Genomic DNA, 56,710 nt, shown 5'->3' with positions numbered 1-56,710 from the left:
CCCTGCATGAGCAGCGCGAAGGACTCGTCGAGCCCGGACAACAGGGTGACCTTCCCGCGCAGTTCGCCGTCCCACAGTTCCTTGACCGAACGGATCTCCCGGCCCAGCTTCTTGCGGTTGTACGCGATGCCGGTGATCCCGGACTGCCAGGGAACGGAGTGCAGCCGGCCCTCGTCGAAGGCGGGCGAGCGCAGCTGCGGGTCCAGGTTCCGGGTGATGTTCGGCTGCGCGGTCCGGTCCATCTCCTGCACCCAGCCGAGCCGTACGAACCGGGCGGCCATCCAGTCGCTGACGACGACGAGGTCGCGGCCGGTCTCCTGGTGGTTCATCAGCGCCGGGCTGATCTTGCCGAAGAACTCGTCGTTGTCGTTGATCTCCTCGGTGTAGCGGACGGAGATCCCGGTGCGTGCGCCGAAGGCGTCCAGCGTGGGCCGCTTCGACGTGTCGTCGCCATCGGTGTCGATGTAGAGGGGCCAGTTGGCGAAGTCGAGCGTGCGGTCCCGGGCCGAGAGGTCCCGCCCGGCCCGCTTCGCCGGCTCGACATAGGCGGCGGGCACCCCGCACCCGGCGAGCACGGTCGCGGCCCCGGCACCGCCGATCCCGCGGAGCAGGGACCGGCGGGACATGTTCTTCCTGGCTGTCGCTCTCACCCGAGCAGCATCCCGGGCCCGTCACGGCGGAACAATGGACGGTCCGTCCACCGAACGACCGCGGCCCCGACACCCTGTCGATCAAGGTGCCGGGGCCACGGTCGGACTGTCCGGCGACTAGCCCAGGGACGTCATCACGTGCTTGATGCGCGTGTAGTCCTCGAAGCCGTACGCCGAGAGGTCCTTGCCGTAGCCGGACTTCTTGTAACCGCCGTGCGGCATCTCCGCCACCAGCGGGATGTGGGTGTTGATCCACACACAGCCGAAGTCCAGGGACTTCGACATGCGCATCGCGCGGGCGTGGTCCTTCGTCCAGACCGAGGACGCGAGGGCGAACTCGACGCCGTTGGCGAACTCCAGGGCCTGCTCCTCGTCACGGAACGACTGCACCGTGATGACCGGGCCGAAGACCTCGTTCTGGACGATCTCGTCGTCCTGCTTGAGGCCGGAGACGACGGTCGGGGCGTAGAAGTAGCCCTTCTCGCCGACCTGGTGGCCACCGGCCTCGACCTTGGCGTGGGCCGGGAGGCGGTCGATGAAGCCGGAGACCTGCTTCAGCTGGTTGGCGTTGTTCAGCGGGCCGTAGAGCACGTCCTCGTCGTCCGGCTGGCCGGTCTTCGTGTCCGTGGCGGCCTTGGCGAGCTGCGCCACGAACTCGTCGTGGATGGACTCGTGCACGAGGACACGGGTCGCGGCCGTACAGTCCTGGCCCGCGTTGAAGAAGCCCGCCACCGAGATGTCCTCGACGGCCTTGGCGATGTCGGTGTCCTCGAAGACCACGACCGGGGCCTTGCCGCCCAGCTCCAGGTGGACGCGCTTGACGTCCTTGGACGCCGACTCGGCGACCTGCATGCCGGCGCGTACCGAACCGGTGATGGAGGCCATCGCCGGGGTCGGGTGCTCGACCATCGCCTTGCCGGTCTCGCGGTCGCCGCAGATCACGTTGAAGACGCCCTTGGGCACGATCTGACCGATGATCTCGGCGATCAGGACGGTCGACGCGGGGGTCGTGTCGGACGGCTTGAGGACGACCGTGTTGCCCGCGGCGAGCGCCGGGGCGAACTTCCACACGGCCATCATCATCGGGTAGTTCCACGGCGCGACCTGGGCGCAGACACCCACCGGCTCGCGGCGGATGATCGAGGTCATGCCCTCCATGTACTCGCCGGCCGAGCGGCCCTCGAGCATCCGGGCGGCACCCGCGAAGAAGCGGATCTGGTCCACCATGGGCGGGATCTCCTCGCTCGCGGTGAGGGCGACCGGCTTGCCGGTGTTCTCGACCTCGGCGGCGATCAGGTCCTCGGCGCGCTCCTCGAAGGCGTCCGCGATCTTCAGCAGAACCTTCTGGCGCTCGGCCGGCGTGGTGTCCCGCCAGGCCGGGAACGCGGCCGCGGCCGCGTCCATGGCGGCGTCGACGTCCGCCTGTCCGGAGAGCGGAGACGTGGCGAAGACCTCGCCCGTGGCCGGGTTGACCACATCGATGGTCCGCCCGTCGGCGGCGTCCCGGAACTCCCCGTTGATGTAGTTACGCAGCCGGCGCAGCTCGGTGGTCACTTGCCACCCCTCCTGTCACGTTCTGGTCGCACGTCTTCGTGCGGTGTCCCGTTTGCTGAGACACCTCAGCCTAGTCGCTTCCCTGACGCTTTCGACAGGCCCGGCACCCCCCAACTTCGGATTCAGTGTGTTCGACAAGCGAAAACAACGAATTTCATCGATCTGGGGTTGCCAGACAGACGAGTCTCGGTGCACAGTGAAGTCGTGGCCAGTCAAAGCACGAATTCCAGAACCGGTTCCGGTTCGTCCCCGACGATCGATGCCGTCTCCCTGGCGATCATCGAACAGCTCCAGGAGGACGGTCGCCGTCCGTACGCCGCCATCGGCAAGGCCGTGGGTCTGTCCGAGGCCGCCGTCCGGCAGCGCGTCCAGAAGCTGCTCGACCAGGGCGTCATGCAGATCGTCGCCGTCACCGACCCGCTCACCGTGGGATTCCGGCGGCAGGCGATGGTCGGCATCAACGTCGAGGGTGACCTCGATCCGGTGGCGGACGCGCTGACGGCCATGGCCGAGTGCGAGTACGTGGTGATGACCGCGGGCTCGTTCGACCTGATGGTGGAGGTCGTCTGTGAGGACGACGACCACCTGCTGGATGTGATCAACAAGCGCATCCGCACCCTCCCCGGCGTGCGCTCCACGGAGAGCTTCGTCTACCTCAAGCTCAAGAAGCAGACCTATATGTGGGGAACTCGATAATCGTGACCCAGGACCTGTCCAAGACCGCGTACGACCACCTGTGGATGCACTTCACCCGCATGTCGTCGTACGAGAACTCCCCCGTTCCCACCATCGTGCGTGGTGAGGGCACCTACATCTTCGACGACAAGGGCAAGCGCTACCTCGACGGTCTCGCGGGTCTCTTCGTGGTCAACGCCGGACACGGCCGCCAGGAACTGGCCGAGGTCGCGTACAAGCAGGCCCAGGAGCTCGCGTTCTTCCCCGTGTGGTCGTACGCGCACCCCAAGGCCGTCGAGCTCGCCGAGCGTCTCGCGGACTACGCCCCGGGCGACCTGAACAAGGTCTTCTTCACCACCGGTGGCGGCGAGGCCGTCGAGACCGCGTGGAAGCTCGCCAAGCAGTACTTCAAGCTGCAGGGCAAGCACACCAAGTACAAGGTCATCTCGCGTGCGGTCGCCTACCACGGCACCCCGCAGGGCGCCCTGTCGATCACCGGTCTGCCGGCCCTGAAGGCCCCCTTCGAGCCGCTGGTCCCCGGCGCGCACAAGGTGCCGAACACCAACATCTACCGCGCCCCGATCCACGGCGACGACCCCGAGGCCTTCGGCCGCTGGGCCGCCGACCAGATCGAGCAGCAGATCCTCTTCGAGGGCCCCGAGACCGTCGCGGCCGTCTTCCTGGAGCCGGTGCAGAACGCCGGCGGCTGCTTCCCGCCGCCGCCCGGGTACTTCCAGCGCGTCCGCGAGATCTGCGACCAGTACGACGTGCTCCTCGTCTCGGACGAGACGATCTGCGCCTTCGGCCGCCTCGGCACGATGTTCGCCTGTGACAAGTTCGGCTACGTGCCGGACATGATCACCTGCGCCAAGGGCATGACCTCGGGCTACTCCCCGATCGGTGCCTGCATCGTCTCCGACCGCATCGCGGAGCCGTTCTACAAGGGCGACAACACCTTCCTGCACGGCTACACCTTCGGTGGCCACCCGGTGTCGTCGGCGGTGGCCATCGCCAACCTCGACATCTTCGACAAGGAAGGCCTGAACCAGCACGTGCTGGACCAGGAGGGCAACTTCTTCGACACCCTGAAGAAGCTGCACGACCTGCCGATCGTCGGCGACGTCCGTGGAAACGGCTTCTTCTACGGCATCGAGCTCGTCAAGGACAAGGCCACCAAGGAGTCCTTCACGGACGAGGAGACCGAGCGCGTGCTCTACGGCTTCCTCTCCAAGGCGCTCTTCGACAACGGCCTGTACTGCCGCGCCGACGACCGTGGCGACCCGGTCATCCAGCTGGCCCCGCCGCTGATCGCCGACCAGGGCACCTTCGACGAGATCGAAGGCATCCTGCGCTCGGTGCTCACCGAGGCGTGGACCAAGCTCTGACCGTCCCCGCCCTCCGCGGCACAGGACCTCACGCCGCCCTCACGGCGTGACCCCCGGCCCGGGCATGCCGCCATCCGAGTGGATGGCGGCGGCCCGGGCCGCGTGCTGTCCGTACAAACGGATCTGAATCCTTACGGTGCCCAGTGACCGACAGGCCCGTCCCTTCGTTCCCCCGGACGGGGGAACGCAAGAATCGGATCCGACATCGAGGTGTACGCGATGGCCCCACCGGACAACGACGTGCTCTGGGCGCGTTCCCTGCACTGCACCCTGGAAGGCTCGGACGTACTCACCGGCGTCTCCCTGGGTGTGCGCGAGGGCGAGATCCTCGCCCTCGTCGGCCCGCGCGGCAGCGGGAAGACCACACTGATGCGCTGTCTGTCGGGACAGACACTCGCCCAGCAGGGCGAGGTCTGGTTCAACAGCAGCCCGGTACACACCCTCAGCCAGGCCCAGCGCGAACGGCTGCGCCGCGACCGCTTCGGCTGGATCGACCCCGAACCGGGGCTCGTCCCCGAGCTGACCGCCTGGGAGAACGCGGCCCTGCCGCTGCTGCTGCGCGGGGTCTCGCACCGGAAGGCGAAGACCTCCGCCGTGGAGTGGCTGGAGCGGCTCGACATCGGCATGCACGCCCGTAAGCGCCCGCACGCCCTGACCCAGTCGCAGCGCCAGCGGATCGCCATCGCCCGGGCCCTGGTCACCACCCCGTCGGTCCTCTTCGCCGACGAGCCGACCGCCTCGCTGCACAGCGCCGACGGGGCGCAGGTGCTGCGCACCCTCACCGCCGCGGCCCGCTCGCACCGGATCACCGTGCTGCTGGCCACCCACGACACCGAGGTCGCGGCCCTCGCCGACCGCTCGGTCGCCCTGCTCGACGGGCGCCGCGTGGGCACCGTGACGCCGACGACCGGGGCGGAGGGCGTCGCCGCGTGCTCGCTCTCCGTCTAGTCCGCGGGACCCACCCCCTCGTCCTGCTGCGGCGCCTCCTGGTCGCCACGGCGGCCGCGGGGGTCGGCTTTCTGCTGCTGTGCACGCTGGGGTACGCCGTGGGCCACCCGGACCGGTCGGGCGCGGCGACCCTGCGCCTGCTGTGGTGCCTGATCCCGATGGCGACGACCGTGCACTTCGCGGTGGCCGTCGCCCGTACGGATCCCAGCACGCGGCCACGGGCCGGGCTCTCGGCGGTCGGCCTGGGCCCGGCCCGGCTCACGGCGCTCGCCGCCGCCTCGACGGCGGTCTCCTGCACGCTCGGCTCGATGGTCGCGCTGCTGTTCTACCTGCACCTGCGCGGAGACATCACCGGGCTGCCGTTCGACGGGGCGGCCGCCGAGCTGCTCGCCGCGGACCAGCCGATCCCGCTCGCGGCCGCGCTCACCCTGCTCGCGATCCTGCCGGTGGTCGCCTCCACGGCCGCGGGCCTCGCCCTGCGCCCCCGGAAGGCCCCCACGGCCCCCGAGGGCGCGGAGAGGACAGCCCCGTCCGGCCTGCCGTGGGGCGTGGCGCTGCTCGCGGTGGGCCTCGCGGTGGAGACGTACGCGGGCGAGGGCGGCGGGGACGGCGCGTTCCCGCTGCCGGGCCGCTTCGACGGAAGCCCGGCCGGCGTGCTCGCCGGCTGGATCCTCACGGCGCTCGGCCTCGCGATGGCGGGCCCCGGCATCACCCACTGGTGCGGCCGGCTGCTGCAGGCGGTGCGTCCGGGCGCGACGCGTCTGCTCGCCGGCCGCGTCCTGATGGACGAGTCGCGCCGTATCGGCCGCCCGCTCGGCGTGGTGTGCGCGGTGGCCTCGGGAGCCCTCGCGGCGGCCACGCTGTACGGCTCCCGGGCGGGCGGCTTCGGCCCGCTGACGGGTCTGGGGGCGGCGCTGGTGATGGCCTGCACGACGGCGACGCTGCTGACGGCGGCCCTGGAGTCCAAGCAGTGCCGCGCCCACACCACCGAGGCCCTTCTCCGCCTCGGCGCCCCACCGACGATCATCCGCACGGCGGCCCTGATGCGCGCGGGCGTCCTGCTGGCGGTGTTCCTCCCGCTGACATGGCTGGTGGCGGAGCTGGCGGCGGTGCCCCTGCGAGGCTGACCCGTCGGGGGCGATCGTCTCGCGCATCCCGCGGCGGGCTACGGCGTGTCAGGCCGGCTGATCATCGTGAGTGGCCGCGAGAGGCAACTTCGACGTCCGATCCCACGTCTGGCAATCCGTACCAACCCTTCCGGAACGGAGCCACCAGGTGCTCATAGGACTGCTGACCGCCATCGCCGCCTCCATCTGTTACGGCACGGGCTCCGTCCTGCAGGCCGTCGGGTCGCGCAAGTCCGCCCGGCGCGAGGCGGCCGCGGCGGGCCGGCTCACCGAGCGCGGCGGGCCGAGCCTGTCCTCCACCGCGAAGGCGGCGACGACCTGGGAGTTCGTCGTCGGCACGATTCTGGACTTCATCGGTTTCGGTCTCGGGGCGCTCGCGGCCCGGCTGCTGCCGCTGTTCCTGTCCCAGACGGTGATCAGCGCGAACCTGGTCGTCACGGCGGTCCTGAGCGTCCGGCTGCTCGGGATCCGGCTCACCCGCGCGGAGTGGACGTCGATCGGGGTGGTCTGCTCCGCACTGGTGCTCCTGGCGAGCGCGGCGGGCCCGGAGGGCAGCGGGCACACACCGGTCGCCACGCACTGGTGGCTGCTCGCGATCTCCGTGCTCCTCATGGCGGGCGGCACGGTTCTCGTACGTCTCCTGGGCGCGCGGGCGGCGATTCTGGCCGGTCTGCTCTCCGGGCTCGGCTTCGGCGCGCTGGGCGTCGGGGTGCGGATCCTGGACGGCGTCGACCCCTTCGACCTCGGCACGCTCCTCACCGACCCGGCGCTGTACGCCATCCTCGTCGCCGGGATCGGCGGCATGTATCTGCACACCGTCGCGCTCCAGATCGGCTCGGTGAACGGGGCGACGGCGGCGCTGGTGGTCGGCGAGACGGTGCTCCCGGGCATGATCGGGGTGTGGTGGCTGGGCGACGCCTCCCGCCCGGGCTTCGCCTGGCTCGCCGTCCTCGGCTTCGTCCTCGCGGTCGTGGGCGCGGTCGCGGTGGCCTGGTTCGGCGCGCCGGAGGGCCACGGCGCGGAGGGCGGCGCCGGGGCCGCCCCCGAGGACGAGCCGACCCCCGTGCCGCAGGCCGGCTCGCCCGCCCTGCGCTAGGCCACGCCCGTCGGCCGCCCGCCACGGGGGTGGCGTCGTACCCGCAACGGGGGCGGCCTCGTACGCATCGCGGACCACCCGCCGTCCGCCGCGCGACGGAGGGTGTCCCGTCCGCCGGCTGACGACCGGAACACCGGTGGCCGGGACGCTCGTTCCATGACGCCGAAGACACTGCTCTCCACATGGCCGTCCTGGGTGGGGCGCGCCGCGCTCGTCTGGTCCGTGCTGTACGCCACGGGTGCGGCGGCCGCCGCGCTCACCGGTCCCGCGTTCGGCTACGTGCTGCTCGGCAAGGGAACGGGCACGGCCGCGGAGGCGACGACCGCGGGACTGTACGGGGCCGCCGCCCTCCTCGCGTACGTGATGCTGCGCCGCCCCGGCCGCCACTGGCCGCCACGGGCGGCCTGGGCGGTCGTCGCCCTCTGTCTCACGTCGGGCTTCGTCTTCCTCCTCACCCCCACTCATCTGCTGTTCTTCCTGTCCCGCAACCAGCCGCCGATCGACTGGGCGTCGTGGTCGAACCAGGGGGTGGCGGTGCTCGGCGCGGTGCTGTGGGGCTGCGCCGCCCTCTCCTACCGCCGCCGGACGCTCGGCACCTGCCCGCACTGCGGCGGCGGCTCCAGGGCCCCGTCCGACCTGCCTCCGGACACGCGGGCCGGGCTCGTCGCGGTCGCGGCCCTCGTTCCGTACGCGGCGCTGAAGACGGCCTGGGCCCTGGGCGTGACGCCCGGCTTCACGGGTGAGGGCCGGCCCGGTATGGACCCGAGGTACACCAGCGATCTGGGGATCTGGCTGTACGACCACGGCGTCGACGTGACCGCCGTTCTCGCCCTGATCGGCATGGCCCTGGCGCTCGCCCTCACCCGCCGCTGGGGCCGCCGTCTCCCCCGGGTCCCGCTGCTGGCCCTGGGGTGGGCGGGCACGGGCGCGCTCACCCCCTTCGGCATCTTCCTGGCGGTGGTGGGCGGCCTGGCGTGGACGGGCGTGATCGATCTGGCCATGGGCGACCACGCGCCCTGGGTGGTCGCGGTCGCCTACGGCGGCTTCTGCCTCTACGGACTGGCGCTCGGCCGGGCGACCCTCTCCTACCAGCGGGCGACCCGCCGGGTGTGCGTCCGCTGCTGACGGGCCTCGCTAGTCCCCCGCCAGGACCACGACCTCGTCGCCCGCGAAGGTCACCCCGACCTCGGCCCCCTCCTCCGGTGCGTCCCTGAGGGTGCACTCCGCCTCCAGGGCGGGGCCCTCAGCCGGGCGGAGCAGGACGGCGACGTGGGTGCCGCGGAAGGTGCGGGCCTCGACGGTGCACGTCAGGCCGGAGTCCGGGGCTCCGAGGCGTACACCGCCCGGGCGTACGAGGATCTTCCCCGCGCCCTGCGGTGAGCCGTCCGGCACCGGAAGCTTCCCCCACACCGTGTCGGCGGCCTCCCCGCTCACCGTCCCCGACACCACGTTGTCGAATCCGAGGAAGCGCGCGACGAACTCGGAGACCGGACGCTGCCAGACCTCCAGCGGCGTCCCGGACTGGGCGATCCTGCCGTCCCGCATCACCACGACCCGGTCGGCGAGGGCGAACGCCTCGCCCTGGTCGTGGGTGACGGCGAGCACGGTCGTACCCAACTGGCCGAAGAGCAGCCGCAGTTCGATCACGAGCCGTTCCCGCAGCCCTCGGTCGAGCTGGCCGAGCGGCTCGTCCAGCATGAGGAGCCGGGGCCGTGGGGCGAGTGCGCGGGCGAGCGCCACGCGCTGCTGCTCGCCGCCGGAGAGCGAGGCGACGGCCCGCCGCCCGGCCCCCGGAAGCCCGACGAGCTCGAGGAGTTCCGCGACCCGCCGGTCCCGCTCGGCCTTCCCGACGCCGTGCATGCGCAGCCCGAAGGCGACGTTGCCGCCGACGTCCCGCTGTGGGAAGAGCTGGTGGTCCTGGAACATCAGCCCGACACCGCGCCGGTGCGCCGGCATCCCGGCCTGGTCCGTGCCGCCGAGCAGCACCCGGCCCTCGTCCAGGCCCTGCAGTCCGGCGACGGCCCGCAGCAGAGTGGACTTTCCGCTGCCGCTCGGCCCGAGCACGCACACGATCTCGTGCTCGGCCACCGCCAGGTCCACCGAGTCGAGCACGGCCCGCTCCCCGAACCGTACGGTCGCGCCCTTGAGCGTCAGCATCAGAACTCCCCGGAGGTCCGGTCGGTGCGGAGCCGTTCGAGCAGCAGCAGGGCCACCGCGCACACCACCATCAGAATCGTCGAAAGGGCCATGGCCTGGCCGTAGTTGAGCTCTCCGGGCCGGCCGAGCAGCCGGGCGACGGCGACCGGCAGCGTCGGGTTGTCGGGCCGGGCGATGAAGACGGTCGCGCCGAACTCCCCGAGCGACACGGCGAAGGCGAACCCGGCCGCGATCAGCAAGGCCCGCCGTACCAGCGGCAGATCGACCTCCCGCCAGGCCCGCAGCGGCGAGGCACCGAGAACGGCCGCCGCCTCCCGCAGCCGCTCGTCGACCGCCCGCAGGACCGGCAGCATCGTCCGTACGACGAAGGGGACACCGACCAGGGCCTGCGCGAGCGGCACGAGGATCCAGCTCGCCCGCAGGTCGAACGGCGGCTCGTCGAGGGTGATCAGGAAGCCGAAGCCCACCGTCACCGCCGACACCCCGAGGGGCAGCATCAGCAGCGCGTCGAAGCCGCGTACGAGCCGCCCGGCCCGCCGGGTGAGGGCCGCCGCCGCGAGCCCGCCGATGACGAGGGCGATGGCGGTGGCGACTACGGCGTACCGGAGCGAGTTCCCGATGGTGTCCAGCAGGGGAACGAGGAAGGTGCCGGAGGGGTCGGTGGACTGCAGGGCCCGGTAGTAGTCGAGCCCGTAGCCGTCGGGGGTGGCGAAGGACCGCTCGACGAGCACGCCGAGCGGAAGCACGATCAGCAGGGCGACGGACAGCAGGACGATCGCGAACAGCGCCCACTGGCCGGCGCCCCCGGGCCGGCGCGCGGTCTGCTCGGGCGCGACCAGCTTCAGCGCCGTCTCCCGCCTGCGTACGGTCCGGGCGTGCACGGCGAGGACCACGCCCACGGCCACGAACTGCACCATCGTGAGGACGGCGGCCGTCGTCAGGTCGAAGCGGTCGACCGTCTGCCGGTAGATCTCCGTCTCCAGCGTGGAGTACGTGGAGCCGCCGAGGATCTGGACGACGGCGAAGGAGCTCGCGGTGAACAGGAACACCATCAGCGCGGCCGCGGCGACGGAAGGGGCGAGCGCCGGCAGGGTCACGGTCCGGAAGGCGGTCCAGCGGGAGGCGCCGAGGACGCGGGCGGCCTCCTCCTGGCGCGGGTCGAGCTGCGCCCACAGGCCGCCGACGGTCCGTACGACGACGGCGTAGTTGAAGAAGACATGGGCGAGGAGGATCGCCCAGACGGTGGTGTCCAGCCGGACGCCCCACCAGTCGTCGAGGAGCCCGCCGCGCCCGACGAGCGCGAGGAAGGCCGTGCCGACCATGACGGTCGGCATCACGAACGGCACGGTGACGACGGCGCGCAGCAGCCCTTTGCCGGGGAAGTCGAAGCGCGCGAAGACGTACGCGCCGGGCAGCGCGATCAGCAGGGTCAGGCCGGTGGAGGCGAGTGCCTGCCAGAGCGTGAACCAGAGGACGTCGAGGATCTCCGGCCGGCTCAGCGTCTCGCCGAAGCGGCCGAACTGCCACGCGCCGTCGACCCGCAGCCCGCGCTCGACGATCGAGGCGACGGGCCAGGCGAAGAAGAGCGCGAAGAAGGCGACGGGCACGACCATCAGGCCGAGCCGCGCCGCGCTTCCCCTGCGGTCGGGAACTACTTCAGAACGAGCGACGACCACTGCTGGATCCACTGGTCACGCTTCTCGGCGATCTTCTCGGGCGCCATGGTCTGCGGCTTGTCGATCACCACACCGTGCTTGGTGAAGAGTTCGGGCAGGGTGGCGTCCTTGGCCACCGGGTTGACGAACATCTGCAGCGGCATGTCGTCCTGGAACTTCTTGGAGATCAGGAAGTCGATCAGCGCCTTGCCGCCCTCGGGGTTCTTCGCCCCGTTCAGCAGTCCGGCGAACTCGGTCTGCCGGAAGCAGGTGCCGGTGGAGACCCCGGTGGGGGCGTCCTTGGGCTGCGGCTCGGAGTAGAGGACCTCGACCGGCGGGCTGGAGGCGTACGAGACGACCAGCGGCCGGTCTCCCTTGGCCTTCTTGCCGCCCGCGGAGCCGGAGAACTCCTGGTTGTAGGCGAGCTCCCAGCTGTCGACGGTCTTCACACCGTTGGCCTTGAGCTTCTTCCAGTAGTCCTGCCAGCCCTCGTCGCCGTACTGAGCGGCGGTGCCGAGCAGGAAGCCGAGGCCCGGGGAGGACCGCTCGGGGTTCTCGACCACGAGCAGGTTCCTGTACTCGGCCTTGGTCAGGTCCTCGAAGGTCTGCGGGGGCGCGAGCTTCTTGTCGGCGAAGTACTTCTTGTCGTAGTTGACGCAGATGTCGCCGGTGTCGATCGGGGTGACCCGGTGCTCCTTGTCGAGCTGGAGCTCGGCGGGGGTCCGGTCCAGGCCCTTCGCCTCGTAAGGGACGAAGATCCCGTTGTCGAGGGCGCGGGAGAGCAGGGTGTTGTCGACGCCGAAGAACACGTCGCCCTGCGGGGAGCCCTTGGTCAGGATCTCCTTGTTGACGGCCTCGCCTGCGTCGCCGCTCTTCAGCACCTTGACCGTGAAGCCGGTCTGCTTCGTGAACTCCGCCAGGACCTCCTTGGAGGCGTTGAAGGAGTCGTGGCTCACGAGGGTCACGGTCTTGGGGGCAGGGGCGTCGGCCTTGTCCTCGGATCCGCCGCAGGCGGCGAGGGTGGTGACCCCCAGCGCGGCGGCGATCGCCGCGGCGCCCATCTTCTTCGTGCTCACTGGAATTCCTCCTGGGTATGACCAGGAAGAGACGCGGCCCTGCCCGCGGCCGGTGATCATGGCCGCGGGCAGGGCGCTACAGCTCGAGTAACGACCGAACTTCCTACCCAGAATGACCTGGGCGAGGTTCAGAGGGTCTGCGGCCTGACGGTGCCGCACTCTCAGCGCTGTGGCGCTCCCCTGTCGGAATATGCATATGTTCGAGCTCAGACTACAAGGTCAGCGTTCCGACGCCGCCAGCTGTCCACAGGCACCGTCGATCTCCTGCCCGCGGGTGTCACGGACGGTGACCGGAACACCGTGGGCGGCGATGGCCTCGACGAACGCCTTCTCGTCCTCGGGACGGGAGGCGGTCCACTTCGACCCCGGCGTCGGGTTCAGCGGGATCAGGTTGACGTGCACCCGCTTGCCCTTGAGCAGCCGCCCGAGCAGGTCGCCGCGCCATGCCTGGTCGTTGATGTCGCGGATGAGGGCGTACTCGATGGAGATCCGGCGGCCGGACTTCTCCGCGTACTCCCAGGCGGCGTCGAGGACCTCGCGGACCTTCCAGCGGGTGTTGACGGGCACGAGGGTGTCGCGCAGCTCGTCGTCGGGCGCGTGCAGCGAGACGGCGAGCCGGCACTTGAAGCCCTCGTCGGCGAAGCGCAGCATCGCGGGCACGAGACCGACGGTGGAGACGGTGATGCCGCGCTGCGAGAGCCCGAGCCCGTCCGGCTCGGGGTCGGTCAGCCGGCGGATGGCGCCGACGACCCGCTTGTAGTTGGCGAGCGGCTCACCCATGCCCATGAAGACGATGTTGCTGAGCCGCGCGGGCCCACCGGGCACCTCGCCGTCGCGCAGGGCGCGCATCCCGTCGACGATCTGGTGCACGATCTCGGCCGTCGACAGGTTCCGGTCGAGCCCGGCCTGTCCCGTGGCGCAGAACGGGCAGTTCATCCCGCAGCCGGCCTGCGAGGAGATGCACATGGTGACCCGGTCCGGGTACCGCATGAGCACGGACTCGACGAGCGTGCCGTCGTGCAGCTTCCACAGCGTCTTACGGGTGGTGTCGTCGTCGCACGAGATGTGCCGGACCACGGACATCAGGTCGGGCAGCAGCTCCCCCTGCAGCTTCTCGCGCGAGGAGGCGGGGATGTCGGTCCACTCGGCGGGGTCGTGGGCGTACCGCGCGAAGTAGTGGGTGGACAGCTGCTTGGCGCGAAACGGCTTCTCGCCGATCGCGGCGACGGCCTCTTTGCGCTCGGCGGGCGTGAGGTCGGCAAGGTGCCGCGGCGGCTTCTTGGCTCCGCGGGGGGCGACGAAAGTGAGTTCTCCGGGCTTGGGCATGGTGGTACCAGTGTCGCAGACGGCAGCCCGTGGCCCGGTGTCGACGACTGCCCGCCGTCAGGGCCCTGGTCGGCCGGGCTGAGTCTGAGGGATCCGCGAGGTGAAGAACATCGCCAGGACGGAGGCGAGCGCGAGGATCGCGAGGGCGGCCCGCAGGCCGTCGAGTCTGGCCTCGGCGTTCGCGTCCAGTGCGGCCTCGGCCACCTCCGGGCTCGTGCCCGCCTCGTCGAGGGCCGTCCGGAGCTGGGCGTCCGAGAGGAAGGGAATCCCGCTCGACAGTTCGACGGCCGCCTTGTTCTTGACCTCGGCCGGAACCGCCGCGTTCTGCTCGACACTCGCCAGGAACGACGACGTGAGCGCGGCGATCATGAGCGACCCCGCCAGTGCCGTACCGATCGAGGAGCCGAGGTTGGTGACGGCGTTCTGGATGCCGCCGACCTCCGCGCTCTGCCGGTCCGGTACGGCCGAGACGGTGACCGCACCGAGCTGGGACGCCATCGCGCCCATGCCGAGCCCGATCAGCAGCAGGGGCACGGTGACGATCTCCGCCCCGGCGTCCGCGTCGAGCGCGGCCATCAGAATGACCGCGCCCGCGAGCAGCGCGAGCACCCCGAGCCGCACCACCCGCCGCGGCGAGACGTCCGGGAGGAACCGCGGAATCAGGACCGCCGCGGCCAGCAGAGTCAGCGAGAGCGGCAGGATGCGGGCACCGGTCGCGAGCGCGGACAGGCCCAGGGCGACGGACAGATAGAGCGGTACGACGAAGAAGACGCCCATCTGCACGAGGTACTGGAAGAAGAACATCGTCAGCCCGCCGGTCAACTGCTTGTTCTCCAGCATGGCCGGGTGGACGAGCGGCTCCCCGCCGCGCTTCACGAGCCGGGCCTCCCAACGGAGGAAGAGCCACACCAGGAACAGACCCGCCAGCATCAGCCACACGACCATCGAGACACCCAGCCACGACGGCGCGTCCGGTTTCGGCTGGAACCAGCCCCATTCGTCCGAGCGGAGAACGCCGTAGACGAAGATCCCGAGCCCGAGGGCGGAGAGGACCGCACCGACGAGATCGATGCGCGGGCGTTCCTCGCTCACCGCGTCGGCGATGCGGCGGGCGAACAGCAGAATGACGAGAACCACCAGGACCTCGCCGGCGAAGACCCAGCGCCAGGAGAAGTAGGTGGTGGCGACACCCCCGATGAGCGGCCCGAGCGCGATGGCCACGGCCCCCGCGGCCGCCACGATCCCGTAGGCGGCGGCGCGGCGTTCGGCGGGAAAGTTGCCGGCCACTAGCGCCACGATCGCGGGCAGGATCAGCGCCGCTCCGACGCCCTCGAGGAACGACCAGCCGAGCAGCAGCACCGGAAGGTTCGGTGCGAGAGCCGTGACGAGGGAGCCACAGCCGTAGATCACGCAGCCGATCATGAACGCCCGCTTCCGGCCGATCAGCACCCCGACCTTGCCCCCGGGGATCATGAGCATCGCCATCACGAGCGTGTAGGCCGTGATGGCGCCCTGGATCCCGGTCACCGTCGTACCCACGTCGTCGGCGACCGTCGCGATCGAGACGTTCATGACGGAGCTGTCGAGCGCCATCAGGAACTGACCGGCCGCGAGCGTCAGCAGGACGGACCGCGCCCCCGCCCGTACCTCGCCCGAGCCTCCCCTAGCTGCCATGGGCGAAATCATCCCGGTTGCCTCGGTCGCGGACCCCGCGACTCGCCCTTCACGTCCACCACATGGCGGGCGGGGCCCGCCGAAGCGACCCGGGTACGAAGAAGGGCTCGCCGTCCATGGGACGGCGAGCCCTTCAGCGAGGAACGCGCAGATCAGCTCGTGCCGACGAAGATCACGAACAGCAGCCAGACCACCGGAGCCGTCGGCAGCAGCGAGTCGAGGCGGTCCATGATGCCCCCATGGCCCGGGAGCAGCGTGCCCATGTCCTTGATGCCCAGGTCGCGCTTGATCATCGACTCGCCGAGGTCGCCGAGCGTCGCGCTCGCCGCCACCGCCAGGCCAAGCAGCAGACCCTGCCACCACGTGCCGTCCTCGATCATGAACTCCATGCAGAGCGCGCCCGCCGCCATCGCGAACGTCACGGCTCCGACCAGGCCCTCGCGGGTCTTGCCGGGGCTGATCCGCGGCGCCAGCTTGTGCTTGCCGAAACGCCAGCCGATCGCGTACGCGCCGGTGTCGCTGACCACGGTCAGCACCAGGAACGTGAGCACCCGCTGCGGCCCGTCGTCGGCCGTGAGCATCAGCGCCACGAACGTCGCCAGGAACGGCACGTAGAACGCGGCGAAGACACCCGCCGTGACGTCCTTCAGATAGCCCTCGGGCGGCTCCGTCATGCGCCACACCAGCACCGCGAGGGCGGTCAGGGCCATGGCGACCCAGGCCCCCTCCGCGCCACGGACATACCCGGCCACGACCATCGCCGCGCCGCCGAGGGCGAGCGGGACGAGCGGGGCCTTGATGCCCTTGCGCTCCTGGAGACGGGAGGTGAGCTCCCACAGACCGACCACGACGGCGACGACTATGACGCCGATGAACGCGGCTTTCCAGATGAAAAGCGACGCGATGATGACGGCGCCGAGCCCGACCCCGACCCCTATGGCCGCGCCCAGGTCGCGCCCCGCGCTCTTCTTCTGCGGAGCCCCGGGAGCGGGCTGGGACGGGCTGGACATGGGCTCCTGCGGGTGCTCGTTCGGCGTCTCGTCACGGAACAGGGGACCGCTCGGCTGAGCGGCCCCCCGATCGTGGTCGTCCTGGTGATCGCCGGCGGGGACGTCGGGCACGATGGGCATGGGCCGAGTCTGCGCCGCCTGCAGCCCATCGTATGCGGGACCCGCCGGGGCAGGCCCCTGGTCGGGCCCCCAGTAGCCGGAACCGGCCGGGGCCCCCCAGGAAGAGTCGTTCATCAGACCTCGAGCAGCTCGGCTTCCTTGTGCTTGAGCAGCTCGTCCACCTGCGCGACGTACTTCGCGGTGGTGTCGTCGAGCTCCTTCTCGCCGCGGCGGCCCTCGTCCTCGCCGACCTCGCCGTCCTTGACCAGCTTGTCGATGGTCTCCTTCGCCTTGCGGCGGACGGAACGGATCGAGATCTTCGAGTCCTCGGCCTTGGACTTGGCGACCTTGATGTACTCGCGGCGGCGCTCCTCGGTGAGCTCCGGGAACACCACACGGATGATGTTGCCGTCGTTGCTCGGGTTGACGCCGAGGTCCGAGTCACGGATCGCCTGCTCGATGTTGCGCAGCGCGCTCTTGTCGAACGGGGTCACCACGGCCATGCGCGGCTCGGGCACCGAGAACGACGCCAGCTGATTGATCGGCGTGATGGCACCGTAGTAGTCGGCCACGATCTTGTTGAACATCGCCGGGTGCGCACGGCCGGTGCGGATCGCGGCGAAGTCCTCCTTGGCGACCACGACGGCCTTCTCCATCTTCTCCTCGGCCTCGAGGAGGGTCTCTTCGATCACCACTTGCTCCTGCGTGTCGTCGCGTCTTGTCCTGCACGGTGTACGACCGGCAGGGCTCTGTCCATCCCCTCGCGGGGCGGTACCCGGTTTCAGGCCCGGGTGCCCTGGTCGCTCACGAGAGTGCCGATCTTCTCACCCTTCACCGCGCGCGCGATATTGCCCTCCGCGAGCAGTTCGAAGACGAGGATCGGGAGATTGTTGTCGCGGCACAGCGTGATGGCGGTGGCGTCGGCGACCTTCAGGTCCCGGGACAGCACCTCGCCGTACTCCAGCGCGTCGAACTTCACCGCGTCGGGGTTGGTCTTCGGGTCGGAGTCGTAGACCCCGTCCACGCCGTTCTTGCCCATCAGCAGGGCCTCGGCGTCGATCTCCAGGGCACGCTGGGCGGCCGTGGTGTCGGTGGAGAAGTACGGCATGCCCATACCGGCGCCGAAGATGACCACGCGGCCCTTCTCCAGGTGGCGCACGGCGCGCAGCGGGATGTACGGCTCCGCGACCTGACCCATGGTGATGGCGGTCTGGACGCGGGAGTCGATGCCCTCCTTCTCCAGGAAGTCCTGGAGGGCGAGGCAGTTCATGACGGTGCCGAGCATGCCCATGTAGTCGGAGCGCGCCCGGTCCATGCCGCGCACCTGCAGCTCGGCGCCGCGGAAGAAGTTACCCCCGCCGATCACGACCGCGATCTCCGCTCCGTCGCGGACGACTGCGGCGATCTCGCGCGCGATCTTGTGCACGACGTCGGGGTCGACGCCGAGCGCGCCGCCGCCGGCGAATGCCTCGCCGGACAGCTTCAGCATGAAGCGGCCGGCCTTTTTGCCGTGGATGTCGTCGCCCTGTGCGGCGGACTGGTTCATGGAGCTCTCCTCGTGCACATACGACGAAGGCCATTGCCGATGGGTCCTTGCGGTTTCCCGTACGGCAATGGCCTCCTCGTCAGATCTGCGGTCGTCCTACGCGAGCGTGGACGACTGCTTCAGACCCTACCGGGGTCCGGTGTCCGTTGCGTACGGACTCAGATGCCGACCTTGATGCGCGTGAAGCGCTTCAGGGTGACGCCGGCCTCGTCCAGGATCTGCTGGACAGACTTCTTGTTGTCCAGCGCGTACGGCTGGCCGAGCAGCGTGGCGTCCTTGAAGAAGCCGTTGACGCGACCCTCGACGATCTTCGGGAGCGCGGCCTCGGGCTTGCCCTCGGCGCGGGTGGTCTCCTCGGCGACGCGACGCTCGGACTCGACGACCTCGGCCGGAACGTCCTCACGGGTGAGGTACTTCGGCGCGAAGGCGGCGATGTGCTGCGCGACACCCTTGGCGATCTCGGCGTTCTCCTTGTCGAACTCGACGAGAACACCGATCTGCGGGGGCAGGTCGGGCATGGTGCGGTGCATGTAGGCCGCGACGTAGCCGTCGGCGTACTGCGCGAAGCGGTCGAGAACGATCTTCTCACCGAGGTTGGCGTTGGCCTCGTCGACGTACGCCTGAACCGTCTTGCCGGCCTCGATCTCGGAGGCGAGCAGCGCCTCGAGGTCGGCCGGGGAGGTCGCGGCGACGTGGGCGGCGAGCGCGGCGGCGACGGCCTGGAACTTGTCGCCCTTGGCGACGAAGTCCGTCTCGCACTTCAGCTCGACGAGGACACCGGAGGTGTTGTCGTCGGCGATGAGGGAGACGACGGCGCCGTTCTCGGCAGAGCGGCCCTCGCGCTTGGCGACGCCCTTCTGGCCCTTGATGCGCAGGGCCTCGACGGCCTTGTCGACGTTGCCGTCGGCCTCGTCCAGAGCCTTCTTGCAGTCCATCATGCCGGCGCCGGTGAGCTCACGGAGCTTCTTGACGTCAGCGGCGGTGTAGTTCGCCATGAGTCTGAGTTTCTCTCTCGAAGTCTGAAAGATCTACGGGTGGACGGCGGGGGCTTCGTGGGCCCCCGCCGTCTACATCCGAAACAACCGGACCTGTGAAGGTCAGGCCGTGGGTCAGGCCTGCTCGGCCTCGGCGGCCGGAGCCTCGACGGCCTCGGCGGCGTCGGCGGCCTCGGCGTCGGCGACCTTCTCGGTCTCGGCAGAGGTCTGGACCTCGGCCTCGTCAGCCTTCTTCTCACCCTCGAGCAGGTCGCGCTCCCACTCGGCGAGCGGCTCGCCCGCGGCCTTCTCGCCCGGCTTCGAGTCGCCGGTCGCGGCGCCGGAGCGGGCGATGAGGCCCTCGGCGACAGCGTCGGCGATCACGCGGGTGAGCAGGGTGACGGAGCGGATCGCGTCGTCGTTGCCCGGGATCTTGTAGTCGACCTCGTCGGGGTCGCAGTTGGTGTCGAGGATCGCGACGACCGGGATGTGGAGCTTGCGCGCCTCACCGACGGCGATGTGCTCCTTCTTGGTGTCGACGATCCAGACGGCGCTCGGCACCTTCTGCATCTCGCGGATACCACCGAGGGTCTTCTCCAGCTTGGCCTTCTCGCGGGAGAGGACCAGGAGCTCCTTCTTGGTGAGGCCGGAGGCGGCCACGTCCTCGAAGTCGATCTGCTCGAGCTCCTTGAGGCGCTGCAGACGCTTGTAGACGGTGGAGAAGTTGGTGAGCATGCCACCGAGCCAACGCTGGTTGACGTACGGCATGCCGACACGCGTCGCCTGCTCGGCGATGGCCTCCTGGGCCTGCTTCTTCGTACCGACGAACATGATGGAACCGCCGTGGGCGACGGTCTCCTTGACGAACTCGTAGGCGCGGTCGATGTACGACAGCGACTGGAGCAGGTCGATGATGTAGATGCCGTTGCGCTCGGTGAAGATGAAGCGCTTCATCTTCGGGTTCCAGCGACGGGTCTGGTGACCGAAGTGGACGCCGCTCTCCAGCAGCTCCCGCATCGTGACGACGGCCATGGCCGTATCTCCTTGAGTTTCTCGGTTATGTCCTGACGCCCCGACGCGCCGTGCCACGAGGGACCGAAAAGGCGCTGCCACGACTTTTGAGGGTGGTGGCGGGGCGTGCGAAGTCGACCCGGTGACCCGGATCGCCATAGGAAGTGTACGGGACCCGGGGGGCGCCGGGTGACGGCGCTGTCCACAACCGGCTGGTATTCCACAGATATCGACCATGATCCCCATGAACCGGGCGCCCGCGGGAGCGTGATCCCCATGCACCTCACGACACTGCTCCTCATGGCCGCCCTGATCTGGCCGGTGGGACCACCGCGCCCCGAGATCATCCGCGGCTGGGAACCTCCGGCCGGCCCGTACGGCCCGGGCCACCGCGGCCTCGACCTGGCCGCCCCTCCGGGCACCCCGGTCCACGCGGCGGCGTCCGGCGTCGTCACCTTCGCGGGCCGGGTGGCCGGCCGGGGAGTCCTCACGATCACCCTGCCGGGCACCGGGGACCCACCCCTGCGGACGACCTACGAACCGGTGACACCGACCGTCACGGCAGGCACCACCGTCACCCGCGGCCAACCGGTGGCCACACTCGCGGCCCCCGCGACAGATGACCCCCACTGCCCGGAGTCCTGCCTCCACTGGGGCCTCCTGCGCGGCGACTCCTATCTGAACCCCCTGCTCCTCCTGCACCGAAGCCCGTCGAGACTCCTGCCGGTGACGGGGGTGCCGTAGGCGTGAACGGGGTGCCGTAGGCGCGGCAGGGGTGCCTCAGGCGTGAACGGGTGCCTCATCCGTGACAGGGGTGCCGTGGCGCGGCAGGGGTGCCCTGGCCATGGCCGAGGACCGACACGCAGCCGGGGGGTGGGGAGGGGAGGGGGGCGGGGGGGTCAGCCCCCGACGCCTCGGAGCGCCATGGAGACCGCCGCGTCGGCGATGTCGTCCGGCTCCTCCGCCGCGCCCAGCTCGATACGGCGCACGGCCGCGTCCACGACGCCCTGGAGGAGCATCGCGCCAAGGCGGGGCTGGGCCTGGCCCAGGTCCGCGAGGGCTTCGACGATCATGGCGACGAGTCCGCCGTGGGCGGCGCGGATCTTCTCGCGGGCGCCGTCGTCGAGCTCGCTCGCGGAGATCGCGACGACCGCCCGGTGGCGGCGGTCGCCCACCAGCTCCAGCTGCTTGCGTACGTACGCCTCGACCTTGCCCTCGGCGGTGTCGGCCTGGGCCATCGCCGCTTCGACCTCGGCCGCCCAGACGGGGAAGTCGACGGCGCACAGTTCCTCGACGACGGCCGCGCGGGAGCGGAAGTACTCGTACACCGAGGAGCGGGCGAGGCCCGTACGCTCGGCGAGGGCGGGGAAGGTCAACGCCTCCGTACCGCCTTCGGACAGCAGGGATCGCGCGGCGTCCAGCAGGGCGCCGCGCTGCATCGTCCGGTGCTCGGCCACACTGGCCGCTCGAATCCTGGGCACGGCACCACTGTACGACCGGCCCCGCGGCGTCAGCGTCCTACATCGGCCAGCTTGGCGCGCAGCTGCAGGACCGACTTGGTGTGGATCTGGCTGACCCGGCTCTCGGTGACGCCGAGGACGTGGCCGATCTCGGCGAGGGTGAGGCCCTCGTAGTAGTAGAGCGTGACGACGGTCTTCTCGCGCTCGGGGAGCGTGTTGATGGCGCGGGCGAGCAGCCGTCTGAGCTCGCGGTCCTCGGCCACCTCGACCGGGTTGTCGGCGGCGGTGTCCTCCAGCGTGTCCATGAGGGACAGGCGGTCGCCGCCCTCGCCTCCGACGTGCAGCAGCTCTTCCAGCGCCACGACGTTCGCCAGGGACAACTGGCTGAAAACGGCGTGCAGTTCCTCCAGGGCGATGCCCATCTCGGCGGCGACCTCGCTCTCGGAGGGGGTCCGCCGCAGTTGGGCCTCGAGGGTGGCGTAGGCGCGCTCGACGTTGCGTGCCTTCTGGCGCACGGAGCGGGGGATCCAGTCCAGGGCGCGGAGTTCGTCGATCATCGCGCCGCGGATGCGGGTGATGGCGTAGGTCTCGAACTTGATCGACCGCTCGACGTCGAACTTCTCGATGGCGTCGATCAGCCCGAAGACTCCGGAGGAGACGAAGTCGGCCTGTTCCACATTGGACGGCAGTCCGACGCTGACGCGGCCGGCGACGTACTTCACGAGCGGGGAGTAGTGCAGGATCAGCTGTTCCCGCAGCCGCTCGTCGCCCGTGTCCTTGTACGAGCGCCACAGTTCGTCGAGCGATGTCGGTGCCGGCGGTCGCACGGTGCCTCCCCGGGCTGCTGGGGGCACCGCCGCACGGTCGGACCCGGAGGTGTGCTGGGGCATGCGTTGCCTTGAGCCGTTCTGCTGTGGAGTGGGTCGGTGGGGTGTGTCCGGTAGGGAATCCTGGTGAGCGTAGCGTGACTGGACTGTCGCGGTGAGCGAACCTCTGCGGATCGCGCCGGTCTGGGTGGGCCCCCTCGTCCACATCTTCGAACCCGGGCCGTGGCGCGTGTCGGCCCCTCGGGTGCGGCCGAGAGAACTCGATTGTTCATCGCCATCACCTTTTCACCCGAATGCTCCAGGTCAAGTACCGCCTCGCCGCAGGTTCGCTCCTTCTGTGGGGGTGTTCGTCAACTGCCAGTCACCGCCTTGCCGTTCGACGTACCCCAGGGAGTGCAGTTCGTACAGCCTGGCGAGGGTGTCGTCGGGGGTGGTTCCGGCGCGGTCGGCGATCTCGGGTACGGGGGTGGGCCGGCCGGCGGGGAGGGCTTCGAGGACGCGGGCGGCGTGCGGGTCGAGGAGGTCCCTGGGCAGGACTGGTCCTCGGCGGGCGGGGGCGAGTTGGCCCATGTCGCCGACGAGTTCGATCACTTCGGCGGCGTCGGTGACGAGGGTGGCCTCGCCTCGTAGGAGTTCGTGGACGCCTGCGGAGAGTCCGCTGGTGACGGCGCCGGGGATGCCCATGGTGTGGCGGCCGAGGCGGTGGGCGCTGCGGGCGGTGACGAGGGAGCCGCTGCGGTACTGGGCCTCGACGACGACGGTGCCGCGGGTGAGGGCGGCGATGACGCGGTTGCGGAGGATGAATCTGCTGGGCGTGGGGTGACTTCCTGGTGGCAACTCCCCTACGACGAGGCCCTGTTCGGCAATACGGCCGATGAGTCCGGCGTGGCCGCGGGGGTAGGGGACGTCGACGCCGCAGGCGAGGACGGCGACGGTGGCGCCCTGGGCGGCGAGGGCGCCTCTGTGTGCCGCGCCGTCGATGCCGAAGGCGGCGCCGGAGACGACGACCCAGCCGCGTTCGGCGAGTCCGGAGGCGAGGGTGGTGGCCATGTGCGCGCCGTAGGGGGTGCAGGCGCGGGCGCCGACGACGGCGACGGAGCGGAGTGCCCAGGTGCGCAGGTCGGCCGGGCCGCGGATCCAGAGCCCGATGGGGCGGGTGTCGCCGAGGTCGTCGAGCTGCCGGGGCCATTCGGTGTCGCCGGGGATGACGAGTCGGCCGCCGTGCCGTGCGGCGGCGTCGAGGTCTCGTCGTGGTTCGACGGTGGCGGCGCGCCGTCGCCATCCGTCGACCCGTTTCTCTCCTGTGCCCGGGAAGGGTCCGGTGCCGGGGCGGGCGTCGTGTCCGGCCCCGGTGGGCTCGCGCAGGCGCCGGAGGAAGCCCGCGGCCCCGTATCGGCGGAGCCAGCGGCCGGCGTGTTCGTCGCCGGGTTCGACGATGCGCGTGAGGGCGGCGCGGGCGAGGCGTTCCTCGTCCGGGTTGATGCGCGCGAGGCGTTGTTCATCCGGGGTGGTGCGCGCGAGGCGTTCCTCGTCCGGTGCGGCGCATGCGAGGCGTTCCTCGTCCGGGGTGGTGCGGGGTGTTCCTTCGGTGGCGTGCTCTTCGTCCGGGGTCATGAGTAGTCCCCCCTTCCGGCTCCGACGGGTACGCCTCGGGCGATGCCGGTGCGCAGTTGGAGGGCGAGGTCAACGTCATGGGCGTCGGGGCGGTCGTGTCCGGCGAGGTCGGCGACGGTCCAGGCGACGCGGAGGACCCGGTCGAGGCCGCGTGCGGTGAGCAGCCCGCGTTCGATGTCGCGTTCGGCGGCGGCGAGGGCCCCTGGGCCGACGGTGTAGCGGGTGCGCAGTTCGTGGCCGGGGATTTCGCTGTTGATGTTCCAGGGGGTGTCGGTGAGGCGGTGCGCGGCGCGGGCGCGGGCTTCGCGGACGCGGTCGGCGACGGTGGCGGTGGGTTCGCCGCGGCCGCCCTGTCCCAGGAGGTCGGATCGGGTGACGGGTTCGGCTTCGACACGGATGTCGATGCGGTCGAGGAGGGGGCCGGAGAGTCGTGCCTGGTAGCGGCGGATGAGCAAGGAGGGGCATTCGCATCCGGCGCCGTGGAGGGTGTGCCGTCCGCACGGGCAGGGGTTGGCGGCGAGGGCGAGCAGGAAGCGGGCGGGGAGGCGGACGACTCCGGCGGCGCGGGCGACGACGACGTGTCCGGATTCGAGGGGCTGACGCAGGGCGTCGAGGGCCTTTCCGGAGAATTCGGGGGCCTCGTCGAGAAAGAGCACGCCTCGGTGCGCGAGGGAGACGGCGCCGGGGCGTGGGAGGCCGTTGCCTCCGCCGACGAGGGACTGCATGGTCGCCGAGTGGTGGGGAGCGCAGTAGGGGGCTCGGCGGACGAGGGGTTCGCCGGGCGGGAGGATGCCGGCGACGGAGTGGACGGCGGTGACTTCGAGGGACTCCTGTCGGGTGAGTGGGGGCAGGATGCCGGGGAGTCGTTCGGCGAGCATGGTCTTGCCGGCTCCGGGTGGCCCGGAGAGCAGGAGGTGGTGGCTGCCTGCTGCTGCGACCTCCAGGGCTCGGCGGGCGTTGTGCTGTCCTGCGACGTCGGCGAGGTCGGGTCCGTCGGCCGGGTCGGCGGCGAGGCCGGTGCCGACGCCCGCGCCGGGGACGAGGAGTCCGGCGAGCATGGCGTCGGGGCGGCCTTCTTCGGCGGGTTCCTCCTCGGGGACGGGTTCGTCGGTGAGGACGGCGATGAGTTGGCGCAGGCTGCGGACGCCGAGGACGGACACTCCGGGGACGAGGGAGGCTTCGCCTGCGGTCTGTTCGGGGACGACGACATGTTGATAGCCGGCTTCGGCGGCGGCGAGGACGGCGGGCAGGACGCCGCGGACGGGCCGGACGCGGCCGTCGAGCCCCAGTTCGCCGATGAGGACGAGGTCGGCGATCACCCTGGGGTCGATGCGCTCGGCGGCGCCGAGGACGGCCGCGGCGACGGCCAGGTCGAATCCGCTGCCGCCTTTGGGGACGGAGGCGGGGCTGAGTCCGACGGTGAGCTTCTTCTGGGGCCATTCGGCGTCGGAGTTGACGATGGCGGCGCGTACGCGGTCGCGGCTCTCGGTGAGGCTCTTGTCGGGGAGTCCCACGAGGGTGAAGGCGGCGACTCCGGCTTCGAGGTCGGCCTGGACTTCGACGACGACGCCTTCGACGCCGACGAGGGCGACGGAGCAGGTGCGGGCGAATCCCATCAGGCCACCCCCTGGGCGTGGGTGACGACGGGGGCGCCGCGGCGCGGCAGGACGATGCCGATGAGGTCGATACGGACGCCGCCGTCGGGCGGTGGTCCGCCGTGGCGGTCGAGCCAGCAGGCGGCGAGCCGTTTGAGCCGGTCGGCCTTGGTGGCGGTGACGGCGGCCATGGGGTGCTCGAAGGCGCCTTCCCGGCGCGTCTTCACTTCACAGATGACGAGGGTGTCGCCGTCGCGGGCGACGATGTCGATCTCACCGGTGCGTCCGCAGCGCCAGTTCCGCGCGAGGACGGTCACCCCGGTCTCGGCCAGCCGGCGGACGGCCAGCTCTTCCCCGTACTGCCCGAGTGCGTTCGTCGCGTTGGTCGAGCGGCGCGGGCTCGTCGAGCCCGTCGCGCCGGACGGGCTCGTCGCGCCGGTCGGTTTCGTCGCGCCGGTCGGTTTCGTGGCGCTGGTCGGGCTCTTCGCGTGGATCGGGTTCGTCGCGTGCGTCGGATTCATTCGGTACCACCTCCGGTACCGACTGTGACGCTCCGCGACGCTCCGTGTGGATCTTGGTGGACGGTCGCTCGTCTGTGGAAAACCGCCTCACCCTCGCGAGTGGTTTCAGCTGCCGGGAAGCTCCAGGTCGCTCTTGTTGAGCTCCTCGATGTTCACGTCCTTGAATGTGAGCACCCGGACCTGCTTGACGAACCTGGCCGGCCGGTACATGTCCCAGACCCAGGCGTCGGCCATGGACACCTCGAAGAACACCTCGCCCTGGACCGAGTGCACCTGCATCTCGTAGTCGTTGGTCAGGTAGAAGCGCCGCTCGGTCTCGATCACGTATTTGAACAGCCCGACGACATCGCGGTACTCCCGGTAGAGCTTCAGCTCCATCTCGGTCTCGTACTTCTCGAGGTCCTCGGCGCTCATGGCATGTTCCCCTTCAGCCGTGCGTCCACCTATTGTGCGCCAGCCGCTCGCACCGCTAAACGATTTCCGGGGCGAGCACCACCGGTGCACTCGGCGGTCCCTCGTCGAGCAGCCTGTGGAGCAGCTCGGCGAGTCTGGTCGGGTACACCGTCTCACGCGCCGCCGACAGTTCGGCGGAGGTCCACCACCTCAGCCCCGCGACACTGCGCGCCTCCAGCTCGGTGAGCCCGCCCGGGGCCGTCGCGGTCTGGGTGGTTCGTGCCAGGTAGTACCACTCGTCCTGGTCCCAGCGCCGCCCGTCGAAGGGGAAGGAGCAGATCCGCTGCCAGACGACCGGCCCGAGTGCGACCTCGGTGATCCCGGTCTCCTCGGCCAACTCGCGCAGCGCAGCCTCTTCGCGGGTCTCGTCGCCCTCCAGGCCGCCGCCGGGTGTGAACCACCACGTCTGGTCCGGGTCGTCGGGCTCGTACCCGTGCAGGAGGAGGATGCGGTCGTCGGGGTCGAGCAGCACGACCCGCGCCACCCGCCGCAGCTCCCGCCCGGCCGCCGCAGCCGAACCGGCACCCGAGCCCGGCACCCCGGCAGCCGAACCCGCCGCCCGGGAAGCCGAACCCGCAGCCGCCCCGGCCGAACCCTCCGTACCCGTCATGTACCCACCGTCTCCCTCGCGGTCTCCCTGCGGGACCGTCCGCCCAGCCGCTGCGCCAGCGGCCCGTACGCGGCCCCGGCCAGGATCAGTACACACCCGAAGACGATCGCGTAGAAGAGCAGCTTCACGGGCCCGGGCTGCGACACCCCGCCCGGCAGCGCCGCGAAGCCCGCCGGCCGTGCCAGGACACCGTCCATGGGCCACGCGATGGCATCGACCCGGGCGGTGACCGCGGAGCGCGGCACGGAGCCCTGACCGGCCTCCTGGAGGTGGACCCGGGAGTCGAGGGAGTTGTGCCGCTCGTCGCCGAGGAGGAAGAGGCTCCCCTCCGGGACGGTCGCGGAGAACTCCTGTCCCGAGGCGGGAGCTCCGGGGCGCAGATACGTCTCTTCGACCGCCTTGCCGTTGACCGTGAGCCGGCCGTCGGCGTCGCAGCAGGCGACCGTGTCGCCGCCGATGCCGACGACCCGCTTCACCATCGGCATGTCGCCCCACAGCGGGTCCTTGAAGACGACGATGTCGCCTCGCCGCACCTCGTCGCCGTCGATGCGCTGCGCCAGGACCTTGGAGCCGACGGCCAGGGTCGGGGTCATGGAGTCGCTGGGCACGGTGTACGGCTGGTAGAGGACTGCTCCCCAGGCGAATCCGCCGAGGAAGAGCACACAGCCGACGGCCACGACCAGTCCCGACAGCACGCTGCCGAGGCGGCCGCGGCCGCCGTCCGTTCGTATCGTTCCGCTCATCCCAGCGCTCCCCACCCTCACGGTCGGTTCGTCGATCTGGGACGGCACCCTACCCGCGCGTTGCTACTGGGCGGTATGCCGAGTGGCGAGCCTCTTCCTGCGCCACAGCACCAGGGGCAGTGCGCCGGCGAGTCCGGCCGCGCCCGGGGCCACGGCCAGCGCCTGGCTCAGTCCGGGCTGGTCGAAGGTGCTCGGCACGGGCAGCGTCGCCCAGCGGGTGACCGGCCAGGCCACGACGACCGCGCGTCCGACGACCTCGTCGTTCGGGACCGTGCCACCGCCCGGGAGGTTCTGGTGGTACCGGGAGTCCAGGGAGTTCTGCCGGTTGTCGCCCATCACCCAGATGCTGCCCTCGGGGATGGTGATCGGTCCGAAGGGCTTGTCGCCGCAGGGCGAGGAGCCGGGGTAGATGTACGAGGTCTCGTCCAGGGTCTTGCCGTTGAGGATGACCTTGCCGCCCTCCTTGCAGGAGACCGTGTCGCCGCCCACGGCGATGACCCGCTTGATCAGGTCCTTCTCCGCCGGGTCGGGCATCAGGCCGATCCAGCTCAGGAACGTCTGCAGGGCGTTCGGGTCGGTGGTGAGCTCGCCCTCCAGCCAGCCGCCCGGGTCGTGGAAGACGACGACCTCGCCGCGCTCCGGCTCGGAGCCGAACCAGGGGGTCAGCTTGTCCACCAGGACCCGGTCGCCGCGCTGCAGCGTGTTCATCATCGAGTCCGAGGGGATCGAGAACGCCTGCACCAGGAAGGTCTTGATCAGCAGCGCGAGCAGCAGCGCGATACCGATCAGCAGGGGCAGTTCCTTCCAGAAGGAACGCGGCTTCTTCGTGGGCCTGCCGGTCTCACCCGTCTGGTCGCCCTGTTCGTCCTGCCCGGAATCGCCCTCGCCGTGCGCCGGGTCGGCGTCCTGCGGGCCGGAGGAGTCATCCCTCATGGCCACCGACGATTCGCCGAGCCGCTCGGGCCTCTCCTCCGGCTCGTCGTGTCCGGATCGTGCGCCGACGGCCACATCCCCCACATCCACTCCTCAGTCCGTGCATATGCCTGCCCCAGAACAGGGACAGGCCCACCACTCCCATAACGAGCGGGAGTTCCGCAGGGGTCGGGAGCCAGGGCAATCCGTTCAGATTCCGCGAAGACACACTATGCGACACGCCGTGTGCGGACACAGCGCCCGAACTGCCGTCCGGCACGGCCGCGAACGTGTCCGGTTCCTCCAGTCGGCGCCAGTGGCTCACGGGCCAGGCGATCACGACGGCCCGGCCCACCACGTCCTCCTCGGAGATCGTTCCCTGGTCCTTCTCGTCGAGGTGGAAGCGGGAGTCGGCGGAGTCCGACCGGTGGTCGCCCATCACGAAGATCCGGCCGGGCGGCACCTTCACCTTGAACTTGATCTTCGAGGGTTCGTTGCCCGGGTGCAGATACGGTTCGTCCAGCGGTACGCCGTTGACCGTGATCCGGCCGTCCGCACCGCAGCACGCGACCGTGTCACCGCCGACCGCGACGACCCGCTTGATCAGGTCCTGCTCGTCGGCCGAGGGCAGCAGCCCGATGAAGGTCAGGGCCTGCTTGACCTGCTTGACGCCGATCGGATCCTCGGCCGTCGGCGCCGTGTCCTCCTGGAGCCAGTTTCCGGGGTCCTTGAAGACGACGACGTCGCCGCGTTGCGGCTTGGAGCCGAACCAGGGCGTGAGCTTGTCGACCAGGACCCGGTCGTCGATCCGGATCGTCTGCTCCATGGAGCCGGACGGGATGACGAAGGCCTGGACGAGGAAGGTCTTCAGGACGAGCGCGATCAGCAGGGCGACGGTGATCAGGAGCGGGATCTCTTTGACCGCGGATCGCTGCCGCCTCCGCTTGACCTTGCGGGCGAGCCTTCGCCGCTCCGCCCGGCCGGGCAGCGCACGGCTGCCGTCCGTCGGTCGCGTGCCGGTGGGCAGCCGTGAGTCGGCGCGGTGTCCGCCCGACCGGCCCCGGTTACCCATGGCCACCCGCCGCGGGAGCGGGTACGGCGTCGAACGCCCCGGTCTCCGGTACCCCGGCCCAGCGGCCGAAGGGCCAGCCGATCCAGTCCGCGCGACCGATCACGCGCTCCACGGGGACCATGCCGCCGCCCGGCTGTCCGAGGTGGTCGCGGGAGTCGCTGGACTGGCTGCGGTGGTCACCCATGACCCACAGGGTCCCCTGGGGGACGACGATGTCGAAGGGGACCTTCGAGGGGGCGTCGCCCAGCAGGACGTACCGCTCCTCGACGGGCACGCCGTTGACGGTCAGCCGGCCGTTGCCGTCGCAGCAGACCACCCGGTCGCCTCCCACGCCCACCACGCGCTTCACGAAGTCGGTCTCGGCGGGCTCGGCGAGGCCGAGGGCCGCGGCCGCGCCGTGCAGCGCACCGGTGACCGGGTTCTCCTCCGGGGCCTCCTGGAGGAAGGACCCGGTGCCGTCGAAGACGATGACGTCACCGCGGCGCGGCTGGTCGCCGAAACGGTACGCCAGCTTGTTCACGAGGATGCGGTCCCCCACCTGGAGGGTGGGTTCCATCGAGCCGCTGGGGATCAGGAAGGGCTGCATCACGAAGTGGCTCAGGAGCAGCAGGAAGACCACGCAGACGCCGCCCACGACGCCCGTACGGCGCCAGGACCATCCCCCGGTCTCCCCGTCCCGCTCCGCCGGCCCGGAAATACGCGCGGAGCGCGACCGCTCCTCCGTCTCGGAGGAGCGGTCGCGCTCCGTGTGCTGTGCTTCGGTGTCCATCGGGGGCAGAGCCTATCCGGCCGCCCTGAGAATCATCGCTCCGAAGCCCCGCGCGATCGGTGAGCCGGAGCTCAGTTGTCGCGCTTCTCCTTGATCTTGGCAGCCTTGCCGCGCAGCTCACGCAGGTAGTAGAGCTTGGCGCGACGGACGTCACCGCGGCTCACGAGCTCGATCTTCTCGAAGATCGGGCTGTTCACCGGGAAGGTGCGCTCGACGCCGACGGAGAACGAGACCTTGCGGACCGTGAAGGTCTCGCTGACGCCCGAGCCCTGGCGGCGGATGACGACACCCTTGAACTGCTGGATACGGGAGCGGTTGCCCTCGATGACGCGCACGTGGACGTTCACGGTGTCGCCGGGACGGAAGGCGGGGAGGTCGGTGCGGAGCGAAGCCGCGTTGACCGAGTCGAGCAGGGAGGCCATGGTGGTCTCTTTCCTCGCTGATGCCACAGGTCATCAGCGGAACGTTCGAAAAGGAGATGGAGCGCCGTGCGTACCGGGCGGGCGTCGTCCCCCTGTGGCAGGGGCGCTCGCCGGACACACAGCAGCGGCCTATTCTTCCACGGCGTCGGGCCTGCGCCAAAATCGGCCACCGGGCTCCGGGGCCCAGCCGAGCAGGGAGAGGATCTCCCGGTCCTTCTTGTCGAAGACGGCGGGGTCGCAGCGTTCGATCAGGTCCGGCCGGTTCGCCGCCGTACGGCGGAAGGCCTCGTCGCGGCGCCAGCGCGCGATCTTCCCGTGGTGCCCGCTGAGGAGCACGTCGGGGATGGCGCGGCCGCGCCACTCGGGGGGCTTGGTGTAGACGGGGCCTTCCAGGAGGTTGGCCATGGCCCCGGGGGCGAAGGAGTCGTCACGGTGGGACTCGGCGTTGCCGAGGACACCGGGCAGCAGCCGGGCCACGGCCTCGGTGATCACCAGGACGGCGGCCTCCCCGCCGGCCAGGACGTAGTCGCCGATGGAGACCTCGTACACCGGCATGCGGGTCGCGTACTCGTCCATGACGCGCCGGTCGATGCCCTCGTAGCGGGCGGGCGTGAAGATCAGCCAGGGGCGCTCGGAGAGCTCGACGGCGAGTTCCTGGGTGAAGGGGCGTCCGCTCGGGGTGGGAACGACGAGGACGGGGCCGTGTGCGCCCGTCTCGAAGCCGTCGGCGAGGGTCTGGTCGAGTGCGTCGCCCCAGGGGTCGGTCTTCATGACCATGCCGGGGCCGCCGCCGTAGGGGGTGTCGTCGACCGTGTTGTGCCGGTCGTAGGTCCACTCACGGAGGTCGTGGACGTGGACGTCGAGCTGTCCACGCGCGCGTGCCTTGCCGACCAGGGAGACGTTCAGCGGTTCCAGGTACTCGGGGAAGATCGTGACGACGTCGAGCCTCATGCGTGGTCGTCCCCGGAGGTGTCCTCGTCCCGGGAGGAGACGATCTCGGCGCGGTCGTCGATCAGCCCGGGCGGCGGGTCGATGACGGCCCGCTGCTTGTCCAGGTCGATGTCGGTGACGATCTCCTCGACGAAGGGGATCATCAGCTCGGTGCCGTCGGGCCGCTCGACGATGAAGAGGTCCTGGGACGGCAGGTGGGAGATCTCGGTGATCCGGCCGATCTCGGTGCCGTCGGCGAGCACGACGTCCAGGTCCATGAGCTGGTGGTCGTAGTACTCGTCCTCGCCCTCCGGCGCCTCGTCGGGGTCGACGTCGGCGATCAGCAGGGTGTTGCGCAGGGCCTCGGCCCCGTTGCGGTCGCGGACGCCCTCGAAGCGGAGCAGCAGCCGGCCGCTGTGGACCCGGCCGGTCTCGATGGTCAGCGGCCCGGCGGTGGCCGGGTCGGTGACCAGGACGGCTCCGGGCGCGAGCCTGAGCTCGGGCTCGTCCGTACGGACCTCGACGGTGACTTCGCCCTTGATGCCGTGGGCGCGGCCGATCCGCGCGACTACCAGCTGCACGACTTCATTCTCTCCTGTCCGACGACGACGGGCCGGGGCGGGCCCGAAGGCCCTCCCCGGCCCGTGCCGGTGTGTCCAACTTGTTCAGCGGACCTGATCCACGTCGACGAGGTCGACGCGGATGCCACGGCCGCCGATGGCGCCCACGACGGTACGCAGTGCACGCGCGGTGCGGCCGTTCCGGCCGATCACCTTGCCGAGGTCGTCGGGGTGGACCCGGACCTCGAGCACGCGGCCGCGGCGCAGGTTGCGCGAGGCGACCTGCACATCGTCAGGGTTGTCGACGATGCCCTTCACGAGGTGCTCGAGAGCCTCCTCGAGCACGATCAGGCCTCGGTCGACTCGGTGGACGCGGCCTCGGCCTCGTCCGCCTTCTTGTCGGCCTTCTTCGCCTTCGGGGTGATGGCCTCACCCTTGGCGTCGTCGCCCTCGAGGGTCTTGGCGAACGCGTCGAAGGAGGCGCGCTTGTCCTCCTTCGTCGCCGGCTGCAGCAGCGGCGCGGGGGCCGGCAGGCCCTTGTGCTTCTGCCAGTCGCCGGTGAGCTTCAGGATGGCGAGGACCGGCTCGGTCGGCTGGGCGCCGACGGACAGCCAGTACTGCGCACGCTCGGAGTCGACCTCGATCTTCGACGGGTTGTACGTCGGGTGGTACAGACCGATCTCCTCGATCGCACGACCGTCCCGGCGGGTGCGGGAGTCGGCGACGACGATGCGGTAGTGCGGCTGGCGAATCTTGCCGAGGCGCTTGAGCTTGATCTTGACTGCCACTGGAGTGGTGTCTCCTGGTCTTGACGTGGTTGGGCACATGAGATGCCACGTGGGGTTGCGGTACTCGGGTGCCCGATGGACGCGTCAGCCGGAGGAGAGAGGGGTCCTGTGCGACTGTCGAGTACAGCTAGCCATTGTGCCACACGCCGGTGGCAGGCCGGACCCGGCCCACACACCGGCTCAGCTGGCCGCACCCACCGTTTCCGGGATACGGAAGGGCTTGCCGCAGCCGCCGCAGACGATGGGGGCCTGGGCGAGGACGGAGGGGACCACGCGCACGTTCCGGCCGCAGTCGCAGACGGCCTTCACGCGGACGCCGCCGCCGGAGGATCCGTGGCGCGCGGCGGGGCCCCGGAAGGAGCGCTTGGTGTCCGCGGCCGTCGCGACGGTGTGGGCCTTGAGGGCGCGCTGGAGGCGTTCGATCGTGGGCCGGTACCGGCGCTTCGCCTCGGGGTTGAGCGTGACCAGGGAGAAGCCGCTGCTGGCGTGCGGCTCCTCAGGGTGGTCGAGGCCCATCTCCTCGGCGATCGCCAGGAATCTGCGGTTGTGGTAGCGGCCGGCGCGTGAGGTGTCACGGACTCCTCGGGCGGCTGCGATGCCGTGGACTGCCTCGTGGAGCAGTCGCTCGAAGGAGAGTTCGGCGCCGCAGGCGGACGAGGACTCTCCGATCAGGGACTCGGGCGCGGCAAGATCCGGCAGTTCGGGGTGGTGCCGCTGAATGTCGGCCCACGCCTGTGCCAGCTCTGCGGCGAGAACAGGTGGTGTCGTGCTCACGTCGCGTACAACGAGCCGAAGCGCTCCCGGGTTCCATTCCGGGGCATCCCAAATAATTTGCACGTACCCGTCAGTTGCCGTTCATGCGTCCGGACGAGGGTCAGTGCGCCGATCTGCGGAGAAGGCTCGCAGGTCGCGGCAAGGTGGTGCGTAGTGGCGCATACGCGTCGGCGCGTAGCGGTGGCGTAAGCCCCGGGGGGCGGGCGCGGGCCCGATGCGGGGACAGTACCGGGTCCGGATGCAAGGCGGCGCACCGACCCTCCCCGAAGGGGAAGTGGTCCGGCGCGAGCACTGGACGCGGGGACGGATGCGCAGTTCCCTGACATACGGGGGGATGCGGGCGCACGTACACGGGGGCTTCGACCAGGCACTGATTGGGGCGCTTTCCATGACACCTACGCTCGTCCGGCACGATCCCGCGCGCGACTGGGCCGAGATCCAGGAGCGGATGCTCGTGCCGCTCTACGAGGCGGTGTACGACCGTCTCGACGTGGGCAGCGGCTCCCGGGTCCTCGGGCTCGGCTGCGGGTCGGGGCTCGCGCTGCTGATGGCGGCCTCGCGAGGGGCACGGGTCACCGGCGTGGACCGGGACCACGCGCGCGTGGAGCTGGCCAGAGAGCGGCTGCCGGAGGACGCGGGGCACGCGGTGGTCGAGGGGGATCCGTCGGACGCCGCGGTCGCCGTGGGTGACGCGGGCGGCCTGTCGCGTACCCCGTACGACGTGATCACGGCCTTCCACGCCTCGGCGGGACTCGGCCCGGCGCTGGCCGCCGTCACTCCTCTGGCGCAATCGGGCGCGACTGTCGTGCTGGCGGGCTGGGGCCCGCCCGAGCGGTGCGCGACGGCGTCGGTGCTGCGGGTCGCCGCCCGCCTGACCGGCTGGCGCCCGGCGCTCCGTGACGACCTGGAGGAGGTGGTGGCGCGGGCCGGTCTGAAGCCGGACGGATCGGGGCGGGTGGCCTGCCCGTTCGGGTACGCGGACCAGGACAGTGCGGTGCGGGGGCTGTTGTCGACGGGCGAGTTCGACGCGGCGGTCCGGGCGACGGACCCGTCCCAGGTCGAGAAGGAGATCACGGAGGCTCTGACTCCGTTCGTCCGCCGGGACGGGACGGTGTGGATGCCGAACGTCTTCCGGTACCTGATCGCCCGCGTGCCCTAGGACCGGACAGGCCCTAGCCGGCGAGGCCGCCGGGGCCGGGTGGGCGGGGACCACGCCGTCGCTCGGCAAGGTCCGGGAGACGGGCCCCAGGGCCTGATCCGGAAGACAGGCTCTAGGTCTCCTTCGCGAGGCGGGGGATGCCCGCGGCGCGGTAGGCGGCGGCCTCCTCGAGGGTTTCGTTGGCCAGGAGGGCGGTCGCCAGGGCGTCGAGCTTGTCGCGGTTCTCGCGGAGTTGGCGGATGGCGCTCTCGTAGCATTCGTCGACGATCCGGCGCATCTCCTCGGCGACCATGTCGAGTGTCGCGGGGGCGGCCGAGAGGCCGTACGCCTGCTGGGCGTCGCTGGGGATGGCCGTGAGGCGGCCGACGCGTTCGCTCATGCCCCAGCGGCCGGCCATGCCGCGGGCGATGTTGGTGACCTGTTCCAGGTCGCTCTCGGAGCCGGTGGTGACGACTCCGTAGACGACCTGCTCGGCGGCCATTCCGCCGAGCGCGCCGATGATCCGGCCGCGCAGGTACTCCTCCGTGTACGCGTACTTGTCGGCTTCGGGTGTCGACAGCGTGACGCCGAGGGCGCGGCCGCGCGGCACGATGGTGATCTTGCGGACGGGGTCGGCGCCTGGCTGGAGCATGCCGAGCAGGGCGTGGCCGCTCTCGTGGTAGGCCGTGCGGCGCCGCTCCTCCTCCGGCATGACCAGGGGTCGTTCCGCGCCGAGCTGGACCTTCTCCAGGGCGTCGGAGAGGTCGGACTGGGTGACCGCCTTCTGCTGCCTCTTGACGGCGATGAGGGCCGCCTCGTTGGCGAGGTTGGCGAGTTCCGCGCCCGTCATGCCGGGGGTGGTGCGGGCGACCTGGACCAGGTCGACGTCCTGGGCGAGCGGGATCTCCCGGGTGTGGATCTTGAGGATGGCCTCACGGCCGCCGCGGTCGGGCGGGTTGACGTGGACGATCCGGTCGAAGCGGCCGGGGCGGGTCAGCGCCGGGTCGAGCACGTCGGCGCGGTTGGTGGCGGCGAGGACGATGACGCCTTCGGAGCCGGTGAAGCCGTCCATCTCGGTGAGGATCTGGTTGAGCGTCTGCTCGCGTTCGTCGTGCCCGCCCATGCCCGAGCCGCCGCCGCGGGCGCGGCCGATGGTGTCGATCTCGTCGATGAAGATGATCGCCGGGGCGACCTTGCGGGCCTCGGCGAAGAGTTCCCGTACCCGCGATGCGCCGACGCCGACGATCATCTCGATGAACTCCGACGCAGATGCCGAGAAGAACGGCACCCCGGCCTCGCCGGCCACCGCGCGCGCGAGGAGCGTCTTTCCGGTTCCGGGCGGGCCGGCGAGGAGGACGCCGCGCGGCATCTTGGCGCCCATGTCGCGGTAGGCGGCGGGGTTCTTGAGGAAGTCGACGACGTCGTTCAGCTCGCCCTCGACCTCGTCGATGCCGGCCACGTCCTCGAAGGTGGTGCGCTTGGCGCCCGGTTCGAGTGCGACGGGTTTGGGTGGGGCCTTGCGTCCGAGCATGCCGCCCGCGCCACCCATGCCCGAGCTCATCCGGCGGGCGATGAAGATCCACAGCGCGACGAGCAGCAGCATCGGCGCGAGGGAGATGAGCAGGTTGGCGAGGAAGCTGCGCTCCTGGACGACGGGCTCGGCGGTGACGGTGACGCCCTTCGCGGTCAGCTCGCCCCAGAGGTTGTCGTCGGCGAAGGCGGGCCGCTGGGTGACGAACTTGGTGTAGTCGCCCTTGTCGCCGTTGGGCAGCGGCTGTTTGTTCTTCAGCTCGCCCTGGATGGCGTCGCCCTTGGAGTAGATCTTCGTGACGTTGCCCGCGTTCACCTGCTTGCTGAACTCGGTGTACGAGATCGTCGGTTCGTCGCCCCGGTTGAAGAACGACAGCACGAGGTTGGCGAGGAGGTAGACGACCAGGGCGGCGAGGATGAGCCCGCCCCAGCCGCCGGGCATCTTCTTCTTCGTGGGCGGGGGCGGCGGGGCCCCTTCCGAGCGCCAGGGCTGGTCGGTCCGGTCGCGCGGGGGTACGGGGTTGGCCACGCTGCACTCCTCAAGCCGACGTCGGACCCAGCTGTCAGCCCAGTATCGAAGCGTCCGACAACCCCGGCATTTCCGGCATGGCGGAGGAGTGAAAAGGGGCCCGGGGCGGTTTCACACCGCTCCGGGCCCCTCTGCTGGGCCGACTCAGCCCATGAACTTCTTGAACTCGTCCGGGAGCTCGAAGTCGCCCGCACCCTGGCCTGCGGCCGGCAGACCGAACGCGCCGCCCTGCTGGGCCTGCTCGCGGCGGGCCGCGGCGGCCTCCTCCTCGGCCTTGCGCTTCATCGGGTTACCGCTCTTGCGCTTGCCCTTGGCCTGCTTGACCTGCTTCTTCTGCCGACCAGGGCCGCCGCCCATGCCCGGGATCCCGGGCATGCCCGGCATGCCGCCGCCCTGGGCCATGCGGGACATCATCTTGCGGGCCTCGAAGAACCGCTCGACCAGGCCCTTGACCGCGCTGACCTCGACGCCGGAACCCTTGGCGATACGGGCGCGGCGCGAGCCGTTGATGATCGTCGGGTCCTGGCGCTCGCCCGGGGTCATCGACTTGATGATCGCGGCCGTGCGGTCGACGTCCCGCTCGTCGATGTTGTTGATCTGCTCCTTCATCTGCGCCATGCCCGGCAGCATCCCGAGCAGCTTGGAGATGGAGCCCATCTTGCGGACCTGTTCCATCTGGGCGAGGAAGTCGTCGAGCGTGAACTCCTGGCCCTTCTTGGACGCCAGCTTGGAGGCCATCTTGGCGGCCTCTTCCTGGCTGAAGGTCTGCTCGGCCTTCTCGATCAGGGAGAGCATGTCGCCCATGCCGAGGATGCGGGACGCCATGCGGTCCGGGTGGAACGCGTCGAAGTCGTCCAGCTTCTCGCCGTTGGAGGCGAACATGATCTGGCGGCCGGTGACGTGCGCGATGGAGAGCGCGGCACCGCCTCGGGCGTCGCCGTCGAGCTTGGAGAGCACGACGCCGTCGAAGCCGACGCCGTCGCGGAAGGCCTCGGCGGTGTTGACCGCGTCCTGACCGATCATGGCGTCGACGACGAAGAGGACCTCGTCGGGGCTGACGGCGTCGCGGATGTCCGCGGCCTGCTGCATCAGCTCCTGGTCGATGCCGAGGCGGCCGGCGGTGTCGACGATGACGATGTCGTACTGCTTGCCGCGCGCGTACTCGATCGAGTCCTTGGCGACCTGGACCGGGTCGCCGACGCCGTTGCCCGGCTGCGGGCCGTAGAAGGCCACGCCGGCGCGCTCGGCGACGACGCCGAGCTGGGTGACGGCGTTGGGGCGCTGGAGGTCACAGGCGACGAGCAGCGGGGAGTGGCCCTGGCTCTTGAGCCAGAGGCCGAGCTTTCCGGCGAGGGTGGTCTTACCGGCACCCTGGAGACCGGCGAGCATGATCACGGTCGGCGCGGTCTTGGCGAACCGCAGGCGGCGGGTCTCGCCGCCGAGGATGCCGATGAGCTCCTCGTTGACGATCTTGATGACCTGCTGGGCGGGGTTCAGCGCCTGGGAGACCTCGGCGCCGGCGGCCCGCTCCTTGACCTGCTTGATGAACGCCCGGACGACGGGCAGGGCGACGTCCGCCTCGAGGAGGGCGATACGGATCTCGCGCGCGGTGGCGTCGATGTCCGCCTCGGACAGGCGGCCCTTGCCCCGGAGATTCTTGAATGTCGCTGCAAGGCGGTCGGAGAGGGTATCGAACACGGCGGTCGCGGATCCTCGGTGTCGGGGGCGGGCGGACGGATTGCCCTCCAGGGTATCTGCCCGGTCGAAGTGCGTGCCCCCGCCCGTCGAAACGGACGGGGGCGGGGCGCGTCACCGCAGCGCGTTCTCCAGTGCGCCGGCCAGGTCCACGGCCTCCTCGTCCGGGAGGAGGGAGCCGTCGGGGCGGGTCACGTACAGCGTGTCCACGGCGTTGGCGCCCAGTGTGGAGACGTGCGCGCTCCTGACCCGGACGTCGGCGCCCTCCAGGGCCCGGCCGATGCGGTGCAGCAGCCCGGGGGCGTCCTGGGCGCGGACCTCGATGACGGTGGCGAGGCGGGAGTCAGCGGCGGCGACCGTGACGCGGGGTGGCGGGGCGGTGACTCCGCGCCGCCGCGGGTAGGCGGCCTCGCGTTCGGCGAGTCGCGCGGGGATGTCCAGGCTGCCGTCCAGGGCCCGGACGAGGTCGGCGCGCAGCCGGGCGGCCTGGGGCAGTGAGCCGTACTCCGCGGCGACGCGCCAGTTCAGGACGAGGACGGCGCCCGGGCCGAGCTCGGTGGGGAGCTCGATGGCGCGCAGGTCCGCGGCGCGGACGGTCAGCCGGTGCAGGGCGAGGACTCCGGCCACGGCCGGCAGGACGCCCGGCTGGTCGGGGAGGGCGATGAGCAGTTCGACGCCGACCGGTTCCGGTTCGCCGTCCTGCGCTTCGGTCTCCGGCTGGGTGTGGAGGGCGAGGACGGGCTCTCCCGTGCGCAGCGCCTCGATCGCGAGGCGTTCCTGTTCCGCGCTGGGAGCGGTGGGCTCCGGTTCCGGTTCCAGCTCCCCCGCGAGGACGGCGCCGACCCGTTTGACGAGGTCGGCGACGAGCGAGCCGCGCCAGGAGGACCAGGCGGCCGGTCCGGTGGCCAGCGCGTCGGCCTCGGTGAGGGCGTGCAGCAGTTCCAGCGCGCCCTGTGTCCCGACGGCCGTGGCGACGGACCGTACGGTGGCCGGGTCGTCCAGGTCGCGCCGGGTCGCGGTCTCGACGAGCAGCAGGTGGTGGCGGACGACGGTGGCGATGACGGCGACGTCGGCGCGGTCGAAGCCGATCCGGGTGGCGACGTCGCGGGCGATGGTCTCGCCGGCCACGGAGTGGTCTCCGGGCCAGCCCTTGCCGATGTCGTGCAGCAGCGCGGCGACGAGCAGCAGGTCGGGCCGGCCGACCCGGCGGGTCAGCGAGGACGCGCGGACGGCGGTCTCGACGAGGTGCCGGTCGACGGTCCAGGTGTGGACGGGGTTGCGCTGCGGACGGCAGCGGACCCGTTCCCAGTCCGGCAGGAGCCGGGTGATCAGCCCCTCGGCTTCCAGGGCCTCCCAGACGGGTACGGTCGGCTCCCCCGCGCCGAGCAGGGTGACCAGCTCCTCGCGTGCCTCGGCGGGCCACGGCACCGGCAGCGGTTTGGCGGCGGCCGCGAGCCGGCGTACGGCGTGCAGGGAGAGCGGAAGTCCGGACTGGGCGGCCGCGGCGGCGGCCCGCAGGGGCAGCACCGAGTCCCGTTCGGGCTTGGCGCTGAGCGCGAGGACGACCTCGCCGTCCATCTCGACCACGCCCTCGGCCAGGGGGGTGCGTTCGATCGGCGGTTTCCCGCCGGCCGGCCGGCCGCCCAGGATGGCGCGCAGTCGGGGACGGGCCGAGCGGGCCTTGAGGACCCGGTTGACCTCGCGCCAGGTGACATCGGTGGCGTACGAGATGATCCGCGCGGACTCGTACACCTCGCGCAGCAGGGTGTCGGCGTCGAGGAGCCCGAGCTCCTCTGCGACGGCGTCCTGTTCCTGGAGGGCGAGCCGGTCGGTGGCGCGGCCGGTGGCCAGGTGCAGCGCGTCGCGGGCGTCGAGGAGGCGGCGGCGGGCGCCGTCCAGGCCCTCTCGTGGGGCGTCGGCGAGCCAGGAGGCGGCGACGGCCCGCAGCACCTGGGCGTCGCGGAGCCCTCCCCTGGCCTCTTTCAGATCGGGTTCGAGGAGGAACTGCAGCTCCCCCATCCGCTCGGCCCGCTCCCGGCAGAGCGCGTCGAGTTCGGGGAGCCGCTTGGGCGCCTGGTTGCGCCAGTCGGCGAGGACGGCGGTACGCAGTCCTGCGACGAGTCCGACGTCGCCGGCGACGGGCCGGGCGTCGAGGAGTCCGAGCTGGACCTTGAGGTCGTCCCCGGCGGTCTTGCGCGCCTCGGCGGGGGTGCGTACGGAGTGGTCCAGGGCGAGGCCCAGGTCCCAGACCGGGTACCAGATCCGGTCGGCGAGCGTGGCGACGGTGCCCGCGTCGGCGGTCCCGTCGTGCAGGAGCAGCAGGTCGAGATCGCTCCGTGGGGAGAGTTCTCCGCGCCCGTAGCCGCCGACGGCGACGAGCGCCACCCCTCGTGGCGGCTGGGCGGCGGCGAACAGGCCGGTCAGCCATTCGTCGGTGAGCCGGGCCAGCGCGGCACGGCGCGGCGGCCCGGACTGCGCCTTCTCGCTGAGAAGGCGCAGCCGGGCCGCCGCGTAGCCGCTGGGTCCCGAGTCTTCCGCTTGCGTACTCGTATCGAGGCTCGTCACCCAGCAGCTCCTTGAACTCGCGTTCTTACAGTGCGTCCGGACCGCGTTCGCCGGTGCGGACTCGTACGGCGGTCTCGACCGGCACGCTCCACACCTTGCCGTCACCGATCTTGCCGGTTCGGGCGGCCTTCACCACGACATCGATGAGCTGTTCGGCGTCTTCGTCCTCGACCAGGACCTCGATCCGGATCTTGGGGACGAGGTCGACGGTGTACTCGGCACCGCGGTAGACCTCGGTGTGACCGCGCTGGCGGCCGTATCCGCTGGCCTCGGTGACCGTGAGGCCCTGGACCCCGAAGGCCTGGAGGGCCTCCTTGATCTCGTCCAGCCGGTGCGGCTTCACGACTGCGGTGATGAGCTTCATGCGTCCACCTTCTTGGTCTCCGTGACGGCAGGGGCGGGGGCGGCGGTCGAGCGCGAGGAGGCGCCGCCGCCGGCTCCGCTGAAGTCGTACGCGGTCTCGGCGTGCTCGACCTGGTCGATGCCGGAGACCTCGTCGTCCTCGCTGACCCTCATGCCCATCGTCTTGTCGATGATCAGCGCGAGGATCGCGGAGGCGATCAGAGAGTAGGCGAGGACCGCGAAGACTCCGACGGCCTGCTTGCCGAGCTGGTCGAGGCCGCCGCCGTAGAAGAGGCCCTTGGCGTCGGACTGGACCCCGCCGGTGGCGAAGAAGCCGACGAGCAGGGAGCCGATGACACCGCCGACGAGGTGGACGCCGATGACGTCGAGGGAGTCGTCGTAGCCGAACTTGTACTTGAGGCCGACGGCCATGGCGCAGACGAGACCGGCGATGGCGCCGATGGCGATCGCGCCGAGCGGGGAGCAGGAGCCGCCGGACGGGGTGATGGCGACGAGGCCGGCGACCGCGCCGGAGGCGGCGCCGAGGGTGGTGAAGGAGCCGTGGCGGATCTTCTCGTAGAGCAGCCAGGCGAGCATGGCGGCAGCGGTGGCGACCTGGGTGTTGACGAACATCACCGCGCCGACGCCGTCGTCGTTGCCGAGCCAGGAGCCGGCGTTGAAGCCGAACCAGCCGAACCAGAGCAGACCGGCGCCGAGCATGACCAGCGGGAGGCTGTGCGGGCGCATCGGGTCCTTCTTGAAGCCGACGCGCTTGCCGATGACGAGGATCACGCCGAGGGCCGCGGCACCGGCGTTGATGTGGACCGCCGTACCGCCGGCGAAGTCGATGACGCCCATCTCGAAGAGCCAGCCGCCGGCGCCCCAGACCCAGTGGGCGACGGGGAAGTAGACGACGGTGACCCAGAGGGCGATGAAGAGGGCCCAGGCGGTGAACTTCACGCGGTCGGCGAGGGCGCCGCTGATCAGGGCCGGGGTGAGGATGGCGAACATCAGCTGGAAGACGGCGAAGACGTACACCGGGATGGTGTAGCCGTCCCACAGCTCGGTGACGCCGATGCCGCTGAGGCCGACGTACTCGGAGGACCAGCCGATGAGCGATCCGGAGTCGGTGCCGAAGGCCATGCTGAATCCGTAGAGCACCCACAGGATCGTGACGATCCCGAGGCTGATGAAGGACATCATCAGCATGTTGAGGGTGGACTTGACGCGGACCATGCCTCCGTAGAAGAAGGCGAGTGCCGGGGTCATCAGCATGACCAGGGCGGAGCAGATGAGCATGAACCCGGTGTTGGCGGCAGACAGCTGGGCGTCTGCGGCCAGGGTCGTGATGGCTGGTGCCATCGGCGTCTCCTCGTCGTCGGTACGGCCTGTGCGGGGGCGGGGCCGGAGAGCGGCTTGGCCGTGAGGGGTGGCCGGTTATGCGCCAGAGATTCGCGCAGCGCGGTTTCCGTCGATGCCGCACGATGTTTCGCCGCAGTGACGAAGGGGTGGGACGTGTTACGCCGGTGTGAACCTGTGGGTCACGAACTTGTAACGGGCGTACCCTCCCACAGTCGCAACCATGAGTTGAGGAACCACGACGGCGATCAACCACATCCGTGAGAGCGCGCGCCGGTTCAGCCGCAAAGAGGAGACCGGCCGCGACAGCGTCCCTGTGTCCTTGCGGCGGGGGAGCCGAGTCGGGCAGTGGGGGACGGCTGTCGCGGCCGGGGTCTGAAGGGGCCTGGCGCTCAGACCGCCTCGGCGGTCTCGGGCAGCAGGGCGGTGAGCCGGTCGGTGAGCTGGACGACCTCGGCGACGTCGCGGAAGTCGCGGGCGGCCGTGTCGACGGTCTTGCGGAGCCGGGTGTTGACCCGTTCGGAGCGGACCCTCTTCGCGACGCCGAGGGCCTGCTCGACGAGGGCGGCGGACTGCTCGGGCTCCCGCTTGAGGAGGTGCACGGTGGCCATGCCGATCAGGTTGAGTGCGTACGAACGCTGGTGCTCGGTGTCCTTCTCGAAGAGGGCGACGGCCCGCTCCATGACGGGCTCGGCGAGGGAGGCGTAGGTCGGGGAGCGCCCGGCGACGTAGGCGAGGTCGCGGTAGGAGTGGGAGTTCTCGCCGTTGAGCTCGGCCTCGGAGAAGAAGCGGATCCAGTCGGGCTCGGGCTCGCCGTCGAGGCCGACGTCGGCGAAGGTGTCCTCGGCCATGCGGACGGCCCGCTTGCACTTGGAGGGCTGGCCCATGTTGGCGTAGGCGCGGGCCTCCATCGCATACAGCATCGCCTGGGTGCGCGGGGTGGCGCAGTCGCGGCTGCCGTACTGGGCGAGGTGGATGAGTTCGAGGGCGTCGTCGGGCCTGCCGAGGTGGATCATCTGACGGCTCATCGAGGAGAGGATGTACGAGCCGAGCGGCTTGTCGCCCGCCTCCTTCGCGGCGTGCAGGGCGAGGACGAAGTACTTCTGGGCGGTGGGCTGCAGACCCACGTCGTAGCTCATCCATCCGGCCAGTTCGGCCAGTTCGGCGGCGCACTTGAAGAGGCGCTGGGCGGTGGCGGCCGGCTGGGGCTCCTGGAGGAGGTCGGTGACCTCGTGGAGCTGGCCGACGACCGCCTTGCGGCGCAGTCCGCCGCCGCACTGGGCGTCCCACTGGCGGAACATCGCCGTGGTGGATTCGAGGAGGTCCAGCTCGCCCGGGGAGAGGCGGCCGGGACGGCGGGTGTCGACGGCCGGTTCGGGGCGCTCGGGTTCGCCGGCGGGGGTAGGCACGAGCCAGCGCTGCATGGGCTCGATGAGGGAGGGTCCGGCGGCGAGCGACAGGGCGGAGCCGAGGAAGCCGCGGCGGGCGAGCATCAGGTCGCTGCGGGAGAACTCGCTGAGCAGGGCGACGGTCTGGGGTCCGGCCCAGGGCAGGTCGACACCGGACACGGACGGCGACTGGTGGGCGGTGCGCAGTCCGAGGTCCTCGATGGCCACGACGGCGCCGAAGCGCTCGGAGAACAGCTCGGAGAGGATCCGCGGGATGGGTTCGCGGGGCTGCTCGCCGTCCAGCCAGCGGCGGACGCGGGAGGTGTCCGTGGAGATGTGGTGCGCGCCCATCTGGCGCGCCCGGCGGTTCACTTGGCGCGCCAGCTCGCCCTTCGACCAGCCGCTTCGCACGAACCACGAGCTCAGCTGCTCGTTCGGGCGCTTGCCGGCAGTCGTACCGTCTGCGCCGTTGCCGTCCACAGGAACGCCCCCATCCACGTCAATGCCTCTGTACGCGAACCTCTACCAGAATGCCGTGTGTTGCGGCGTTCGTCTGGAGCTTGCACTCCTTCGAACTGGAAAGCGGGTTGCCTCCGGCATACCCACGCGCGCGGTGAACTCCTGGGTTCGTGCACCGAAAGTAATCCTACGATCACCCCTCTGGCGACGTCGATTCAAGAAACGCCACCATTCGCCACCCCTTCGAATGAACTCGCCTGCCGCCGAACACGATTCACTTGACATGCGACGAACCAGGGTCGGCGGAGTGTCGCGCGAGGAGGCGCGCGCGACGGGCCGCACCACCTCGCCCGCGACCGTACGCCACCCACGGCGACGGAGCGTGACGGTGGGGCTCCGGGTCGTAACCACCGGCGCGTTCGACCCGTTGGAGGGGGCATGGGCTTCACGATCGGCGGCATTCGTGAGATGCGGTCCGGCTCACGACGCCGCGTCCGCACCACAGAGTGCACAGCGGTGGCCGAGTACACAGGGCTGTGGGGCTGGGACGTGGTCCCGGGAGCGCGGGCCGTCTCCGGCCAGTGCTCCTGCGGGGATCCGTCCTGTACGGCTCCGGGGGCGCATCCGCTCTCGTTCGCGGAGGAGGTTCCGGCGGGCGCGGGTCTGGACGACGCGACCAAGGCGTGGTCGGAGTATCCGGGGGCGGCGCTGCTGCTGCCGGTGGGCCGGGCCTTCGACGTGATCGAGGTCGCCGAGCCCGCGGGGCGGCGGGCGCTGGTCCGGCTGGAGCGCATGGGACTGCCGCTGGGCCCGGTCTGCGCGACGCCCACGGGCCGGGCGTGGTTCTTCGTGGCGCCGGGCGCGGCGGCGGAGCTGCCGCAGCTGCTGTACCGGATGGGCTGGGACGACGCGGACCTGGATCTGGACTGCCTCGGCGCGGGTGCGTACATCACGGCGCCCCCCTCGGACCTCGGCGGCCTGGGCCCGGTCCGCTGGCTGCGCCCCCCGACTTTGGACACGGCGGGCGCGCCCCCGCAGGCGCGGCTCCTGCTGGGCACGCTGGCGTACATCTCGCACCGCACCCACTTCTGAGCCGGGTACGTCCGTACACATGCGAAGGGCCCCGCCGTGACGGCGGGGCCCTTCGCGTGTGTACGTGCGGCTCAGTCGCCGATCAGGGCGTCGACGAAGGCGCCCGGCTCGAACGGAGCCAGGTCGTCCGGGCCCTCGCCCAGGCCGATCAGCTTGACCGGGACGCCCAGCTCGCGCTGGACGGCGACGACGATGCCGCCCTTGGCCGTGCCGTCGAGCTTGGTGAGCACGATGCCGGTGATGTCGACGACCTCGGCGAAGACGCGCGCCTGGACCAGGCCGTTCTGACCGGTGGTGGCGTCCAGGACGAGCAGGATCTCGTCCAGCGGGCCGTGCTTCTCGACGACGCGCTTGACCTTGCCGAGCTCGTCCATCAGGCCGGTCTTGGTGTGCAGCCGGCCGGCGGTGTCGATGAGGACGACGTCGGCGTTCTCGGCGATGCCCTCCTTGACGGCATCGAAGGCGATCGACGCGGGGTCGCCGCCTTCGGGGCCGCGCACGGTCCGCGCGCCGACCCGCTCGCCCCAGGTCTGGAGCTGGTCCGCGGCGGCGGCACGGAAGGTGTCCGCGGCGCCGAGGACGACGGAGCGGCCGTCGGCGACCAGGACACGGGCGAGCTTGCCCGTGGTCGTGGTCTTGCCGGTTCCGTTGACGCCGACGACCATGACGACGCCCGGGGTGCCCGGGTCGCTCTCGGTCTTCACCGTGCGGTCGAAGTCGGGGCCGAGGAGGGTGATGAGTTCCTCGCGGAGCAGGCCGCGCAGCTCCTCGGGGGTGCGGGTGCCGAGGACGCGGACGCGCTCGCGCAGCCGCTCGACCAGCTCCTGGGTGGGGGCGACGCCGACGTCGGCCGTGAGGAGGGTCTCCTCGATCTCCTCCCAGGTGTCCTCGTCGAGGTTGTCCCGCGACAGCAGGGTGAGAAGCCCCTTGCCGAGGGAGTTCTGCGAGCGGGCGAGGCGGGCGCGGAGCCGTACGAGTCGGCCCGCGGTCGGTTCCGGCACCTCGATCTCGAGGGGGGGCGCCTCGGCGACGACCGGGTCCTCGATGGCCGCCGGGGTCTCGACGGCCTCCTCCGCGGTCGGGAGGTCGACCTCCTCGATGGTGCGGCGTGGTTCTTCCCGCGGTGTCTCCGCCTCCTCGCCGACGTGCGGCTCGGCGGGCGGAGCGGTGATGGTCGGCGTGGTGGACGGCGCCTCGCGCGGCGGCAGCTGCTTCTTCTTGCGGCCGCTGATCACGAGCCCGCTGGTCACGGCGACGGCGACGACCAGGGCGATGACTACAGCAAGAATGAGTTCCATAACGCGTCCAGTATCGGCCACGAAGGGGCCGGACGAGGAGCACGTACGCTGGGTGGGTCCCCCACACCCCGCACGGAGTACCCCCATGCCCCCTGCCGCCGAAACCGCCGCCGAAAGCGAAGGGGCCGTCGAGACCCGCGGTCTCGAGCCCGTCCCCGATGCCGAGCGCACCGGTCACGTCCGGGAACTGTTCCCGACCTGGGTGGCCGCCAACATCAGTGTGCTGTTGCTCACGATGGGCGCGGGTCTGATCGTCTTCAACGGCCTGAACTTCTGGCAGGTCCTCGTCGTCGCGACGTCCGCGCCGATCCTCTCGTACGGGATCGTCGGCCTGATATCGATCGCCGGCAAGCGCGGCGGTTCCCCGGGCATGGCGCTGTCGCGGGCCGTCTTCGGCCAGCGCGGCAATCTCTTTCCCGGCTCGCTGATCTGGGTGGCCCGCTGGGGCTGGGAGACCATCAACGCGGTGACCGGCGCCTACGCCGTGCTGACCGTGCTGGATCTGCTCTTCGGCATCAAGGCGAACACCGCGCTGATCGTCGTCACGCTGCTGCTCTTCGTCGCCTGCACCTTCCTGGTGTCCGGGCTCGGCATCAACGCCCTGCGGGTGTGCAGCACGTGGTCGACATATCTCTTCGGCGCCTTCTCGGTCCTTGTGCTCGTCCATCTGATCGCGAACACCGACTGGTCCGCGGTCTTCGACAAGCCGGCCGGTTCGACGGCGATGATGATCGCGGGTATCGGCACGATCGCGGCGGGCGGTATCAGCTGGGTCCCCTCCGGCCCGGACTTCACCCGCTATCTGCCGCGTACGGCCTCCTCGAAGGCGATGGTCGGCTCCACGATCGGCGGCGCCGGCATCGTCGTGCTGCCGATGGTCCTGATGGGCGCGGTGATGGCGGTGGCCACCCCCGGTCTGGCCTCGGCGCAGGACCCGGTGTCGTTCATCGGTGAGCTGCTGCCGGCCTGGATCTCCGTCCCGTACCTGGTCATCGCGCTGATCGGAATGCTGCTGATCAACTCGATGTCGATGTACTCGGCCGGGTTCACCGCGCAGACGCTCGGCATCAAGGTGTCGCGCGCCGCGGCGGTGAGTGTGAACGCCGTGATCAGCCTGGTCTTCGGTTTCCTGCTGATGGTGGTGGCGACCAGCTTCATCGGCTCGTTCATCTCCTTCCTGACGCTCCTCGCGGTGGCGTTCTCCGCGTGGATCGGCGTCTTCGGCGTCGACATGCTGCGCCGCAGGTCGTACGACGGCGAGGCGCTGATGGACACCACGCGGACGAGCGCCTACTGGTACCGGGGCGGCTTCGCCTGGCAGGCGATGACGGCGTGGGCGGTGGCCCTGGTGGTGGGTCTGCTGTTCACCAAGGTCGACTGGTTCTCCGGCCCGCTCGCCTCTTCCTGGATCGGGGAGAACGGGCTCGGCTGGGGGGCGACGATCGTGGTCGCGGGTGCGCTGTACGCCGTGCTGCCGCGGACCGCCGCGCGGGCGGCCGTGGAGCCCGCCGAGGTCCGCGAGTCCGTTTCCGTCTGACGCACACCGTTCTCATCTGACGTCACGTCAGATACCGTCCCCCTTCGCCGGCATCCCACGCGCGGAGGGGGACTTCCCATGCCCTTCACAGTCGTACGGTTCAACCTCGTCGATCCGCACGCGACCCCCGAGTCCCTCTCGGAGCGCTATCGCGCCGCCCTCGCCATGACCGCCTACGCCGACGAGCACGGCGTCGACACGATCCAGACCGAGGAGCACCACGGCGCCGCGAACAACTGGCTCCCCTCCCCCTTCGCCTTCGCCGGCGCGGTCTTCGGGGCGACGAAGAGGATCGCGGTGACGGTCTCGGCGATCATCGGGCCGCTCCACGACCCGTTGCGGCTCGCCGAGGAGATCGCCGTCCTCGATCTGCTGAGCGCGGGGCGGCTGGTGACGGTCGCGGGCATCGGCTACCGGCCGGAGGAGTACGAGGAGCGCGGGGTGGACTGGGGCCGCCGGGGCAAGCTGCAGGACCTCCTCCTGGAGACCCTGCTGAAGGCGTGGTCCGGTGAGCCGTTCACGTATCAGGGCCGTACGGTACGGGTCACTCCACGGCCCTTCACCCGGCCGCATCCGCTGCTGCTCGTGGGCGGTTCCTCGAAGGCGGCGGCGCGGCGGGCGGCCCGGCTCGGGCTGCCGTTCTTTCCCAGCGCGCATCTGCCGGAGCTGGAGACGTACTACCGGGAGCTGTGCGCGGAGTACGGCACCGAGGGCTGGACGATGATGCCGGCCGAGCGGACCCCGCTGCTGCATCTCTCGGAGGACCCGGACCGGTCCTGGGAGCTGTACGGGGAGCACTTCCTGCACGAGGCGCGGACGTACGCCTCCTGGCAGTCGAAGGACATCCGCTCGGCGGTGCGCTCGACGGCGACGACGGTCGCGGAGCTGCGGGCCGAGGGGGTGTACCGGATCGTCACGCCCGAGGAGTGCCTCGGACTCGGCGCGGAGAGTCTCGTGCTGCATCCGCTCTGCGGCGGGATGCCGGTCGACGAGGCGTGGCGGAGCCTGCGCCTGTTCGGGGAACGGGTGCTGCCCCGGCTGAAGGCATAGGGCCCTGAGCCGGGGCAGTTCCGAGGTCGAGGAGAGGGGCAGCGGGGTTTAGCCCATCTCCTCCAACGCCTTGCCCTTGGTCTCCTTCACGTACCTGAGCACGAAGGGGATGGAGAGCACGGCGAAGATCGTGTAGATCACGTACGTACCGGAGAGGTTCCAGTCCGCCAGGGACGGGAAGCTGGCGGTGATGGCCCAGTTGGCGATCCACTGAGCGGAGGCGGCGACACCGAGGGCGGCGGCGCGGATCCGGTTGGGGAACATCTCGCCGAGGAAGACCCAGACCACCACGCCCCACGAGAGGGCGAAGAAGAGCACGAAGACATGGGCGGCGACGAGGGCCACGACGCCCTGGGTCTCGGGGAGCTTGCCGTCGACGAGGTCGGCGGAGAAGGCCCAGGCCTCGAAGGCGAGGGCGATGGCCATGCCGACGGAGCCGACGAGTGCGAGGGGCTTGCGGCCCACCCGGTCGACCAGGACCATCGCGACCACGGTGCCGATGATGTTGATGATCGACGTGGTGAACGAGTAGAAGAACGAGCTGGAGGGGTCGATGCCGACCGACTGCCAGAGCGTCGCGGAGTAGTAGAAGGCGACGTTGATGCCGACGAGCTGCTGGAAGACCGAGAGTCCGATGCCGACCCAGACGATGGGGAGCAGCTTGAAGCGGCCGCCGGCCACGAGCAGGTCCCTGAAGGTGGACTTGTGCTCGCTGCGCATGGCCAGCTCGATCTCGGCGACGCGGTGGTCGAGGTTGACCTCGTGGCCCTCGACCTCGGCGAGCACTTCCTTGGCCCGGTCGATCCTGCCGACGGAGATGAGGAAGCGGGGGGACTCGGGGATGGCGAAGGAGAGCAGGCCGTAGAGCACGGCGGGGACGACCATCACGCCGAGCATCCACTGCCAGGCTTCCAGGCCGCCGATCTCGCCGCGCTGGTCGCCGTCGGCGAGCTGCAGGATGCCGTAGTTGACCAGTTGGGAGACGGCGATGCCGATGACGATGGCGGCCTGCTGGAAGGAGCCGAGGCGGCCGCGGTAGGCGGCGGGGGCGACCTCGGCGATGTACGCGGGGCCGATGACCGAGGCCATACCGATGGCGAAGCCGCCGACGATCCGCCAAAGGGCGAGGTCCCACAGGGCGAAGGGCAGCGCGGAGCCCACGGCGCTGACGGCGAAGAGCACCGCGGAGATCTGCATGCAGCGGATGCGACCGATGCGGTCGGCGATCCGGCCCGCGGTCGCGGCGCCGATGGCGCAGCCGATCAGGGCGATGGCGATGACCTGGGCCAGCGTGCCGGAGCCGATGTCGTACCGGTCCCGGATGGCTTCGACGGCGCCGTTGATGACCGAACTGTCGTATCCGAAGAGGAAACCGCCCATGGCTGCCGACGCCGTGATGAAGATGACGTGGCCGAGGTGGTCCGGGTGGGCGGCTCGGCCTTCGGAAGGCGGCGGCGTGGGCGCCTGCGCGGTGCTGGTCACATGGACTCCTGGAGGCTCCGGCAGCGTCGCCGGGGCGTGGGGGGGCGAGCCCTTCCAGTGGCGCACAACATCACGCCGCCCACCACTTGAAGGTAAAAGTAACGTTGCAGAGACTATGCCTTCAAGTTTCGAAGTCAAGACCTGATGTCGTATGACTTCAACCGCGCTGAGCGACTACTTGAGTTCAAGAGTTGAAGTTGATCACCGCAGGCGTTGGCTGATGACCTTCGAGACACCGTCGCCCTGCATGGAGACGCCGTAGAGCGCGTCCGCGACCTCCATCGTCCGCTTCTGGTGCGTGATGACGATGAGCTGCGAGGACTCCTGCAGCTCCTGCATGATCCGGATCAGCCGCTGGAGGTTGGTGTCGTCCAGGGCTGCCTCCACCTCGTCCATGACGTAGAACGGGCTGGGACGGGCCTTGAAGATCGAGACCAGCATCGCCACGGCGGTCAGCGACCGCTCGCCACCGGAGAGCAGCGAGAGGCGCTTGACCTTCTTGCCCGGCGGACGGGCCTCCACATCGACGCCGGTGGTGAGCATGTTGTCGGGGTCGGTCAGAATCAGCCGCCCCTCGCCACCGGGGAAGAGCCGCGAGAAGACACCCTCGAACTCGCGGGCGGTGTCCCGGTACGCCTCGGTGAAGACCTGCTCGACGCGGACGTCGACCTCCTTCACGACCTGAAGCAGATCCGCCCGGGTCTTCTTGAGGTCCTCCAGCTGCTCGGAGAGGAACTTGTGCCGTTCCTCCAGCGCCGCGAACTCCTCCAGGGCCAGCGGGTTCACCTTGCCGAGCTGCTGATACGCCCGTTCGGCGGCCTTGAGCCGCTTCTCCTGCTCCGAGCGGACGAAGGGACGCGGCTGGTTGCGCGGATGCTCGGGGTCCTCCGGCAGCTCCTCGCCCTCCGCGGGCAGCGACGGCGGTACGAGTTGATGGGGGCCGTACTCGGACACGAGGCCGGCCGGCTCGACGCCCAGCTCCTCCAGGGCCTTGGTCTCCAGCTGCTCGATCCGCAGCCGCTTCTCCGCGCCGAGGACCTCGCCGCGGTGGACGGAGTCGGTGAGCTTGTCCAGCTCGGCCTTCAGATCGCGGCCCCGGGTCCGGGCGGCGGCCAGGCCCTGCTCGCGGGCGCTCTTGGCGGCGTCGGCGAGCGCGCGCTCCTGCTCGGCCCGGACCAGGGAGACCTCGATATGGGCCAGGAGCTGCCGGGTGCCCGCGGCCACGGCGCCGGCGACCTCCGCCTCGTGGCGCAGCCGGGCGCGGCGCTGCTCGGCACGCGCGCGTGCCTCGCGTTCGGCGCGGGCGCCCCGGTCGAGGGAGTCGGCGCGTCCCGCGAGGCCCTTGACCCGCTCCTCGTGGGTACGGAGCTGGAGCCTGGCCTCCATCTCGGTCTGGCGGGCGTTGGCGCCGTCGGCCGCGAGGCGGTCGCGCACGGAGGTGTCGGGCTCCTCCTCGGCCGGGGTCTCCTCGGCGACGAGCAGGCGCTCGGCCAGCTCCTCGGCCTCGTACAGCGCCTTCTCCAGGGCCTCTTCCGCGCGTGCGGCCGCCGCGGTGGTGCGCTCGGCCTCGCCGGCGGCGCCGCGGGCCTGGCCGGCGAGGCGGCCGAGCTCCTTGCCGACGTCCGCCTTCTCGCGGTCGGCGGCGCGGCGGCGCTCGGCCAGCTCCTCGACGAGCGCGGCGGCGGTGCGCCTGCGTTCGGTGGCCTCCTGCTGGGCGAGGGCCAGCCCGGCGCACCGCGACTCCAGCTCCTCCAGCTCGGCGGCCGCCTCGTCGACGGACGCCTGCACCTCGAGGAGGCTGGGCGCCCCTGCGGAACCGCCCTGCGCGAAGTGCGCCCCCAACAGGTCCCCCTCGGCGGTGACGGCGGTGGTCCCCGGGTGGGCGTAGACCAGCTCCTCGGCCTCCTCCAGCGTCCCGACCACCACGATCCCGTCGAGCAACCGCCGTACGGAGCCCAGGAGTTCGTCGGGTCCGCGGACGAAGTCGGCCGCGCGGGGGTGCCCACCCGCGGCCTCCCGGGGCAAGGGGGACTCCCCGCCCGTGAGCAGCAGCGCCGCGCGGCCCGCGTCCTGCTTGCGCAGGAGGCGCAGGGCCTCGGCGGCCGCGGCGGGGCCGGAGACGGCGATCGCGTCCGCCGCCGCTCCGAGGGCGGCGGCGAGCGGGATCTCGTACCCGGGGGTGACGGTGAGCAGTTCCGCAGCCGGGCCGAGCAGTCCGCTCAGGCCGTCCCGGGCGGCGAGCAGCGCTCCTGTCCCGTCCTTGCGGCGCAGCCCCAGGGAGAGTGCCTCGTGGCGGGCCCGGGTCGCCGCGCGGCTGCGGTCGGCCTCGGTGGCCGCCTCGCGGGCGGCCGTGAGCGCGGACTCGGCCTCGGCGAGGTCCCGGCGGGCGGCCTCGTACCGCTCCCCCAGTTCGGTGTCGCCGGCGTCGAGTCCGTCGACCTCTGCCTTGAGCTGCTCGTACTCCTCCTGGGCGGCGACGGCCCGCTCCTGGGCCTCGTCCCTGGCGGCGGCGAGCCGGTCGATCTCGGCCTGGGCCGACGCGGCGCGTGAGCGGGCGGCGTTGACCTGGCCGTGCAGCCGGGCGAGGCCCTCGCGCCGGTCGGCGATGGCGCGGGCCACGTCCTTGAGGCGACGTTCCTCCACCGCCAGCTCGCGCTCCAGTTCGGCGCGGTGGGCGACGGTGTCCTCCAGCGCGCGTTCGGCCGCCTCCAGGGCGGCCTCCAGCTCGGCCTCCTGCTCCCGGATCCGGGCGGCCTCACGCTCCATGTCCTCGGGGTCGCGGCCGCGCCGCTCCTCGGGTGGCTGGGTGGTGGCGCTCTTCACGCGCGCGTCGGCGAGCGAGACGGTGCCGCGGACCCGCTCGGCGAGCTGGGAGAGTTCGTACCAGGTCTGCTGGGCGCGCTGGAGACGCGGCACGAGTCCGCGGACCTCCTCCTCCAGCTCCGCCTCCTTGGCGAGCGCCGCCCGCAGCTCCGTCTCGGCGCTCTCCTTGCGCTCCTTGAGCGCGGCCTCGTCGGCGACTTCGGCCTTCAGCGCCTCCTTGAGGCGTACGAGGTCGTCGGAGAGCAGGCGCAGCCGGGCGTCGCGCAGATCGGCCTGGATGACGGCGGCCCGGCGAGCGACCGCCGCCTGCCGGCCGAGCGGCTTGAGCTGGCGGCGCAGTTCGTCGGTGAGGTCCTGCACGCGCGCGAGGTTGGCCTGCATCGCGTCGAGCTTCCGCAGCGCCTTCTCCTTGCGCTTGCGGTGCTTGAGGACGCCGGCCGCTTCCTCGATGAAGGCTCGGCGGCCCATCGGATCGGCGTGCAGGACGGAGTCGAGCTGGCCCTGGCCGACGATGACGTGCATCTCGCGGCCGATGCCGGAGTCCGACAACAGGTCCTGGATGTCCAGCAGCCGGCAGGTGTCGCCGTTGATCTGGTACTCGCTGCTGCCGCCCCGGAACATGATCCGGGTGATGGTGACCTCGGCGTAGTCGATGGGCAGCGCGCCGTCGGAGTTGTCGATGGTCAGCGAGACCTCGGCGCGGCCGAGCGGGGGCCGCCCGGTCGTGCCGGCGAAGATGACGTCCTCCATCTTGCCGCCGCGCAGCGACTTGGCGCCCTGCTCCCCCATGACCCAGGACAGCGCGTCCACGACGTTGGACTTGCCGGATCCGTTCGGCCCGACGACACACGTGATTCCCGGTTCGAACCGCAGCGTGGTGGCGGATGCGAACGACTTGAAACCGCGGAGAGTCAGGGCCTTGAGATGCACGCCCCCGGACTCTACCTGTGGTTGCGCGTTTCACCCATGAAGGTGCAGGGCACACCCTCCCCTAAGGAAGGTGGGACGTGGGGGACTCAAGAAAGAAGGGACGCCGGAGCGCCCCTTGCATATCTAGCTGTGCTAGCGAGAGTGTTTCTCACCTGGCCCCGGCCCGGGGCTGACTGTCAGGTGAGCGCAGGCTCCGCCTGGGGAACGTCGAGGTCGATGCTGTCGAGCAGCGACTCGCCATGCTGAGCGGCGGCAGCGTTGAGCGCGTCGTTCTCGGACTGAATCCGAACGAGCTCGGACTCGAGGTCCTGGACGCGCTGCTGAAGCCGTCGCATCTCGGCGAGGAGTCGCGGGTCGGAGCCGCCGACGTAACCGAGAAGCGCCTTTGCCATGATGGATGGTCCTCCACACTGAGTGACCGACCGAAGCGGTGTGGGTCGTGAGGGATTTCGCACCCGCGGTGCTCAGCAGCACATCTTGTCGTGCCGGTTTCCACTGCCAAACAGCTAAGGTGCGCGGGGCTTCCAGAGTCTCACCAAAAAGTTTGACGGTCAACACGATCACGCCCCGTATCAAGGGGCAACCGGGGGGTCTGCGGCCGCGGAAACTCGCGACGGCGCCTCGCAACTCGGTGCCTCAGGGGCGTAGAGATCATCCTTCCGCGCGCAGCTTGGCACGGCAAGACCTTCTTGGCAATCCGCAGGTCATTTCCGCTTCGACCCCCCTTCTCCGAACATCCGCCCGATGGTCATGAGTGCACCCGGGCGGAGTTCGTACGACATGATCGTCAGCGGACCGCGAAGCCCTCGTAGCCGCCGCGCGGGGTGTCCCAGATCTCGGTGACTCCCTCAACGCGCCCGGGAGTGTCGTCGGAGCGGAGCCAGTCGAGCAGACGGTGGCAATTCTCACTAGGCCCCTCGGCCACGACCTGCACCCGCCCGTCGTCGAGGTTGAGGGCGAAGCCGACGAGCCCTCCGATCTCCAAGGCGTTTGCCCTGGTGAACCAGCGGAAGCCCACTCCCTGTACTCGACCGCGCACCCACGCGGTGAGCCGTACGTCTTCATTCATGGCTGCACGCTAACGGGCCAATTGCCGGAGTAGCACGTCACCCCCGCGCGTCATGGCGTACAGTCCCGACCGAATGAGACTCACCCGTTCGGGGGCGTCTCGGTGGACAGACCCTGCACCAGGGTCCACAGAAGCAAAGATCGCAAAGAGTCCAGCACAGGTCGTCAGGAAGGCAGAGCAGATGGGACGCCATCGTAGAAGGCGCGGCGCGCCCGTGCGCACCGGGCTGCTCGGCGCCTCCGCCGCGGTGGCGGTCGGCGCCGTCGCCGTCGCCTCGGGCCTTCTGCCCGGCGGGGACACCCTGACCGTCGGCAGCGCCGGCTCGGGTGAGCAGCAGATCGTGGAGTCCCGCCAGACGCCGGAGCTGACGACGCAGGGCGGTTCGTCCGCCACGCCGTCGAACCAGTCGTC

General features: G+C 70.7%; 51 protein-coding genes, 1 pseudogene and 1 riboswitch (2 of these 53 only partly in view). Of the genes and pseudogenes, 12 read left to right on the top strand and 40 right to left on the bottom strand.

Annotated features, from left to right (window positions below; genetic code table 11):
- On the bottom strand, positions 1–626 hold the 5' portion of the coding sequence (locus ABZ939_RS09270) for an extracellular solute-binding protein (protein WP_361850972.1). It extends 538 nt beyond the left edge of the window; the window shows 626 of its 1,164 coding nt (coding positions 1–626); the start codon lies at positions 624–626; the stop codon falls past the left edge of the window.
- A gap of 141 nt (positions 627–767) precedes the next feature.
- Positions 768–2,204 carry a gamma-aminobutyraldehyde dehydrogenase gene (locus tag ABZ939_RS09265; protein WP_361850970.1) on the bottom strand — a complete coding sequence of 479 codons (1,437 nt, stop codon included), beginning with the start codon at positions 2,202–2,204 and terminating at the stop codon, positions 768–770.
- 189 nt (positions 2,205–2,393) lie between these two features.
- Here ABZ939_RS09265 and ABZ939_RS09260 point away from each other — a divergent pair, with 189 nt between their 5' ends.
- The 6 genes from ABZ939_RS09260 (at position 2,394) to ABZ939_RS09235 (ending at position 8,560) form a co-directional block, all read left to right on the top strand.
- Positions 2,394–2,900 carry an Lrp/AsnC family transcriptional regulator gene (locus ABZ939_RS09260; protein ID WP_137993079.1) on the top strand — a complete coding sequence of 169 codons (507 nt, stop codon included), beginning with the start codon at positions 2,394–2,396 and terminating at the stop codon, positions 2,898–2,900.
- A complete protein-coding gene (locus tag ABZ939_RS09255; protein WP_361850968.1) occupies positions 2,885–4,264 on the top strand; it encodes an aspartate aminotransferase family protein in 1,380 nt (459 codons plus the stop codon). Before ABZ939_RS09260 ends, ABZ939_RS09255 begins: the two co-directional genes overlap by 16 nt.
- Positions 4,265–4,483: 219 nt before the next feature.
- Positions 4,484–5,212: an ATP-binding cassette domain-containing protein gene (locus ABZ939_RS09250; RefSeq protein WP_361850966.1), complete on the top strand. Its 729-nt coding sequence runs from the start codon at positions 4,484–4,486 to the stop codon at positions 5,210–5,212.
- Positions 5,194–6,339 (top strand): hypothetical protein, encoded by a 1,146-nt coding sequence (locus ABZ939_RS09245; protein ID WP_361850964.1) that lies wholly within the window; start codon positions 5,194–5,196, stop codon positions 6,337–6,339. Before ABZ939_RS09250 ends, ABZ939_RS09245 begins: the two co-directional genes overlap by 19 nt.
- 148 nt (positions 6,340–6,487) lie before the next feature.
- A complete protein-coding gene (locus ABZ939_RS09240; protein ID WP_361850962.1) occupies positions 6,488–7,435 on the top strand; it encodes a hypothetical protein in 948 nt (315 codons plus the stop codon).
- 156 nt (positions 7,436–7,591) lie between these two features.
- The gene (locus ABZ939_RS09235; protein WP_361850961.1) at positions 7,592–8,560 is read left to right on the top strand and encodes a hypothetical protein; all 969 of its coding nucleotides are present in this window, start codon (positions 7,592–7,594) and stop codon (positions 8,558–8,560) included.
- Positions 8,561–8,569: 9 nt separating this feature from the next.
- Here ABZ939_RS09235 and ABZ939_RS09230 read toward each other — a convergent pair whose 3' ends face one another.
- The 10 genes from ABZ939_RS09230 to rpsB all read right to left on the bottom strand — a co-directional run bounded on the left by ABZ939_RS09230 (position 8,570) and on the right by rpsB (position 19,984).
- The gene (locus ABZ939_RS09230; protein ID WP_361850959.1) at positions 8,570–9,592 is read right to left on the bottom strand and encodes an ABC transporter ATP-binding protein; all 1,023 of its coding nucleotides are present in this window, start codon (positions 9,590–9,592) and stop codon (positions 8,570–8,572) included.
- On the bottom strand, positions 9,592–11,205 hold the full coding sequence (locus tag ABZ939_RS09225; RefSeq protein ID WP_361850957.1) for an iron ABC transporter permease: 1,614 nt from the start codon (positions 11,203–11,205) through the stop codon (positions 9,592–9,594). The genes ABZ939_RS09230 and ABZ939_RS09225 overlap by 1 nt, the downstream gene beginning before the upstream one ends.
- A 38-nt stretch (positions 11,206–11,243) precedes the next feature.
- Entirely contained in the window at positions 11,244–12,308 is a 1,065-nt protein-coding gene (locus tag ABZ939_RS09220; RefSeq protein ID WP_361851309.1) for a thiamine ABC transporter substrate-binding protein, read from the bottom strand.
- A 97-nt stretch (positions 12,309–12,405) separates the two neighbouring features.
- Positions 12,406–12,515, bottom strand: a riboswitch (TPP riboswitch).
- A gap of 27 nt (positions 12,516–12,542) precedes the next feature.
- On the bottom strand, positions 12,543–13,649 hold the full coding sequence (gene rlmN, locus ABZ939_RS09215) for a 23S rRNA (adenine(2503)-C(2))-methyltransferase RlmN (RefSeq protein WP_361850956.1): 1,107 nt from the start codon (positions 13,647–13,649) through the stop codon (positions 12,543–12,545).
- Between the two features lie 57 nt (positions 13,650–13,706).
- Positions 13,707–15,323: an MFS transporter gene (locus ABZ939_RS09210; RefSeq protein WP_361850954.1), complete on the bottom strand. Its 1,617-nt coding sequence runs from the start codon at positions 15,321–15,323 to the stop codon at positions 13,707–13,709.
- Between the two features lie 152 nt (positions 15,324–15,475).
- A complete protein-coding gene (locus ABZ939_RS09205) occupies positions 15,476–16,567 on the bottom strand; it encodes a phosphatidate cytidylyltransferase (protein WP_361850952.1) in 1,092 nt (363 codons plus the stop codon).
- A complete protein-coding gene (gene frr, locus ABZ939_RS09200) occupies positions 16,567–17,124 on the bottom strand; it encodes a ribosome recycling factor (RefSeq protein WP_137993093.1) in 558 nt (185 codons plus the stop codon). The genes ABZ939_RS09205 and frr overlap by 1 nt, the downstream gene beginning before the upstream one ends.
- Positions 17,125–17,213: 89 nt before the next feature.
- Complete coding sequence (pyrH, locus tag ABZ939_RS09195) at positions 17,214–17,978, bottom strand: UMP kinase (RefSeq protein ID WP_329115390.1); 765 nt, start codon at positions 17,976–17,978, stop codon at positions 17,214–17,216.
- Between the two features lie 158 nt (positions 17,979–18,136).
- Entirely contained in the window at positions 18,137–18,973 is an 837-nt protein-coding gene (gene tsf / locus ABZ939_RS09190; protein ID WP_361850949.1) for a translation elongation factor Ts, read from the bottom strand.
- A 114-nt stretch (positions 18,974–19,087) separates the two neighbouring features.
- Positions 19,088–19,984, bottom strand: a complete 897-nt coding sequence (rpsB, locus tag ABZ939_RS09185; RefSeq protein ID WP_361850947.1) for a 30S ribosomal protein S2 — start codon at positions 19,982–19,984, stop codon at positions 19,088–19,090.
- Between the two features lie 255 nt (positions 19,985–20,239).
- On the opposite strand from rpsB, the gene ABZ939_RS09180 reads away from it, so the two are divergent.
- Positions 20,240–20,707, top strand: coding sequence for a M23 family metallopeptidase (locus ABZ939_RS09180; protein WP_361850945.1), 468 nt, complete (start codon positions 20,240–20,242; stop codon positions 20,705–20,707).
- 155 nt (positions 20,708–20,862) lie between these two features.
- Here ABZ939_RS09180 and ABZ939_RS09175 read toward each other — a convergent pair whose 3' ends face one another.
- The 17 genes and pseudogenes from ABZ939_RS09175 to ABZ939_RS09095 form a co-directional block, all read right to left on the bottom strand.
- Positions 20,863–21,420 carry a helix-turn-helix domain-containing protein gene (locus tag ABZ939_RS09175; RefSeq protein ID WP_361851307.1) on the bottom strand — a complete coding sequence of 186 codons (558 nt, stop codon included), beginning with the start codon at positions 21,418–21,420 and terminating at the stop codon, positions 20,863–20,865.
- A gap of 53 nt (positions 21,421–21,473) precedes the next feature.
- A complete protein-coding gene (gene whiG / locus ABZ939_RS09170; RefSeq protein WP_361850943.1) occupies positions 21,474–22,313 on the bottom strand; it encodes an RNA polymerase sigma factor WhiG in 840 nt (279 codons plus the stop codon).
- A 240-nt stretch (positions 22,314–22,553) separates the two neighbouring features.
- A complete protein-coding gene (gene dprA, locus ABZ939_RS09165) occupies positions 22,554–23,864 on the bottom strand; it encodes a DNA-processing protein DprA (protein WP_361850941.1) in 1,311 nt (436 codons plus the stop codon).
- Positions 23,861–25,480: a YifB family Mg chelatase-like AAA ATPase gene (locus ABZ939_RS09160; RefSeq protein ID WP_361850939.1), complete on the bottom strand. Its 1,620-nt coding sequence runs from the start codon at positions 25,478–25,480 to the stop codon at positions 23,861–23,863. Before ABZ939_RS09160 ends, dprA begins: the two co-directional genes overlap by 4 nt.
- Positions 25,480–25,842 (bottom strand): annotated as a pseudogene (locus ABZ939_RS09155) (YraN family protein); the annotation flags it as partial. The gene ABZ939_RS09160 and the pseudogene ABZ939_RS09155, both read right to left, overlap by 1 nt.
- A 243-nt stretch (positions 25,843–26,085) precedes the next feature.
- A complete protein-coding gene (locus ABZ939_RS09150) occupies positions 26,086–26,394 on the bottom strand; it encodes a DUF2469 domain-containing protein (protein ID WP_005311352.1) in 309 nt (102 codons plus the stop codon).
- Positions 26,395–26,449: 55 nt separating this feature from the next.
- Positions 26,450–27,043, bottom strand: a complete 594-nt coding sequence (locus ABZ939_RS09145) for an NUDIX hydrolase (protein ID WP_361850937.1) — start codon at positions 27,041–27,043, stop codon at positions 26,450–26,452.
- The gene (lepB, locus tag ABZ939_RS09140) at positions 27,040–27,786 is read right to left on the bottom strand and encodes a signal peptidase I (protein ID WP_361850935.1); all 747 of its coding nucleotides are present in this window, start codon (positions 27,784–27,786) and stop codon (positions 27,040–27,042) included. Before lepB (ABZ939_RS09140) ends, ABZ939_RS09145 begins: the two co-directional genes overlap by 4 nt.
- 63 nt (positions 27,787–27,849) lie before the next feature.
- Positions 27,850–28,794, bottom strand: a complete 945-nt coding sequence (lepB, locus tag ABZ939_RS09135) for a signal peptidase I (protein ID WP_361851305.1) — start codon at positions 28,792–28,794, stop codon at positions 27,850–27,852.
- A complete protein-coding gene (lepB, locus tag ABZ939_RS09130; protein WP_361850933.1) occupies positions 28,709–29,770 on the bottom strand; it encodes a signal peptidase I in 1,062 nt (353 codons plus the stop codon). Before lepB (ABZ939_RS09130) ends, lepB (ABZ939_RS09135) begins: the two co-directional genes overlap by 86 nt.
- Positions 29,763–30,539, bottom strand: coding sequence for a signal peptidase I (lepB, locus tag ABZ939_RS09125; protein ID WP_361850931.1), 777 nt, complete (start codon positions 30,537–30,539; stop codon positions 29,763–29,765). Before lepB (ABZ939_RS09125) ends, lepB (ABZ939_RS09130) begins: the two co-directional genes overlap by 8 nt.
- 71 nt (positions 30,540–30,610) lie before the next feature.
- Positions 30,611–30,961: a 50S ribosomal protein L19 gene (gene rplS, locus ABZ939_RS09120; protein WP_356894105.1), complete on the bottom strand. Its 351-nt coding sequence runs from the start codon at positions 30,959–30,961 to the stop codon at positions 30,611–30,613.
- A 129-nt stretch (positions 30,962–31,090) separates the two neighbouring features.
- The gene (gene trmD, locus ABZ939_RS09115) at positions 31,091–31,912 is read right to left on the bottom strand and encodes a tRNA (guanosine(37)-N1)-methyltransferase TrmD (protein ID WP_361850929.1); all 822 of its coding nucleotides are present in this window, start codon (positions 31,910–31,912) and stop codon (positions 31,091–31,093) included.
- Positions 31,909–32,472: a ribosome maturation factor RimM gene (rimM, locus tag ABZ939_RS09110; RefSeq protein ID WP_361850927.1), complete on the bottom strand. Its 564-nt coding sequence runs from the start codon at positions 32,470–32,472 to the stop codon at positions 31,909–31,911. The genes trmD and rimM overlap by 4 nt, the downstream gene beginning before the upstream one ends.
- An 84-nt stretch (positions 32,473–32,556) precedes the next feature.
- Positions 32,557–32,796 carry an RNA-binding protein gene (locus ABZ939_RS09105; protein WP_005311361.1) on the bottom strand — a complete coding sequence of 80 codons (240 nt, stop codon included), beginning with the start codon at positions 32,794–32,796 and terminating at the stop codon, positions 32,557–32,559.
- 2 nt (positions 32,797–32,798) lie between these two features.
- Positions 32,799–33,239 (bottom strand): 30S ribosomal protein S16, encoded by a 441-nt coding sequence (gene rpsP, locus ABZ939_RS09100; RefSeq protein WP_137993109.1) that lies wholly within the window; start codon positions 33,237–33,239, stop codon positions 32,799–32,801.
- Between the two features lie 180 nt (positions 33,240–33,419).
- Positions 33,420–34,013, bottom strand: coding sequence for a hypothetical protein (locus ABZ939_RS09095; protein WP_030759473.1), 594 nt, complete (start codon positions 34,011–34,013; stop codon positions 33,420–33,422).
- A gap of 388 nt (positions 34,014–34,401) precedes the next feature.
- Here ABZ939_RS09095 and ABZ939_RS09090 point away from each other — a divergent pair, with 388 nt between their 5' ends.
- Positions 34,402–35,172 carry a methyltransferase domain-containing protein gene (locus ABZ939_RS09090; RefSeq protein ID WP_361850924.1) on the top strand — a complete coding sequence of 257 codons (771 nt, stop codon included), beginning with the start codon at positions 34,402–34,404 and terminating at the stop codon, positions 35,170–35,172.
- Positions 35,173–35,284: 112 nt separating this feature from the next.
- On the opposite strand, the gene ftsH is transcribed toward ABZ939_RS09090, so the two are convergent.
- The 6 genes from ftsH to ABZ939_RS09060 all read right to left on the bottom strand — a co-directional run bounded on the left by ftsH (position 35,285) and on the right by ABZ939_RS09060 (position 45,039).
- Positions 35,285–37,210: an ATP-dependent zinc metalloprotease FtsH gene (gene ftsH, locus ABZ939_RS09085; RefSeq protein WP_361850922.1), complete on the bottom strand. Its 1,926-nt coding sequence runs from the start codon at positions 37,208–37,210 to the stop codon at positions 35,285–35,287.
- A 144-nt stretch (positions 37,211–37,354) separates the two neighbouring features.
- Positions 37,355–38,908, bottom strand: a complete 1,554-nt coding sequence (ffh, locus tag ABZ939_RS09080; RefSeq protein WP_361850920.1) for a signal recognition particle protein — start codon at positions 38,906–38,908, stop codon at positions 37,355–37,357.
- A gap of 111 nt (positions 38,909–39,019) precedes the next feature.
- Entirely contained in the window at positions 39,020–41,470 is a 2,451-nt protein-coding gene (locus ABZ939_RS09075; RefSeq protein WP_361850918.1) for a [protein-PII] uridylyltransferase, read from the bottom strand.
- Positions 41,471–41,495: 25 nt separating this feature from the next.
- Positions 41,496–41,834 carry a P-II family nitrogen regulator gene (locus ABZ939_RS09070; protein ID WP_069170469.1) on the bottom strand — a complete coding sequence of 113 codons (339 nt, stop codon included), beginning with the start codon at positions 41,832–41,834 and terminating at the stop codon, positions 41,496–41,498.
- Positions 41,831–43,174 (bottom strand): ammonium transporter, encoded by a 1,344-nt coding sequence (locus ABZ939_RS09065; protein WP_361850916.1) that lies wholly within the window; start codon positions 43,172–43,174, stop codon positions 41,831–41,833. Before ABZ939_RS09065 ends, ABZ939_RS09070 begins: the two co-directional genes overlap by 4 nt.
- Before the next feature lie 389 nt (positions 43,175–43,563).
- Positions 43,564–45,039 (bottom strand): hypothetical protein, encoded by a 1,476-nt coding sequence (locus ABZ939_RS09060; RefSeq protein WP_361850914.1) that lies wholly within the window; start codon positions 45,037–45,039, stop codon positions 43,564–43,566.
- A 417-nt stretch (positions 45,040–45,456) separates the two neighbouring features.
- Here ABZ939_RS09060 and ABZ939_RS09055 point away from each other — a divergent pair, with 417 nt between their 5' ends.
- On the top strand, positions 45,457–46,110 hold the full coding sequence (locus tag ABZ939_RS09055; RefSeq protein WP_361850912.1) for a bifunctional DNA primase/polymerase: 654 nt from the start codon (positions 45,457–45,459) through the stop codon (positions 46,108–46,110).
- Between the two features lie 71 nt (positions 46,111–46,181).
- Here the strand turns inward: ABZ939_RS09055 and ftsY are convergent, their stop codons facing one another.
- Positions 46,182–47,408: a signal recognition particle-docking protein FtsY gene (gene ftsY, locus ABZ939_RS09050; protein WP_361850910.1), complete on the bottom strand. Its 1,227-nt coding sequence runs from the start codon at positions 47,406–47,408 to the stop codon at positions 46,182–46,184.
- An 85-nt stretch (positions 47,409–47,493) separates the two neighbouring features.
- On the opposite strand from ftsY, the gene ABZ939_RS09045 reads away from it, so the two are divergent.
- Together ABZ939_RS09045 and ABZ939_RS09040 are read left to right on the top strand one after the other, a co-directional pair.
- Positions 47,494–48,945, top strand: coding sequence for a cytosine permease (locus ABZ939_RS09045; RefSeq protein WP_361850908.1), 1,452 nt, complete (start codon positions 47,494–47,496; stop codon positions 48,943–48,945).
- A gap of 78 nt (positions 48,946–49,023) precedes the next feature.
- Positions 49,024–49,995, top strand: coding sequence for an LLM class flavin-dependent oxidoreductase (locus ABZ939_RS09040; protein ID WP_361850906.1), 972 nt, complete (start codon positions 49,024–49,026; stop codon positions 49,993–49,995).
- 48 nt (positions 49,996–50,043) lie between these two features.
- Here ABZ939_RS09040 and ABZ939_RS09035 read toward each other — a convergent pair whose 3' ends face one another.
- The 4 genes from ABZ939_RS09035 to ABZ939_RS09020 form a co-directional block, all read right to left on the bottom strand.
- Entirely contained in the window at positions 50,044–51,477 is a 1,434-nt protein-coding gene (locus ABZ939_RS09035; protein WP_361850904.1) for a sugar porter family MFS transporter, read from the bottom strand.
- A 201-nt stretch (positions 51,478–51,678) separates the two neighbouring features.
- A complete protein-coding gene (smc, locus tag ABZ939_RS09030) occupies positions 51,679–55,230 on the bottom strand; it encodes a chromosome segregation protein SMC (RefSeq protein ID WP_361850902.1) in 3,552 nt (1,183 codons plus the stop codon).
- A 176-nt stretch (positions 55,231–55,406) separates the two neighbouring features.
- Complete coding sequence (locus tag ABZ939_RS09025) at positions 55,407–55,622, bottom strand: hypothetical protein (protein ID WP_215066520.1); 216 nt, start codon at positions 55,620–55,622, stop codon at positions 55,407–55,409.
- A gap of 395 nt (positions 55,623–56,017) precedes the next feature.
- Positions 56,018–56,299: an acylphosphatase gene (locus tag ABZ939_RS09020; protein ID WP_361850899.1), complete on the bottom strand. Its 282-nt coding sequence runs from the start codon at positions 56,297–56,299 to the stop codon at positions 56,018–56,020.
- 214 nt (positions 56,300–56,513) lie between these two features.
- Here ABZ939_RS09020 and ABZ939_RS09015 point away from each other — a divergent pair, with 214 nt between their 5' ends.
- Positions 56,514–56,710: the start of a CAP domain-containing protein gene (locus tag ABZ939_RS09015; protein ID WP_361850897.1), read on the top strand. Its footprint extends 604 nt past the window's final position; 197 of the gene's 801 nt are visible here — the first part of the coding sequence; its start codon is at positions 56,514–56,516; its stop codon lies off the right edge, out of view.

The sequence above is a fragment of the Streptomyces sp. NPDC046712 genome, from assembly GCF_040645695.1.
In the GTDB taxonomy this organism is placed as follows: Bacteria; Actinomycetota; Actinomycetes; order Streptomycetales; family Streptomycetaceae; genus Streptomyces.
This window is presented reverse-complemented; position numbering and strand designations above follow the sequence as displayed.

Excerpts from the sequence above, each read along its gene's own strand:
- ABZ939_RS09250 (WP_361850966.1), top strand. The coding sequence starts at position 4,484 with ATGGCCCCACCGGACAACGACGTGCTCTGGGCGCGTTCCCTGCACTGC.
- ABZ939_RS09235 (WP_361850961.1), top strand. The coding sequence starts at position 7,592 with ATGACGCCGAAGACACTGCTCTCCACATGGCCGTCCTGGGTGGGGCGC.
- ABZ939_RS09230 (WP_361850959.1), bottom strand. The coding sequence starts at position 9,592 with ATGCTGACGCTCAAGGGCGCGACCGTACGGTTCGGGGAGCGGGCCGTG.
- ABZ939_RS09225 (WP_361850957.1), bottom strand. The coding sequence starts at position 11,205 with ATGGTCGTGCCCGTCGCCTTCTTCGCGCTCTTCTTCGCCTGGCCCGTC.
- ABZ939_RS09220 (WP_361851309.1), bottom strand. The coding sequence starts at position 12,308 with ATGGGCGCCGCGGCGATCGCCGCCGCGCTGGGGGTCACCACCCTCGCC.
- rlmN (WP_361850956.1), bottom strand. The coding sequence starts at position 13,649 with ATGCCCAAGCCCGGAGAACTCACTTTCGTCGCCCCCCGCGGAGCCAAG.
- ABZ939_RS09210 (WP_361850954.1), bottom strand. The coding sequence starts at position 15,323 with ATGGCAGCTAGGGGAGGCTCGGGCGAGGTACGGGCGGGGGCGCGGTCC.
- ABZ939_RS09205 (WP_361850952.1), bottom strand. The coding sequence starts at position 16,567 with ATGAACGACTCTTCCTGGGGGGCCCCGGCCGGTTCCGGCTACTGGGGG.
- pyrH (WP_329115390.1), bottom strand. The coding sequence starts at position 17,978 with ATGAACCAGTCCGCCGCACAGGGCGACGACATCCACGGCAAAAAGGCC.
- tsf (WP_361850949.1), bottom strand. The coding sequence starts at position 18,973 with ATGGCGAACTACACCGCCGCTGACGTCAAGAAGCTCCGTGAGCTCACC.
- rpsB (WP_361850947.1), bottom strand. The coding sequence starts at position 19,984 with ATGGCCGTCGTCACGATGCGGGAGCTGCTGGAGAGCGGCGTCCACTTC.
- ABZ939_RS09180 (WP_361850945.1), top strand. The coding sequence starts at position 20,240 with ATGCACCTCACGACACTGCTCCTCATGGCCGCCCTGATCTGGCCGGTG.
- whiG (WP_361850943.1), bottom strand. The coding sequence starts at position 22,313 with ATGCCCCAGCACACCTCCGGGTCCGACCGTGCGGCGGTGCCCCCAGCA.
- dprA (WP_361850941.1), bottom strand. The coding sequence starts at position 23,864 with ATGACCCCGGACGAAGAGCACGCCACCGAAGGAACACCCCGCACCACC.
- ABZ939_RS09160 (WP_361850939.1), bottom strand. The coding sequence starts at position 25,480 with ATGGGATTCGCCCGCACCTGCTCCGTCGCCCTCGTCGGCGTCGAAGGC.
- ABZ939_RS09150 (WP_005311352.1), bottom strand. The coding sequence starts at position 26,394 with ATGAGCGCCGAGGACCTCGAGAAGTACGAGACCGAGATGGAGCTGAAG.
- ABZ939_RS09145 (WP_361850937.1), bottom strand. The coding sequence starts at position 27,043 with ATGACGGGTACGGAGGGTTCGGCCGGGGCGGCTGCGGGTTCGGCTTCC.
- lepB (WP_361850935.1), bottom strand. The coding sequence starts at position 27,786 with ATGAGCGGAACGATACGAACGGACGGCGGCCGCGGCCGCCTCGGCAGC.
- lepB (WP_361850933.1), bottom strand. The coding sequence starts at position 29,770 with ATGGGTAACCGGGGCCGGTCGGGCGGACACCGCGCCGACTCACGGCTG.
- lepB (WP_361850931.1), bottom strand. The coding sequence starts at position 30,539 with ATGGACACCGAAGCACAGCACACGGAGCGCGACCGCTCCTCCGAGACG.
- rplS (WP_356894105.1), bottom strand. The coding sequence starts at position 30,961 with ATGGCCTCCCTGCTCGACTCGGTCAACGCGGCTTCGCTCCGCACCGAC.
- trmD (WP_361850929.1), bottom strand. The coding sequence starts at position 31,912 with ATGAGGCTCGACGTCGTCACGATCTTCCCCGAGTACCTGGAACCGCTG.
- ABZ939_RS09090 (WP_361850924.1), top strand. The coding sequence starts at position 34,402 with ATGACACCTACGCTCGTCCGGCACGATCCCGCGCGCGACTGGGCCGAG.
- ABZ939_RS09070 (WP_069170469.1), bottom strand. The coding sequence starts at position 41,834 with ATGAAGCTCATCACCGCAGTCGTGAAGCCGCACCGGCTGGACGAGATC.
- ABZ939_RS09065 (WP_361850916.1), bottom strand. The coding sequence starts at position 43,174 with ATGGCACCAGCCATCACGACCCTGGCCGCAGACGCCCAGCTGTCTGCC.
- ABZ939_RS09055 (WP_361850912.1), top strand. The coding sequence starts at position 45,457 with ATGGGCTTCACGATCGGCGGCATTCGTGAGATGCGGTCCGGCTCACGA.
- ftsY (WP_361850910.1), bottom strand. The coding sequence starts at position 47,408 with ATGGAACTCATTCTTGCTGTAGTCATCGCCCTGGTCGTCGCCGTCGCC.
- ABZ939_RS09045 (WP_361850908.1), top strand. The coding sequence starts at position 47,494 with ATGCCCCCTGCCGCCGAAACCGCCGCCGAAAGCGAAGGGGCCGTCGAG.
- ABZ939_RS09040 (WP_361850906.1), top strand. The coding sequence starts at position 49,024 with ATGCCCTTCACAGTCGTACGGTTCAACCTCGTCGATCCGCACGCGACC.
- ABZ939_RS09025 (WP_215066520.1), bottom strand. The coding sequence starts at position 55,622 with ATGGCAAAGGCGCTTCTCGGTTACGTCGGCGGCTCCGACCCGCGACTC.
- ABZ939_RS09020 (WP_361850899.1), bottom strand. The coding sequence starts at position 56,299 with ATGAATGAAGACGTACGGCTCACCGCGTGGGTGCGCGGTCGAGTACAG.